At 68.9% G+C, this 48,907-nt stretch carries 40 protein-coding genes, 1 other RNA gene and 1 pseudogene; 30 read left to right on the top strand and 12 right to left on the bottom strand.

Going from position 1 to position 48,907, the window contains the following annotated elements:
* Positions 1 to 1,694: penicillin-binding protein activator (locus LJE69_RS17550; protein ID WP_296927327.1), on the bottom strand; the 1,694-nt coding region annotated here is incomplete at its 3' end.
* Positions 1,695 to 1,737: 43 nt separating this feature from the next.
* On the opposite strand from LJE69_RS17550, the gene rsmI reads away from it, so the two are divergent.
* From rsmI to lpxC, 19 genes are all read left to right on the top strand, one after another.
* A complete protein-coding gene (gene rsmI, locus LJE69_RS17545; RefSeq protein ID WP_367114705.1) occupies positions 1,738 to 2,583 on the top strand; it encodes a 16S rRNA (cytidine(1402)-2'-O)-methyltransferase in 846 nt (281 codons plus the stop codon).
* A 67-nt stretch (positions 2,584 to 2,650) separates the two neighbouring features.
* An RNA gene (gene rnpB / locus LJE69_RS17540) (RNase P RNA component class A) lies at positions 2,651 to 3,048 on the top strand.
* Positions 3,049 to 3,583: 535 nt separating this feature from the next.
* The gene (gene mraZ, locus LJE69_RS17535; RefSeq protein WP_296927325.1) at positions 3,584 to 4,039 is read left to right on the top strand and encodes a division/cell wall cluster transcriptional repressor MraZ; all 456 of its coding nucleotides are present in this window, start codon (positions 3,584 to 3,586) and stop codon (positions 4,037 to 4,039) included.
* A gap of 22 nt (positions 4,040 to 4,061) precedes the next feature.
* Positions 4,062 to 4,994: a 16S rRNA (cytosine(1402)-N(4))-methyltransferase RsmH gene (rsmH, locus tag LJE69_RS17530; protein WP_296927324.1), complete on the top strand. Its 933-nt coding sequence runs from the start codon at positions 4,062 to 4,064 to the stop codon at positions 4,992 to 4,994.
* Positions 4,991 to 5,320 (top strand): cell division protein FtsL, encoded by a 330-nt coding sequence (gene ftsL / locus LJE69_RS17525; RefSeq protein ID WP_296927323.1) that lies wholly within the window; start codon positions 4,991 to 4,993, stop codon positions 5,318 to 5,320. The genes rsmH and ftsL overlap by 4 nt, the downstream gene beginning before the upstream one ends.
* Positions 5,310 to 7,112, top strand: a complete 1,803-nt coding sequence (locus tag LJE69_RS17520; RefSeq protein ID WP_296927322.1) for a penicillin-binding protein 2 — start codon at positions 5,310 to 5,312, stop codon at positions 7,110 to 7,112. Before ftsL ends, LJE69_RS17520 begins: the two co-directional genes overlap by 11 nt.
* On the top strand, positions 7,109 to 8,692 hold the full coding sequence (locus LJE69_RS17515) for a UDP-N-acetylmuramoyl-L-alanyl-D-glutamate--2,6-diaminopimelate ligase (RefSeq protein ID WP_296927321.1): 1,584 nt from the start codon (positions 7,109 to 7,111) through the stop codon (positions 8,690 to 8,692). The genes LJE69_RS17520 and LJE69_RS17515 overlap by 4 nt, the downstream gene beginning before the upstream one ends.
* A 142-nt stretch (positions 8,693 to 8,834) precedes the next feature.
* Positions 8,835 to 9,917, top strand: a complete 1,083-nt coding sequence (mraY, locus tag LJE69_RS17510) for a phospho-N-acetylmuramoyl-pentapeptide-transferase (RefSeq protein WP_296927320.1) — start codon at positions 8,835 to 8,837, stop codon at positions 9,915 to 9,917.
* Positions 9,914 to 11,302 carry a UDP-N-acetylmuramoyl-L-alanine--D-glutamate ligase gene (gene murD / locus LJE69_RS17505; RefSeq protein WP_296927319.1) on the top strand — a complete coding sequence of 463 codons (1,389 nt, stop codon included), beginning with the start codon at positions 9,914 to 9,916 and terminating at the stop codon, positions 11,300 to 11,302. Before mraY ends, murD begins: the two co-directional genes overlap by 4 nt.
* Before the next feature lie 8 nt (positions 11,303 to 11,310).
* Positions 11,311 to 12,576 carry a putative lipid II flippase FtsW gene (gene ftsW, locus LJE69_RS17500; protein WP_296927318.1) on the top strand — a complete coding sequence of 422 codons (1,266 nt, stop codon included), beginning with the start codon at positions 11,311 to 11,313 and terminating at the stop codon, positions 12,574 to 12,576.
* 326 nt (positions 12,577 to 12,902) lie between these two features.
* Positions 12,903 to 13,976, top strand: a complete 1,074-nt coding sequence (murG, locus tag LJE69_RS17495) for an undecaprenyldiphospho-muramoylpentapeptide beta-N-acetylglucosaminyltransferase (protein WP_296927328.1) — start codon at positions 12,903 to 12,905, stop codon at positions 13,974 to 13,976.
* Positions 13,977 to 14,091: 115 nt separating this feature from the next.
* Positions 14,092 to 15,531, top strand: a complete 1,440-nt coding sequence (gene murC, locus LJE69_RS17490) for a UDP-N-acetylmuramate--L-alanine ligase (protein WP_296927317.1) — start codon at positions 14,092 to 14,094, stop codon at positions 15,529 to 15,531.
* Entirely contained in the window at positions 15,521 to 15,772 is a 252-nt protein-coding gene (locus tag LJE69_RS17485; RefSeq protein WP_296927316.1) for a hypothetical protein, read from the top strand. Before murC ends, LJE69_RS17485 begins: the two co-directional genes overlap by 11 nt.
* On the top strand, positions 15,769 to 16,707 hold the full coding sequence (murB, locus tag LJE69_RS17480; protein WP_296927315.1) for a UDP-N-acetylmuramate dehydrogenase: 939 nt from the start codon (positions 15,769 to 15,771) through the stop codon (positions 16,705 to 16,707). Before LJE69_RS17485 ends, murB begins: the two co-directional genes overlap by 4 nt.
* Positions 16,704 to 17,642 (top strand): D-alanine--D-alanine ligase, encoded by a 939-nt coding sequence (locus tag LJE69_RS17475; protein WP_296927314.1) that lies wholly within the window; start codon positions 16,704 to 16,706, stop codon positions 17,640 to 17,642. The genes murB and LJE69_RS17475 overlap by 4 nt, the downstream gene beginning before the upstream one ends.
* On the top strand, positions 17,639 to 18,457 hold the full coding sequence (locus tag LJE69_RS17470) for a cell division protein FtsQ/DivIB (protein WP_296927313.1): 819 nt from the start codon (positions 17,639 to 17,641) through the stop codon (positions 18,455 to 18,457). Before LJE69_RS17475 ends, LJE69_RS17470 begins: the two co-directional genes overlap by 4 nt.
* 7 nt (positions 18,458 to 18,464) lie before the next feature.
* A complete protein-coding gene (gene ftsA / locus LJE69_RS17465) occupies positions 18,465 to 19,682 on the top strand; it encodes a cell division protein FtsA (protein WP_296927312.1) in 1,218 nt (405 codons plus the stop codon).
* Positions 19,683 to 19,861: 179 nt separating this feature from the next.
* Positions 19,862 to 21,022 (top strand): cell division protein FtsZ, encoded by a 1,161-nt coding sequence (gene ftsZ / locus LJE69_RS17460; protein WP_296927311.1) that lies wholly within the window; start codon positions 19,862 to 19,864, stop codon positions 21,020 to 21,022.
* A gap of 400 nt (positions 21,023 to 21,422) precedes the next feature.
* The gene (lpxC, locus tag LJE69_RS17455) at positions 21,423 to 22,334 is read left to right on the top strand and encodes a UDP-3-O-acyl-N-acetylglucosamine deacetylase (RefSeq protein ID WP_296927310.1); all 912 of its coding nucleotides are present in this window, start codon (positions 21,423 to 21,425) and stop codon (positions 22,332 to 22,334) included.
* A gap of 77 nt (positions 22,335 to 22,411) precedes the next feature.
* Here the strand turns inward: lpxC and LJE69_RS17450 are convergent, their stop codons facing one another.
* Entirely contained in the window at positions 22,412 to 22,873 is a 462-nt protein-coding gene (locus tag LJE69_RS17450; protein WP_296927309.1) for a DUF721 domain-containing protein, read from the bottom strand.
* A gap of 135 nt (positions 22,874 to 23,008) precedes the next feature.
* Between LJE69_RS17450 and LJE69_RS17445 the strand changes: the two genes are divergently transcribed.
* From LJE69_RS17445 to LJE69_RS17425, 5 genes are all read left to right on the top strand, one after another.
* The gene (locus tag LJE69_RS17445) at positions 23,009 to 23,917 is read left to right on the top strand and encodes a M23 family metallopeptidase (protein WP_296927308.1); all 909 of its coding nucleotides are present in this window, start codon (positions 23,009 to 23,011) and stop codon (positions 23,915 to 23,917) included.
* Positions 23,918 to 24,081: 164 nt separating this feature from the next.
* Complete coding sequence (gene secA, locus LJE69_RS17440) at positions 24,082 to 26,964, top strand: preprotein translocase subunit SecA (RefSeq protein ID WP_296927307.1); 2,883 nt, start codon at positions 24,082 to 24,084, stop codon at positions 26,962 to 26,964.
* Positions 26,943 to 28,163 carry a bifunctional glutamate N-acetyltransferase/amino-acid acetyltransferase ArgJ gene (gene argJ / locus LJE69_RS17435; RefSeq protein ID WP_296927306.1) on the top strand — a complete coding sequence of 407 codons (1,221 nt, stop codon included), beginning with the start codon at positions 26,943 to 26,945 and terminating at the stop codon, positions 28,161 to 28,163. Before secA ends, argJ begins: the two co-directional genes overlap by 22 nt.
* On the top strand, positions 28,132 to 29,127 hold the full coding sequence (locus LJE69_RS17430; RefSeq protein WP_296927305.1) for a Nudix family hydrolase: 996 nt from the start codon (positions 28,132 to 28,134) through the stop codon (positions 29,125 to 29,127). The genes argJ and LJE69_RS17430 overlap by 32 nt, the downstream gene beginning before the upstream one ends.
* A gap of 206 nt (positions 29,128 to 29,333) precedes the next feature.
* On the top strand, positions 29,334 to 30,173 hold the full coding sequence (locus tag LJE69_RS17425) for a UDP-2,3-diacylglucosamine diphosphatase (protein ID WP_296927304.1): 840 nt from the start codon (positions 29,334 to 29,336) through the stop codon (positions 30,171 to 30,173).
* A gap of 25 nt (positions 30,174 to 30,198) precedes the next feature.
* On the opposite strand, the gene ampD is transcribed toward LJE69_RS17425, so the two are convergent.
* The 4 genes and pseudogenes from ampD to LJE69_RS17405 all read right to left on the bottom strand — a co-directional run bounded on the left by ampD (position 30,199) and on the right by LJE69_RS17405 (position 33,132).
* Complete coding sequence (ampD, locus tag LJE69_RS17420) at positions 30,199 to 30,798, bottom strand: 1,6-anhydro-N-acetylmuramyl-L-alanine amidase AmpD (RefSeq protein ID WP_296927303.1); 600 nt, start codon at positions 30,796 to 30,798, stop codon at positions 30,199 to 30,201.
* Positions 30,799 to 30,803: 5 nt separating this feature from the next.
* Positions 30,804 to 31,211 carry a CBS domain-containing protein gene (locus LJE69_RS17415; RefSeq protein WP_296927302.1) on the bottom strand — a complete coding sequence of 136 codons (408 nt, stop codon included), beginning with the start codon at positions 31,209 to 31,211 and terminating at the stop codon, positions 30,804 to 30,806.
* 2 nt (positions 31,212 to 31,213) lie between these two features.
* A complete protein-coding gene (locus LJE69_RS17410; RefSeq protein WP_296927301.1) occupies positions 31,214 to 31,564 on the bottom strand; it encodes a P-II family nitrogen regulator in 351 nt (116 codons plus the stop codon).
* Positions 31,565 to 31,566: 2 nt separating this feature from the next.
* Positions 31,567 to 33,132 (bottom strand): annotated as a pseudogene (locus LJE69_RS17405) (DUF1538 domain-containing protein).
* 164 nt (positions 33,133 to 33,296) lie between these two features.
* On the opposite strand from LJE69_RS17405, the gene LJE69_RS17400 reads away from it, so the two are divergent.
* The 3 genes from LJE69_RS17400 (at position 33,297) to LJE69_RS17390 (ending at position 37,203) form a co-directional block, all read left to right on the top strand.
* A complete protein-coding gene (locus LJE69_RS17400) occupies positions 33,297 to 35,537 on the top strand; it encodes a DUF1631 family protein (protein WP_296927300.1) in 2,241 nt (746 codons plus the stop codon).
* Positions 35,538 to 35,804: 267 nt separating this feature from the next.
* The gene (nadC, locus tag LJE69_RS17395) at positions 35,805 to 36,692 is read left to right on the top strand and encodes a carboxylating nicotinate-nucleotide diphosphorylase (protein WP_296927299.1); all 888 of its coding nucleotides are present in this window, start codon (positions 35,805 to 35,807) and stop codon (positions 36,690 to 36,692) included.
* 121 nt (positions 36,693 to 36,813) lie between these two features.
* The gene (locus tag LJE69_RS17390) at positions 36,814 to 37,203 is read left to right on the top strand and encodes a sulfur globule family protein (protein WP_296927298.1); all 390 of its coding nucleotides are present in this window, start codon (positions 36,814 to 36,816) and stop codon (positions 37,201 to 37,203) included.
* A 345-nt stretch (positions 37,204 to 37,548) separates the two neighbouring features.
* Here the strand turns inward: LJE69_RS17390 and LJE69_RS17385 are convergent, their stop codons facing one another.
* The 4 genes from LJE69_RS17385 to LJE69_RS17370 all read right to left on the bottom strand — a co-directional run bounded on the left by LJE69_RS17385 (position 37,549) and on the right by LJE69_RS17370 (position 41,174).
* Positions 37,549 to 38,763: a glycosyltransferase family 1 protein gene (locus LJE69_RS17385; protein WP_296927297.1), complete on the bottom strand. Its 1,215-nt coding sequence runs from the start codon at positions 38,761 to 38,763 to the stop codon at positions 37,549 to 37,551.
* 28 nt (positions 38,764 to 38,791) lie between these two features.
* Positions 38,792 to 39,589: a 1-acyl-sn-glycerol-3-phosphate acyltransferase gene (locus LJE69_RS17380; protein WP_296927296.1), complete on the bottom strand. Its 798-nt coding sequence runs from the start codon at positions 39,587 to 39,589 to the stop codon at positions 38,792 to 38,794.
* 41 nt (positions 39,590 to 39,630) lie between these two features.
* The gene (locus LJE69_RS17375) at positions 39,631 to 40,398 is read right to left on the bottom strand and encodes a GNAT family N-acyltransferase (protein WP_296927295.1); all 768 of its coding nucleotides are present in this window, start codon (positions 40,396 to 40,398) and stop codon (positions 39,631 to 39,633) included.
* 110 nt (positions 40,399 to 40,508) lie between these two features.
* Positions 40,509 to 41,174, bottom strand: a complete 666-nt coding sequence (locus LJE69_RS17370; protein WP_296927294.1) for an HAD family phosphatase — start codon at positions 41,172 to 41,174, stop codon at positions 40,509 to 40,511.
* Positions 41,175 to 41,318: 144 nt separating this feature from the next.
* Here LJE69_RS17370 and LJE69_RS17365 point away from each other — a divergent pair, with 144 nt between their 5' ends.
* The gene (locus tag LJE69_RS17365; protein WP_296927293.1) at positions 41,319 to 41,942 is read left to right on the top strand and encodes an RNA pyrophosphohydrolase; all 624 of its coding nucleotides are present in this window, start codon (positions 41,319 to 41,321) and stop codon (positions 41,940 to 41,942) included.
* Between the two features lie 38 nt (positions 41,943 to 41,980).
* The gene (gene ptsP, locus LJE69_RS17360; protein ID WP_296927292.1) at positions 41,981 to 44,245 is read left to right on the top strand and encodes a phosphoenolpyruvate--protein phosphotransferase; all 2,265 of its coding nucleotides are present in this window, start codon (positions 41,981 to 41,983) and stop codon (positions 44,243 to 44,245) included.
* A gap of 261 nt (positions 44,246 to 44,506) precedes the next feature.
* Here ptsP and LJE69_RS17355 read toward each other — a convergent pair whose 3' ends face one another.
* Together LJE69_RS17355 and hemE are read right to left on the bottom strand one after the other, a co-directional pair.
* Positions 44,507 to 46,537, bottom strand: coding sequence for a hypothetical protein (locus LJE69_RS17355; protein ID WP_296927291.1), 2,031 nt, complete (start codon positions 46,535 to 46,537; stop codon positions 44,507 to 44,509).
* Between the two features lie 85 nt (positions 46,538 to 46,622).
* Entirely contained in the window at positions 46,623 to 47,693 is a 1,071-nt protein-coding gene (gene hemE, locus LJE69_RS17350) for a uroporphyrinogen decarboxylase (protein WP_296927290.1), read from the bottom strand.
* A gap of 162 nt (positions 47,694 to 47,855) precedes the next feature.
* Here hemE and LJE69_RS17345 point away from each other — a divergent pair.
* On the top strand, positions 47,856 to 48,907 hold a 1,052-nt coding region (locus LJE69_RS17345), incomplete at its 3' end, for a UvrD-helicase domain-containing protein (RefSeq protein WP_296927289.1).

Raw genomic sequence — 48,907 nt, 5'->3', positions numbered from 1 at the left:
CGCGGCGCGAGGCGATAGGCGTCGATGCCCATGGCATAGAGCCGGGCCAACGGACCGCTGACGTTGGGCAGGCGGTCCCGCAGCGCCTTGCGCGACAGGGCGTCGCTACGCTCGGAGTCCAGGATCCAGGGGATGTCCACGAAATAGAGCCCGGACAGCGCGGCGTCGCGCGCCGGATCGATGGCGCCATTGTAGACATGCGAGGTGGACACCACCGGCAGCCGATTGTCGGCCTCCCGCAGCGCGCCGTACAGGGGCACCGCGTCGCCCGCGGTGGAGACCATGAAGATGAAGTCGGCCTTGCCTCCGGCCAGCAGTGCCGCGGCGTCGCTGCCGTAGCCGCCGGGGCGCGAGCGGTAGGCGTGCTGCACGCTGATGTTGCCGCCCAGCGTGCGCCAGCGGCTGCGGAAGGCGTTGGCGAGCCGCGCGCCGAAGCCGTCGTCCGGATAGAGCAGCGCGGCCCGTGTGAAGCCGGCATTCTTGGCATAGTTGGCGGCGTTGTACGCCTCGTCCTCCGGAGCCAGCGAGAATTGATACAGGTTCTCGGTGGCGCCGCCGCCGGCGCGGTTCAGGGCCAGCGTCGGCACGGGCAGCGACGAGCGCGCGGCGAGCTGGGCCACGGCGGGCTTCTCCAGCGGACCGACGACGAGGTCCGCGCCGGCGTCGACGCCGGCGTTGTAACTGCCACCGTAGCGCAGCTCCGGGCGGTTGCCACCGTGATCGGCGTCGTAGGCGGCCTGGATGCCATCCTTCACCGCATCGCCGGCGACGCCGAAGCGCCCGCCGCGCGGCAGCAGCACCCGCACTTCGGTGCCCGCCGGATAGCCGCCGGCAAGGGTCGCGAAGTAGGCCTGCGGCAGATTCGCCAGCGCCGGATGGCCGATGTGACTGGAGCGCCACTTGCGGAAGGCGGCATCGAGCTTGGGGCTCGGCGCGCCATACTGGCTGAACAGCCGGGCCAGCTCGGCCCAACCCTTCATGCGTCCATGGCTCTTGCGGATGGCGTCATCCAGCCCGGTGCTGCCGAGCGTGGCCAGCGTGAACAGCAGCGACACCTGGTTGTCCATGCGGGCGGCGGTGTCGCCTTTGAGCACGCCGTCGAGCTCGTTCAGGCTCTCGGCGGCGCGCATGGGCTGGCCGGACAGCCGATAGGCCGCGGCCTCCGTGCCCAGGTACTGGGTCTTGAGGTCCGCCGGCAGGCTCCGCTTGTTGACCCGCTTCAGCGTGGAGAGCGCCTCGGACGCGCGCCCGCGCTGCATGGCGAGCGCTGCCTCCAGCAGCAGCACCTGCTCGCGCTGCGCGGCGGTGAGCTTGCCCTTATTGATGTCGGTAAGCACACTGGTGGCCTCGGTGGCGTCGCCCGCGGCGAGCAGCGACCGGGCGGCATCCAGCTGCAATTGTTCTTTGGCCGGCGAGGCGGCCTTCTCGGCCAGTTGCAGGTAGGCCGCGGCCGCCTCCGCGGACTCGCCCGCCTGTTCCAGGCCGCGGGCCTTCGCCAGCGCGGCTTGCGGCACGTCCGCCAGCACCCGTTGCGCGTCCTGGGCCGGATTGATGGCACAGCCCGCGAGCGCCATGGCGCACGCCAGCGCCACGCCGAGCCAGCGCGCGGCCCGAGCCCGCACCCATGCTTGCGGCGGCGCCCGGTGGGGGACGGTGGGAATGAGCGAGAGCGGAACGAAGGTCGTCCGGGCCATAGCCATCTCCGTCGGATGCAGCGACAAATAGAGGGGAAACAGGGTGGGCGAAAAGGCGGGCGTACTATACGTGGTGGCTACCCCGATCGGCAATCTCGCGGACATGACGCCACGCGCATGTAAGGTACTGACGGACGTGGACCTTATCGCCTGCGAAGATACCCGCCACAGCCGCCCGCTATTGCAGCATTTCGGCATCGCGACGCCACTTGCGGCCTACCACGAGCACAACGAGCGCGAGCAGACGCCGAAGCTGCTGGCGCGGCTCGCGGCCGGCGCCGCCATTGCCTTGATCAGCGACGCCGGCACACCGTTGGTGAGCGACCCCGGCTACGTGCTGGTGCAGCGCGCCCGCGCCGAGGGCTTGAAGGTCGTGCCGATACCGGGGCCGAGCGCCCCCATTTGCGCCCTGGCCGCCGCCGGGCTGCCGAGCGACCGCTTCCTGTTCCTGGGCTTCCCGCCGCGCGGCGAGGCAGCGCGCCGGCAGTGGATCGAGGCCAGCGCCGGCGAGCCGGGCACGCTGATCCTGTTCGAGGCGGGCCGGCGCGCCGCGGCGACCCTCGCCGACCTGGCCGCCGTGCTGGGTCCGCGACCCGCGGTGCTGGCGCGTGAGCTCACCAAGCGCTTCGAGACCTTCCTCGCGGCGGAATTGCCGGCGCTGGCGCAACAGGTCGGCGCCGACCCCGAGCAGCAACTCGGCGAGTGCGTGATCCTGGTGGGCGGCGACCGCCGCGATGAGGCCGAGCGCAACGCCGCCGAGCAGCGGCGGATGCTCGACATCCTCGCCGCCGAGTTGCCGCTGAAGCAGGCCGTGGCGCTCACCGCCCGCATCACCGGTGGCAATCGCAATCAGCTTTACCGCCAGGCGCTCGCCGATCGACAAGACTGAGCGAGGCCCAGCGATATGCCCCGAGTTGGGGCTCGCATGCACCCGCTTGGGCTAGAATGCCCAGCGGGGAGTCGGCCAGGCAGTCGCTCCGCGCGGCAAGGCTTCGGCCTCTGTGCGGGGAGGAAAGTCCGGGCTCCATAGGGCAGGGTGCCAGGTAACGCCTGGGGGGCGCGAGCCCACGGAAAGTGCCACAGAAAACAAACCGCCTAACCCGCAACCGGGGATTTCCCCCGGGGCGGGCGGCAAGGGTGAAAAGGTGCGGTAAGAGCGCACCGCGCCGGTGGCAACACGCGGCGGCACGGTAAACCCCACCCGGAGCAAGACCAAATAGGGGAGCAAGCGGCCATGTGCCGCGACCCGCGGCCCGCGGGCGCTCCCGGGTAGGTCGCAAGAGGCGTGCGGTGACGGACGCCCCAGATGAATGACTGCCCACGACAGAACCCGGCTTATCGGCCGGCTCCCCCTCCTTTCCTGACCGCGTCGCGGCGCGTCGTGCGCCGGCCGCGACGCGCCCTCGCCACGGCGCGCGCATGGCCGCAAGCGCACACGGCGCGCGGGGCAAGCCAAGGCCTCTCGATACTGAGCCGGGAAGCGATCCGACAAGCGCCAGAGCGACCCTGAATAGCCACAAAAGCCCCTGAAAGTGGGTTTTTCGGGCCGTTGAGGCGCCGATTCGTTGCCCCGGCGCCCCCTGTCGCACGACTCCCCACTTTTCCCCCCGTTCGCGCCTAGGCAGACACGGTTTGTGCGTCATTGACGCATCATCAGGTGTTTGCCGACTTTAAATTGCGACCCTATCCCTCTGAAAATAAGCGGCTTTGAGAAATCCTCAGTAACACCTGAACTTCCTGGGTTAAGTTTCTGACACGACAACGAAAAACCTCCCGCAAACCCTTGACCGGCCAGAGTGGCTCTCCTACACTTCGCAGCACGTGGGGAAAAGTGGTGAACTTTGGGGCGCCGTAGAGGATGAGCCACGCAAGGGCCAGGGTCGGGGAGCATGAGGTTCTACGGAACATACTTTTTGAGCCTCGATTCCAAGGGTCGGATCGCGATTCCGGCTTCCGAACGCGCCAAGTTGCTGGAGTTTTGCGGCTGTCGCGTCGTCGTCACTGCGGACCTCGGTGACCGGCTCTTGGTCTATCCGGAGCCCTACTTCGATGAGCTGGCGGACCGCCTCAACGCGCTGCCAAGCCTCAAGCCCACGACCGAAGCCTTGCAGCGGACGCTGCTGGGATACGCCAGCCACTCGAAGCTGGATGCCCAGGGGCGGGTACTGCTGACACCGGCGCAACGGGCGCTGGGAAAGCTGGAAAAGGATGCGGTGCTGATCGGTGTCGGCAATCGCTACCAGCTATGGCGGAAGGATCTCTGGGAAGAGCAGATGGAGCGGGACCGTCAGCTCGCTACGGCGGCGCTGGCAAGGGAACCGGAGCTCGCCGACTTCCGACTGTAGCCAACAAATACAAAGACAACGCATGGACACGCGAGAACACATACCGGTCCTGTTGGGGGAAAGCATGCAGGCCTTGGGGGTTAAAGCGGATGGCGTCTACGTCGACGCCACGTTCGGTCGCGGTGGCCACACGCGCGCAATCCTTGCGCGCTTGGGCCCCGCCGGCCGTCTATTGGCGCTGGATCGCGATCCGGACGCCGTGGCCGCAGGTATGGAGCTCGCCGCCGGCGACCGGCGCTTCTCCATCGAGCGCGCACGCTTCGGCGAGGCGCTGGCCGTCGTCGAGCGTGCCGGCCTGCGCGGCCGCGTGGACGGCCTGTTGGCCGACCTCGGCGTGTCCTCTCCGCAACTGGACAACGCGAGGCGCGGCTTCAGCTTCGGCGCCGAGGGTCCACTCGACATGCGCATGGACCCCGACACCGGCCCCAGCGCCGCCGACTGGCTGGCGACGGCCCAAGAGCGCGACATCGCGCGGGTGTTGAAAGACTACGGCGAGGAGCGCTTCGCCAAGCGCGTCGCCCGCGCCATCTGCGAGACCCGGCGCGAGCGGCCCATCACCACCACCCGTCAACTCGCCGCGCTGTGCGAGCGCGCCGTGCCCACGCGCGAGCCTGGCAAGCACCCGGCCACGCGCACCTTTCAGGCGCTGCGCATCCAGGTGAACGCGGAGCTCGACGAGTTGGGCACCCTGCTCGCCGGTGTTTGCGATCTGCTCGCCAGCGGCGGCCGGTTGGTGGTGATCAGCTTCCACTCGCTGGAGGATCGCATCGTCAAGCGCTTCATCCGTGACGAGTCCCGCGGCGCCGCGCTGCCCAAGGGTGTGCCCGTCACCGACGACCAGGTGCCGCGGCGGCTCAGACCCGTCGGCGGGGCCGTTCGCCCCAGCGACGACGAAATCCGCGCCAACCCGAGGGCGCGCAGTGCCGTGCTGCGGGCGGCGGAGCGGCTGGCATGAGATCGCAGCAGCACCAAGCCAGCGCCGACCGCGCCGCGCTCGTGGTGGCCTGCGCACTGGCCGCCGCCGTGGTCGCGTCCGGCGTGGCCGTGATCTATGTCAAGTACCTCACCCGCGAGGAATTCGGCACCCTCCAACAGGTGCGCGCCGAGCGCGATGCGCTCGACGTGGAATGGGGCCGACTGCAGATCGAGGAGGCGGCGCTGACGTCGCACACCCGCATCGAGGACAGTGCCCGCACCGAGCTGAACATGATCATGCCGGCCGGCGGCGAAGTGCGCGTCGTAGAAGTGCCGGCGATCGAAGGGGGAGACGATGCGCTTTGAGCTGCGCTTTGAGCAACGCAAGAGCCGCGAGCGCATGAAGGCGCGCCTGCGCCGCGCCGAGCTGGCGCAGCGCAAGCCGCCGAACTTCATTGCCCGCCGCGCCGCACTTGGGCTCATGCTCACCGCGGCCTGCCTGTCGGTGGTCGCTGCCGCCTTCCACCGCCAGGTGCTGGAGAACGAGTTCCTGCGTGACGAGGGCGAGAAGCGCTTCCTGCGCGAGCGCGAGATCGCCGCCCGCCGCGGTATGGTCACCGACCGCAACGGCGAGCCGCTGGCCATCAGCACCTCCATGTCCACCATTTGGGCCGACCCGCAAGTGCTCGCCGCGCACGGCGAAGCGCTGCCGGCGCTGGCCACGGCACTGGAGGTGCCGGCAAGCGACCTGATCGCGCGGCTGAACGACTATGTCAAGCACGGCCGCCGCTTCATCTACCTGCGCCGCCGCGTGGAGCCCCAGTGCGCCGACGCGGTGCAGGCGGTCATCGACCACTACCGCCTCACCGGCGTGGGCATGGACAACGAATACCGACGCTTCTACCCGGGCGGCGAGATGTTCGGCCAAGTGGTGGGCTTCACCAACGTGGACGACGTCGGCCAGGAGGGCATCGAGCTCACTTTCGAGAACCGGCTGCGCGCCGAGCCCGGCAAGCGCCGCGTGATTCAGGACGGCCGCGGCCGCGTGGTCGAAGAGGTCGAGCAGATCAAGCCGCCGAGCCACGGCAAGGATGTGGCACTGAGCCTGGACCGGCGCCTGCAATTCCTCGCCTACCGCGAGCTCAAGCGCGCCGTTGCCGAGCACCGGGCCAAGTCCGGCACCGCCGTGCTGCTGGATGTGACCAGCGGTGAGGTGCTGGCGATGGTCAATCAGCCGGCCTTCAACCCCAACGCCGCGCGCAGTGAGCCGGCGGAGAATCGTCGCAATCGGGCGCTCACCGACGTGTTCGAGCCAGGCTCGACGATGAAGCCGCTGGTGGTGGCGACGGCGCTGGAGGCGGGCATCATCAACCCGAACACGCCAGTGAACACCTCGCCCGGCGTGCTCCAGGTGGGCCATAACCGAGTCAAGGACATCCACAACTACGGCCTGCTCACCGCCACCGGTGTCATCACCAAGTCCAGTAACGTCGGCGTGGTCAAGATCGCCCAGCGGATGGACCGGGCGATGCTCTGGCAGACCTATCACCGGCTCGGCTTCGGTAAGGTCACCGGGGTCGAGTTCCCGGGCGAGCGCGCCGGCTTCCTGCCCTACTACGACGGCTGGTCGCGCTTCGAGCATGCCACCCTGGCCTTCGGGTACGGCCTCAACATGACCTCCCTGCAGCTCGCGCAGGCGTATGCCACGATCGCCAACGGCGGCGTGCACCTGCCGGTGTCGCTGCAGCGCCGCGACAGCGTGCCCGAGGGCGAGCGGATATTCTCCGCGGCGACGGCACGTGCCGTGCGCGCCATGATGGAGACGGTCGTCTCCGACCAGGGCACGGCGCGCCGCGCCAAGATCCCGGGCTACCGCGTCGGCGGGAAGACCGGCACGGCCAAGAAGGCCACCGGCCACGGTTATGCCCCGGGCAAGTACCAGGCCGTGTTCGCCGGCATGGCACCCATCTCCAAGCCGCGCTTCGTGATGGTAGTCATGATCGACGAGCCGCAGGGCAAGTACTACTACGGCGGTATCGTCGCGGCGCCCACCTTCGCCAAGGTCATGCAGGCGGCGCTGCGGCTCTACAACGTGGCTCCCGACGATCCACAGGCAGAGCTGCTGCTGGCGGGCCTCAAGCGCGAGGCCAGCCGATGAGCCCGCTTGACGCTGTGCCGAGCACAAGCCCGGTGGCACCCAACTGGTCGCTGGCCGAGCTGCTGGCGGGCTTTGCCGTGCTGCCCTTCGACTCCGGGCCGCGCGTGATCGGGCTCACGCTCGATAGCCGCCGGGTGACGCCCGGCAGCCTGTTCCTCGCCTGCCGGGGGCACGGCAGCCACGGGCTGCGACACGCCGAACAAGCGGCCGAGCGCGGCTGCGTGGCCGTCGCCGCGGAGCCCGATACCGACTGGGGGGAAGCCGAATTGGCGCGCTTGGCCGGGGATCTGGCCCTCCCGGTGATCCCGGTGGCCAACCTCGGAAAGCGCGCCGCAGAGATTGCGGCGCGTTTCTTTGGGCACCCAAGCAAGGCATTGGAGGTTTTCGGCGTCACCGGCACCGCCGGCAAGACCTGCGTGACCCACTACCTGGCGCAAGCGCTCGCCACGGATCATCTGCGGTCCGGCCTCGCCTGTGCCGTGATGGGCTCCGCCGGGACGGGCTTCGCCGACGAGACGGCCGCCGCCAGCGGCGCCGCCGCCCTCAGCACACCCGATGCCGTCGAGGTGCACCGCGAGCTGGCCGCACTGCGCAGCCGCGGCGCCCGCGCGGTGGCGCTGGAGGTGTCCTCCCACGCGCTCGATCAGCGCCGCGTCGCGGCTGTGCGCTTCACCCACGCGATATTCACCAACCTAAGCCGCGATCACCTGGACTACCACGGCGACATGGCCGCCTACACCGCCGCCAAGCGCCGGCTGTTCCGCGCACCGTGGCTGCGCTGGGCGGTGCTCAACGCAGACGATCCGGCAAGCGCCGACATGGCCGCCGCCGTGCCGGCAGAGGTGCGCATCGCCCGCTTCGGCCAGGGCGCGGCGCCGCCCGCCGACGGCGCCGACCTCTGGGTCTGGGCGCGCGAGGTGCACCGCAGCAACAACGGATTGACCGTGACGGTCGAGAGCTCCGTCGGCGACGGGTCGTTCCACACCGGCCTGATCGGCCGCTTTCAGGTCAACAACCTGCTGGCGGTGCTGTCGGTGCTGCTGAGCCGGGACGAGCCGCTGCGCGCCGCCCTGGCGCGGCTCGGCGGGGTCAGGAGTCTGCCCGGACGCATGGAGCGCTTCGGCGGCGGCGACCGGCCCTTGGTGGTGGTGGACGACGCCCATGCACCGGCCGCGCTGGAGCAAACCCTCACCGAGCTGCGCACCCACTGCGCCGGCCGCGTGACCGTGGTGTTCGGTTGCGGCGGCGGGCGCGACCCAGGCAAACGGCCAGCCATGGGCGCGGTGGCCGAACGCCTTGCGGATAGCCTCATCGTCACGGACGACAACCCGCGCTTCGAAGACGGCGAGCGCATCGTCGCGCAAATCCTCGCCGGCATGGCGCACCCGCAGCGCGCCATGGTCGAGCGCCAGCGGGCGCTGGCCATCCGCGCCGCGCTTGCCTGCGCCGGCCGTCAGGACGCCGTGCTGGTGGCCGGCAAGGGCAGCGAGACCGTCCAGGACATGGGCAAGCTCAAGGTGCAGTTCAGTGACCGCGCCCAAGTGGTGCAGGCGCTCAACGAATGGGAGGGACGGCTGTGAAGAGCAGGGCCGACCGCCAAGCGCCGAGCGCCTTGCAGCGTGCGCCCGTGGGAGCGGCGTCACCGCCGCGATGGCCCGCGCATCCCCTGCCGGCAGCCCTCGGCCCTCGGCCCTCGCCCCTGCCTCCAAGGAGATCCCGCTGATGCTGCTCTGGCTCACCGACTGGCTCGGCCAGTACGACAGCGGCTTCTATGTGTTCCGCTACCTGACGCTGCGCACCATCCTCGGCGTGCTGACGGCGCTCGGGATCTCACTCGTCGTCGGCCGACCGATGATCCGCTGGCTCAGCAGCTACAAGGTGGGCCAGGTGGTGCGCACCGACGGGCCGGAAAGTCACTTCTCCAAGGCCGGCACGCCCACCATGGGCGGGACCCTGATGCTGGTGGCCATCGGCGTCAGCACCCTGCTCTGGGCGGATCTGCACAACCGCTTCGTCTGGGTGGTGCTGGTCACCACCATGGGCTTCGGCGCCATCGGTTTCGTGGACGACTACCGCAAGCTGGTGCTGCGCGACCCTAAGGGCCTGCCCGGGCGCTGGAAATACTTCTGGCAGACCGTGGTCGGCCTGTCCGCGGCGCTGTACCTCTACTTCAGCGCGACGACGCCGGGCGAGACGGCGCTGCTGGTGCCCTATCTGAAAGAAGTGAGCATCCAGCTCGGGCCGCTGTTCATCCTGTTCGCCTACTTCGTCATCGTCGGCAGCAGCAACGCCGTGAACCTCACCGATGGGCTGGACGGCCTCGCCGTGGTGCCGACGGCCATGGTCGCCGGCGGCCTCGGCATCATGGTCTACGCGGCAGGCAACATCGAGATCGCCCAATACCTGCGCATCCCCTACGTGGCCAACGTGGGCGAGGTCGTCGTGTTCTGCGGCGCCATCGCCGGCGCGGGCCTCGGCTTCCTGTGGTTCAACACCTACCCGGCTCAGGTGTTCATGGGCGACGTCGGCGCGCTGGCGCTGGGTGCGGCGCTCGGCGCCGTCGCCGTGGTCGCCAAGCAGGAGCTGGTGCTCTTCATCATGGGCGGGATCTTCGTGCTGGAGACCGTGTCCGTCATGCTTCAGGTGGCCTCGTTCAAGCTCACCGGCAAGCGCATCTTCCGTATGGCACCGCTGCACCACCACTACGAGCTCAAGGGCTGGCCGGAACCGCGCGTCATCGTGCGCTTCTGGATCGTCACCGTGGTGCTGGTGCTGATCGGGCTGGCGAGCCTCAAGATCCGATGAATCTGCCAAATCCGACATTCCCGGACCTCACACCCCAGGCACTGGCCGGTGCCAAGGCGCTGGTGGTGGGCCTCGGCCCCACTGGGCTCTCCTGCGCCCGCTACCTGCATGCGCGGGGCGCCATTGTGGCGGTCACCGACAGCCGCGACGCGCCGCCGGCGCTGGACACGCTGCGTACCGAGCTGCCGGACGTGGCCGTGATGCTCGGCGGCTTCGACGAAGACGCCTTCGCCAATGCCGACGTCGTCATCGTCGGCCCCGGCCTGCCGCTTACGACGCCAGCGGTTGCCCGCGCCATGGCGGCGGGCACACCCGTGGTCGGCGACGTGGAGCTGTTCGCCCAAGCCGTGCAGGCGCCGGTAGCCGGCATCACCGGCACCAACGGCAAGAGCACGGTGACAACCCTGCTGGGGCAGATGGCGCTGGCCGCCGGCAAGCGCACCGGCATCGGCGGCAACCTCGGCGAGCCGGTGCTGAATCTGCTGGCGGACGACATCGAGCTGTATGTCATCGAGCTGTCCAGCTTCCAGTTGGAGACCACCCACTCCCTGCCGCTGACAACCGCCACCGTGCTCAACCTGTCGCCGGACCACATGGACCGCCACGGGAACATGAGCGCCTATGGCGCCGCCAAGCAGCGCATCTTCGCGCACGCCGCCAGCGCGGTCGTGAACCGCGACGACGCGCCGGCCATGCGCCTCGCCGCGGGCGTAGCCGAGCAGACCGGCTTCACGCTGGGCGCGCCGGCCTACGCCGACGACTGGGGGGTCTGCGCCCATCGCGGCGCCCGCTGGATCTGCCGCGGTGACGAGCCGGTGCTGCCGGTGGACGAGCTGGTGCTGCCCGGTACCCACAACCTCGCCAACGCGCTGGCGGCGCTGGCACTCGGCGAGCGCTGTGGCCTCGCGCGCGAGCCCATGCTGCACGTGCTCAGGCGCTTCCGCGGGCTGTCGCACCGGAGCCAACTGGTCGCCGACCACAACGACATTCGCTGGATCAACGATTCCAAGGGCACCAACCCCGGCGCCACCGTGGCGGCGCTGGCCGGTCTCGTGCCGGACCCGACCCGCGGCAAGGCGGTGCTGATCGCCGGCGGCGACTGCAAGGATGCCGACTTCTCGCCACTGCCGGACGCCATCCGGCGCGCCGCCCGCGCGGTGGTGCTCATCGGCCGCGATGCAGACGATCTGGCCGCCGTGCTGGCGGACACGGTGCCCCTGCACCGCGCCGCTGACATGGACGAGGCGGTGCGCCAAGCGGCCGCGCTCGCCGAGCCGGGCGACTGCGTGCTGCTGTCGCCGGCCTGCGCGAGCTTCGACATGTTCGATGACTACCGCCACCGCGGATGCGTCTTTGCAGAGGCGGTTGCGAGGTGGGTGCCATGACGCACGCGATGTCGGCCGAAGCAAGCGTCGGTACACGCCGCCGCCGGCGCCTGGAGAAGCGGGAGCCCGTGATCGACGGCGCCCTGATGTTGGCGGTGCTTTTTCTGCTGGGCCTCGGGTTCATCATGGTCGCCTCGGCGTCCATGCCCATGGCTGACCGCACCTATCACGATCCGTTCTTCTTCGTCATCCGCCATGGCGTGGCCCTGGGACTTGCGCTCACCTGCGGCGCGATCTGCTTTGCCGTACCCCTCAGGGTGTGGGAAAAGGCAGGGCCGCTGCTGATGCTGATCGGCATCGCCCTGCTGGTGGTGCTGCTGGTCCCCGGCATTGGACGCACCGCCAACGGCGCCACGCGCTGGATTCCGCTCGGTGTGATGAACCTGCAACCCTCGGAGTTCATCAAGTTCACCGCGGTGCTTTACCTCAGCGGCTACCTGGTGCGCGAGCAACTGGAGGTGCAGATGAGCCTGATCGGCTTCCTGCGCCCGATGATCCTCGTCGGCATTGCCTGTGCGCTGATCATGGCGCAGCCGGACTTCGGCACCACGGCGGTCATCCTGGCCGCCAGCATGGGCCTGCTGTTCCTCGGCGGCGTCAGCGTGCTGAGCTTCGTCATGCTCGGGGTGCTCATGCTCGCCGGGCTGGCGGCGCTGATCATCACCGAGCCCTATCGGCTGACACGCGTCACCTCCTTCATGAACGCCTTCGACGACCCCTACAACACCGACTACCAGCTGAGCCAGGCGCTGATCGCCTTCGGCCGCGGCGAATGGCTCGGCGTGGGCCTCGGCCACGGCATCCAGAAGCAGTTCTACCTGCCGGAGGCGCACACGGACTTCCTGCTCGCCGTGATCGGCGAGGAGTTCGGCCTGCTGGGCGTGCTGGTGGTGGTTGCGGTGTTCGCGTTCATCACCTGGCGGGCGTTCGAGATCGGCGCCCGTGCGCGCCGCCAAGGGGACATGTTCGCCTGCTACGCCGCGCACGGCTTCGGACTGCTGCTGGGCTTGCAGGCATTCATCAATGTCGGCGTCAACACCGGGCTCCTGCCCACCAAGGGGCTGCCGCTGCCCTTCATGAGCTACGGCAGCAACGCGCTCATCGTCGCGGTGATGGCCGCGGCCGTGCTGCTGCGCATCGACTTCGAGCTGCGCCGCAAGGCGGTGGAGCCGATCCCCGAGGGCGGCCTGCACCGCGAGCGCGCGGTGCGGCCGGCGCGCCCGCCACGCGAGCGCACACGACGCGAACGGGGGGCCACATGGCGGCGGGCATGAACAAGCGCCAAGGGCCAAGCGCCGCGCGCCGCGCACCACTGGGAGCGCCGGCATCGCGCCGGCAGCTGGGAGCAAGCGCGTCCGGCCCGCGTCACGGCATGCCGCGCCAGGCGCCCCTCTCCGGCACCACCCGGCCGCCCACCGCGGGCGGCTGGAAGCCGTTCATCCCAGTGGCCGGTAAGATGCAGGCGCTCCCGTACGGCCTCGCGCTCGAGACACCCCAGAGCGGTGCCAAAAGCGTAAAGAAGGCCCAAGGGGCCAACGCGCCGACGGCAGCGCCGCAGCGGCGCGCGGCGCCTGGCGCTCGGCCCCTCTGCGTCGCAGTCATGGCCGGTGGCACCGGCGGTCACGTGTTCCCGGCACTCGCGGTAGCCGAGGTGCTGCGCGGGCGCGGTGTGCACGTGTTCTGGATCGGCACCCGCGCCGGCATGGAGGCGCGGCTGGTGCCCGAGCACGGCTTCGAGATGGAATGGGTGGCAATTCAGGGCGTGCGCGGTAAGGGCCTGAAGGCGCTGCTCACAGCGCCCTGGAAGCTCGCCGCCGCGGTGCGCGAGGCAGCGGCCATCTTGAAGCGCCGCGCGCCGCAGACGGTGCTCGGCATGGGCGGTTTCGTCGCCGGTCCCGGCGGGCTTGCGGCCAAGCTCCAGGGCCGTGCCCTGGTGATCCAGGAGCAGAACAGCGTGCCGGGTCTCACCAACCAGTGGCTCGCGCGCATCGCCGACCGGGCGTTCGAGGCCTTCCCCGGCAGCTTCCCGGCACGCCGCCATGCCATCGCGAGCGGCAATCCGGTGCGCGCGGCCATCGCCGCGTTGCCGGCGCCCGCCGTGCGGCTGCGGGGCCGCACCGGCCAAGCTCGGCTGTTGGTGGTGGGCGGTTCGCTCGGCGCCAAGGCGCTGAACGAGACGGTGCCGGCGGCGCTGGCGCTGCTCGCCGAGAACGAGCGCCCCCGGGTGCGCCACCAGGCGGGCGAGAAGACCCTGGCGGTCGCGGAGACAGCCTATGTCGAGGCCGGCATCGAGGCAGAGGTCACGCCCTTCATCGCCGACATGGCGGACGCCTACGCCTGGGCGGACCTGGTGGTCTGCCGTGCCGGTGCGCTGACGGTATCCGAGATCGCCGCCGTCGGTCTGGCGGCCATCTTCGTGCCATTCCCCTTCGCCGTGGACGACCACCAGGTGGGCAACGCCCGCTGGCTCAGCGACGCCGGCGCCGCGCGGCTCATCATCCAGAAGGGCCTGACCCCGGCAATGCTCGCCGCGCAGCTCCGCGAGCTGCTGGCCGATCCCGACAAGCGCCTGGCCATGGCCGAGGCTGGCCGCGCCCGGGCACGGACGGATGCCGCAGAGCGCATTGCGGATGCCTGTCTGGAGTTGGCCGCACGCTCGGAGCAGCAGACATGACCAGTCATCGGCTTGGAGTTTCACCGCGCTCGACGCCCGGGGCCCACGGCCTGGGGCCAAGCACCGGCGCACTCGCTTGGTCGCGCGCGCGATTCCCTCGTCGGAGCAGTACGCGATGAACGCCCACCGCATCCACAGCGCGAGTTACATGGGCCGCATGCGCCGGCTGCACTTCATCGGTGTCGGCGGCGCGGGCATGAGCGGCATCGCGGAGCTGATGGCGAACCTCGGCTACGAGGTGCAGGGCTCCGACCGCCGCGAGAGTGCCGTCACCGACCGGCTGCGCGAGCTCGGCGTCACGGTCTTCATCGGCCACGACGCCGCCCACGTGGCGGACGTCGACGCCGTCGTCGTCTCCACCGCCATCGACCCGGCCAACCCGGAAATCGTCGCCGCCAGAGACGCGCGCATCCCGGTGGTGCGCCGCGCCGAGATGCTGGCCGAGCTGATGCGCTTCCACTACGGCGTCGCGGTGGCAGGCACGCACGGCAAGACCACCACCACCAGCCTCATCGCCAGCGTGCTGGCCGAGGGCGGCCTGGACCCGACCTTCGTCATCGGCGGGCTGCTCAACAGCGCCGGTGCCAACGCCCGGCTCGGCACCAGCAAGTACCTGGTGGCGGAGGCCGACGAGAGCGACGCGTCCTTCCTGTTCCTGCAGCCGATGCTGGCGGTGGTGACCAACATCGACGCCGACCACATGCACACCTACGGCGGCGACTTCAATCGGCTGCGCAACACCTTCGTTGAGTTCCTCCACCACCTGCCCTTCTACGGCCTCGCGGTGCTGTGCGTGGACGACGACGAGATCGCATCGCTAGTGCCGATGGTCTCGCGGCCGGTGACGACCTACGGCACCCGCGCCGGCGCCGACATCCGCGCCGACAACGTGCGCCAGCAGGGCACGCGGATGCACTTCGACGCCCACCTGCCAGGCGGGGCCGTGCTGCCCATCGAGCTGAACCTGGCCGGCCGGCACAACATGCTCAACGCGCTGGCCGCCATCGCCGTCGGTCTGGAGCTGGGCGTGGATGAGGAGGCGATCCGGCGCGCACTGGCCGGGTTCCAGGGCGTCGGCCGGCGCTTCGTGGTGAGCCACTGCCACATCGGCGGTCAGCGCGACGTCACCCTGATCGACGACTACGGTCATCACCCCACCGAGGTCGCCGCCACCATGGCCGCCGTCCGTGGCAGCTGGCCCCGGCGCCGGCTGGTACTGGTGTTCCAGCCGCACCGCTACACCCGCACCCAGGAACAGTTCGACGATTTCGTGCAGGTGCTCTCGGAACCGGACGCGCTCGTGCTGTGCGAGGTCTACCCCGCCGGCGAGCCGCCTATCCCGGGCGCCGACGGGCGCAGCCTGGCCCGCGCGATCCGCGCTCGCGGCCGGCTGGACCCACTGTTCGTGCAGGATTTGAACGAGGTGGTCGAGGTGCTGGACGCGACCCTGGCCGATGGCGACGTCGTGCTCATGTCCGGTGCCGGCGACATCGGCGGCCTGGCCTCACGCCTGCCGCACCTGCTGGAAGACAGAGGTGACGACGATGCGCTTTGAAGAAGGGCCAAGAGCCGACAGCCAAGGGCCGAGTGCCGAGGGCCAAGGGGCGAGCCCCCAGCTCTGCTCCCTGCACCTGCACCTGCATCTGCACCTGCGCCTCGGTTGTGGCGAACCGCTGCGTGCGCGCCTGTCCAGCCGCGCGCCCGCATCGCCGCGCGCAGCCGGCGCCAGCGGCGCCGTCGGCCCCGCCCGCCGGCTGAGCGCCCCCTGGCGCCCGCGACCGGAGTGGCGTCGATGATCGACCAGACCACCCACCAGGCCGAAGGGCGCATCGGTGCAGCGCATCCGCCGACTGCACTGCGCGGCGAGCTGCGCCGCGACGAGCCGCTCGCCCGGCACACCACCTGGCGCGTCGGCGGACCGGCGGCGCGCCTGTACCGGCCGGCGGACCGGGCGGACCTGCTCGCCTTTTTGGGCAGCCTGCCCGCCGACGAGCCGCTGCTCTGGCTCGGCCTCGGCAGCAACCTGCTCATCGCCGACACCGGCTGGCCCGGCACCGTCATCGAGACCCAGGGCTGCCTCACCGACATGGCAGTCGTTGCGCCGGGCCGGCTGCGCTTCGAGGCCGGCGTGTCCTGCGCCAAGGCAGCGCGCTTTGCCACCCGGCAGGGGCTGGTGGGCATCGAGTTCCTGGCCGGCATCCCCGGCACCATGGGCGGCGCGCTGGCCATGAACGCAGGTGCCTGGGGCGGCGAGACCTGGCCGCACGTGGCCCTGGTGCGCACGGTGGATCGGGCAGGCAGCGTCCGCGAACGCGGGCCGCAAGACTTCGAGGTGGGCTACCGGCACGTCGTCATCCCGCCCGGCGAGTGGTTCCTGGAGGCGGAGATGACGCTCGAGAGCGGCGACACTGAGGCCGCCCAGGCGCGCATCAAGGCGCTGCTGGAGCGCCGCGCCGCCACCCAGCCGACGGGCCTGCCGAGCTGCGGCTCGGTGTTCCGCAACCCGCCGGACGGCCACGCGGCACGGCTCATCGAGGCCTGTGGACTCAAGGGGCTGCGCTTCGGCGGCGCCGAGGTCTCGCCCAAGCACGCAAACTTCATCATCAACACCGGCAACGCCAGCGCACGCGACATCGCGCGGCTCATCGACCACGTGCAGGCGGAGGTGGAGCGCCGCCACGGCGTCCGGCTGATACCCGAGGTACGTCGGGTGGGGGACTTCCAATTATGACTCTCGATCCGGGCAGGTTCGGCAAGGTGGCCCTATTGCTGGGCGGCGATGCCGCCGAGCGCGAGATCTCGCTGAAGAGCGGCGCCGCGGTGGCGGCGGCACTCAGGCGTTCGGGTGTCGATGTGCACGAGATCGATCCGGGCCCCGACGTGCTGGAGGTGCTGCGCGGCGGCGGCTTCGACCGGGCCTTCATCATCCTGCACGGCCGCGGCGGCGAGGACGGACAGATCCAGGGCGCGCTCGCGCGCATCGGCCTGCCCTACACCGGTTCCGGCGTGCTCGGCTCTGCCATCGGCATGGACAAGTACCGCACCAAGCTGCTGTGGGCCGGCGCCGGCATCCCGACGGCGCAGTTCGTGCTACTGCACCGCGAGGCCGACCTGCCGGCGGCGCGGCGCCTCGGCTTCCCGCTGATGATCAAGCCCTCGCAGGAGGGCTCCAGCATCGGCATGGCCAAGGTGGACGACGCGGCCTCGCTGGCCGACGCCTGGCGCGCCGCGGCGCGCTACGACGACACCGTGCTCGCCGAGTGCTGGCTGCCCGGCGACGAGTTCACCTGCGCCATCCTCCAGGGCGAGGCGCTGCCGCTGATTCGCCTGGAGACACCCAACAGCTTCTACGACTACGAGGCCAAGTACTTCGCCAACACCACCCGCTACCACTGCCCCTGCGGCCTGCCGGCAGAACGCGAAGCGGAGCTCCAGCAGCTCTGCGTGCGCGCCTTCGACGCGGTCGGCGCCTCCGGCTGGGGCCGGGTGGACTTCATGTTGGACGGCGACGGCGCGCCCAAGCTGCTGGAGGTCAACACGGTACCGGGCATGACCGACCACAGCCTGGTGCCCATGGCCGCCAAGGCCGCCGGCATCGACTTCGACACGCTGTGCCTGCGTATCCTCGCCACCAGCCTGGCGCCGGATGAGGAGATAGACGCGTGAGCTACGCGCCGATGCCCACGGAGACGCAGGCGCCCGTCGAGCCGCACGCCGTGGCCGTGCCGCCGCGGCCGAGCAGCTTTGCGCTCATCGCGCGGCTGCTCACCGCCGTGGCCATCATCGGCGCACTGATCGGCGCCGGCTTCGTGGCGCTCGACTGGGAACCGCGGCTGCTGCCCATCCGGGTGGTCACCGTGGACGGCGAGATGCACGGGCTCTCCCGCGCGTCGCTGGAGCAGACCATCGCCGGGCACATCGACGGTGGCATCCTGACCCAGGACGTGGCGGCGCTGCGGCAACAGGTGGAGGACCTGCCCTGGATCCGCCGCGCCAGCGTGCGGCGGGTCTGGCCGGATCGGCTGGTGTTCACCGTCACCGAGCATGAGGCCATTGCCCGCTGGGGCGACAACGGCCTGGTCACCGCCGACGGCATCGTCTTCCGCCCGCGTGACGGCCGCCTGCCGGCCGGGCTGGTACGCCTCGACGGTGCCGACAACATGGCGCCCGAGGTCGTGGAGCGCTACCTGCGCTGGCATCCGCAGCTCGCCGAGCTCGGACTCATCATCGACTCGGTGGTGCGCAACGCCCGCGGCGACTGGACCCTCACCCTGCTCGGCGGCACCGAGCTCTATCTGGGCACCGAGGACATCGAACAGCGCTTCAAGCGCCTCCTGGCCGCCTACCCGCAGGTGGAGGCCATCGGCATCCCCACCCGCATCGACCTGCGTTACAGCAACGGCTTCGCGGTGCGCTGGGTGCCGCGAACCGATGCACGGCCCGACCGCGTGGCCGCCATCCAATCACGGCAACGGAGCTGAAACTGGCATGTCCAGACGTAGTGAAAAGAATCTCCTGGTGGGCCTCGACATCGGCACCTCGAAGGTGGCCGCGCTGGTGGGCGAGCTGAAGGCCGACGACACCATCGAGATCATCGGCATCGGCACGCATCCATCGCACGGCCTGAAGAAGGGCGTGGTGGTGGACATCGAGTCCACGGTGCAGTCCATCCAGCGTGCCGTCGAGGAGGCGGAGCTGATGGCCGGCTGCGAGATCCACTCGGTGCACGCCTGCATCGCCGGCAGCCATGTGCGCAGCCTGAACTCCCACGGCATCACCGCCATCAAGGACCACGAGGTAGTGCAGGCGGACGTGGACCGCGTCATCGACGCCGCCCGCGCGGTCGCCATCCCGGCGGACCAGAAGATCCTGCACATCCTGCCGCAGGAATTCATCATCGACGACCAGGAGGGCATCCGCGAGCCCATCGGCATGTCCGGCGTGCGCCTGGAGGCCCGGGTGCATATGGTCACCGGCGCCGTCAGCGCGGCGCAGAACATCGTCAAGTGCATCCGCCGCTGCGGCCTGGAGGTGGACGACCTGGTGCTGAGCCAGCTCAGCTCCAGCTACGCCGTGCTCGGCGAGGACGAGAAGGAGCTCGGCGTGTGCCTGGTGGACATCGGCGGCGGCACCACGGATCTCGCGGTGTTCACCGACGGCGCGATCCGCCACACCGCCTGCATTCCCATCGCCGGCGATCAGGTCACCAACGACATCGCCGTGGCCCTGCGCACGCCCACCCAGCACGCCGAGCAGATCAAGATCCGCCACGCCTGTGCGCTCTCCTCCAAGGGCGTCAACGAGGACATCGAGGTGCCCAGCATCGGCGAGCGCCCGGCGCGCCAGCTCTCGCGCCAGACCCTGGCAGAGGTCGTCGAGCCGCGTTACGAGGAGCTCCTGAACTTGCTTCAGGGCGAGCTTAGGCGCAGCGGCTTCGAGGATCTCATCGCCGGCGGCGTCGTGCTCACCGGCGGCAGCACCAAGATGGACGGCCTCGTCGAGCTGGCGGAAGAGGTCTTTCACATGCCCGTGCGCATCGGCGTTCCGCAGTACGTCACGGGCCTCGAGGACACCATTGCCGACCCGGTCTATTCCACCGGCGTCGGCCTGCTCATCTATGCGCAGCAGCACCGCTTCGCCGCCGGCTCCGAGTACGCGGAGGCGGCCGGCTTCTGGGGACGGCTGCGCAGATTTTTCGGCGGTTGAAGTCGAGGCCGCCGGAGCGGCCCGATGCGCGGGCGATGGATGCCCCGCAACAAGAAACGCGCGGCACCAGGGCGCACAGCCGGCGGCCGCGGCTAGCAGGAGTCGGGCGTATCCACCCCGCGGCCCGAGGGGACGGCAGACCAGGCAGGCAACAGCAAGCGACACGAGAGGCAATACATATGTTCGAGCTCATGGATACCCAGACTCAGACCGCAGTCATCAAGGTCATCGGCGTCGGCGGCGGCGGCGGCAACGCGGTCAACCACATGGCCGCGGCCAACATCGAAGGCGTGGATTTCATTTGCTGCAACACCGACGCGCAGGCGCTGGAGAACGCCACTGTCAAGACCATCCTGCAGCTCGGCGCCGGCATCACCAAGGGGCTCGGCGCCGGTGCCGATCCGGACATCGGCCGCAAGGCCGCCGAGGAAGACCGCGATCGCATCAAGGACGCGCTCGAAGGCGCCGACATGGTCTTCATCACCGCCGGCATGGGTGGCGGCACGGGCACCGGCGCGGCGCCGGTGGTGGCCGAGGTAGCCCGCGAGCTGGGCATCCTCACTGTCGCCGTGGTCACCAAGCCGTTCCCGTTCGAGGGCGGCAGGCGCGGCAAGGTGGCCAGCTCCGGCATCGCCGAGCTGGCCAAGCACGTCGACTCGCTGATCACCATTCCCAATGAAAAGCTGTTGCAGGTGCTGGGCAAGGACATGACACTGTTGAGTGCCTTCAGCGCCGCCAACGACGTGCTGTTGAACGCGACCCAGGGCATCGCCGAGCTGATCACCCGCCCGGGCCTCATCAACGTGGACTTCGCGGACGTCAAGACGGTGATGTCCGAGATGGGCGTATCCATGATGGGCACGGGGGCGGCGAGCGGTGAGAACCGTGCCCGCGAGGCCGCCGAGGCCGCCATCAACAGTCCGCTGCTGGAGGACATCGACCTCGCCGGCGCGCGCGGCATCCTGGTGAACATCACCGCGGGCCTGAGCCTGTCCATCGGTGAGTTCGACGAGGTGGGCAACACCGTGCGCGACTTCGCCGACGACGAGGCCACCGTGGTCGTGGGCACCGTCATCGACCCGGAGTTGGAGGATGAGCTGCGCGTCACCGTGGTGGCCACGGGTCTCGGCTCCCGCGCCGCGAGCATGGCCAGGGACGAGCCGAAGATGCGCCTGGTCAGCGGCCACGACGGCGACGGCATGACGCCGGACTACCGGAATATGGACCAGCCTGCCTACCTCCGCAGTAAGCGCCTGGCGGCCGCCGGTGGCGGCGCGGAGGGAGGATCCGAGCTGGACTACCTGGACATTCCGGCGTTCCTGCGTCGGCAGGCCGATTGACGCGCCCCGAGGAATGCCCCGGGCCGGCCGCACTGCCCTGTGCTGCCGGCCGGTCCGGGGCTGATCAGCGGGCCGGCACCTGAGCAGCACCTGAGCGGCCGAGGCGACACGCCGCTCAGCCCCCGGCGAAAAACATCGTCAAATTAGGGGTTTCCCTTGATCTAGGACAATCCCTATCGCGAAAAGACGCGAAAAAACAGCCCCTTCCCTTGAATTTGAATTTGGTGCTTGATAATAATTCGGGAAAACCCTAACCTATGACGTAAGCAACAGGTTGGTATGCGTCGCTGTAACGCGGCGCCATTTTCCGACACCAGGGCACCACCGGTTCCATCCGGGCGCTCCACAACGGACCGCCCACACAAGGAAGCTGGAGCCAACCGGCAAGGGGGGAGCGACCGTGATCCGACAACGCACCTTGAAAAACGTCATCCGCGCCACCGGCGTTGGATTGCATACGGGCACCAAGGTGTTTCTCACCTTGCGTCCGGCAGCGCCCGATACGGGCATCGTATTCCGGCGGGTCGACCTCGACCCACCCGTTGACATCCCGGCCTGCCCCGCGCGGGTGGGCGACACGCGTCTGTCCACGACGCTCGAGGCGGGCGGCGCGCGGGTGTCCACCGTGGAGCACCTGCTTTCCGCCTTCGCCGGTCTCGGCATCGACAATGCCTACGTCGACGTTAGCGCCGGTGAAGTGCCCATCATGGACGGCAGCGCCGGTCCATTCGTCTTTCTGCTGCAATCCGCCGGCATCGAAGAGCAGAACCGCCCGAAGCGCTTCATCCGCATCAAGCGCACCGTGTCGGTCGAGGACGGGGACAAGTACGCACGCTTCGAGCCCTATAACGGCTTCCGCGTGGGCTTCTCCATCGACTTCGAGCACCCGGCATTCACGTCCCGCGCCCAGACCGCCGTGGTGGACTTCTCCAGCACCTCCTTCGTCAAGGAGGTGAGCCGCGCACGAACCTTCGGCTTCCTGCGCGACATCGAGGCGCTGCGGGCCCAGAACCTCGCCCTCGGCGGCAGCCTCGACAATGCCGTGGTGGTTGACGACTTCCGCGTGCTCAACGACGACGGCCTCCGCTACGAGGACGAATTCGTCAAGCACAAGATCCTGGACGCCATCGGCGACCTGTACCTGCTCGGCCACCCCCTCATCGGCGCCTTCGTCGGGTACAAGTCCGGCCACGCGCTGAACAACCGCCTCCTGCGCGACCTGCTCGCGCAAGAGGACGCCTGGGAAGAGGTCACGTTCGATGACCCCGCCCAGGTGCCGATCCGCTTCGGTCAACCCGCCCTGGCGGGCTAAGACCGGTCCGAGCGCCACCCGCGGCCACGACCGCTGCGCACCCTCCCTGGCGCACCCGCGACAGGCCGAGCCATGACTCAGCGCGAACATCGCAACGACCCCGCCAGCCGCCGCAGGCTGGCGGCAAGCGGCGTGTCGCCAAGCGCCGCGGCGGTCTGCTCCACTGCCTGCACGGCACTGCTGCCGGCGCCGGGCAGCGGGCATCGCTCTGCCATCTTCTGGGGCGCCGGCGCGCATGGCCGCGCACGCACCCGGCAAGTGTCCACCGCCTCGCCCTGCTCCGCGAGCAGTTCGGCGAGCGCGGGCAGGAACTGAGGCGAGAGAAACCTCAGTCGATCCACCCAAGCGGGGGAATCACAAATCAACGTCAGCCGGCCATCGTCGAGGGTGGCCTGAGTGCAGTGCCCGGCAACAGACGCCGGCAGCAGTGAGCGGATGCGCTCTAGCAGCGCCTCGCGCCGCTGAAGCTCCAGCAGCAACGCCGTGACCGCGTCGCTGCCCTGCAGGAATCCACGGATGTGACGGGCACTGGATTGCATGGATTGCTCCTGGATTGCTGGCCCGGCCGTGTCGTTCGGCAACAACCGACGCGGTCCGGCTGAAGAACTTGGGGGGCGAGACCGGCTCAACGCAAGGCCTCGCGGACACGAAACAAGCGAAGAGCGTAACAACAGATGACACATTCCACGACTTGCAGCCAGCGAGCTGAAGCCGGCCACGCGTCGGTCTTCTTGCTGGCCATCATGGCGACCGCGCTAGCCGCCGGCGGCGTCGGATTCTGGCTCGGAAAGTACCGCCTTGCCGATGAGGACATGGCGGCGCTCGAGCGCACCACGCCTGCCGCCGCCAGCATCTCCGCCGCAGACCGCACCTCCGCGGACATCGACGCGGTCGCCGCGCGCGTCGGGGCGCTGCAGGCGGAAATCATGCGTATCAACGCCCTTGGCCAGCGACTGGTGGAGATGGCAGGACTCGACGAGGACGAGTTCGACTTCTCCCACCCGGCGCCCGCCGGCGGTCCGGAGGAGGCCGTTTTGCGCGCCAACAATGTCGACGACGTCGCCCAGGACCTGGCAAAGGTGCTCTCCGAACTCGACGACCGCAAGCGCAAGCTGGGGCTGCTGGAGACGCTCATCATGGAGCGCGACCTCAAGCGCCAGAGCACGCCCGAGGGCTGGCCGCTGCGCGAGGGGGGCGTCGTAACCTCCGGCTTCGGCTACCGGCGTCACCCCATCACCGGTCGTCGCAGTATGCATCTCGGCATCGATATCGCCGCCAAGTACGGTACCGACATCGTCGCCATGGCCGACGGCGTCGTGATCTTTTCCGGACGCAAGGGCGGCTACGGCAACCTCGTGGAGCTTCGCCATCCCAACGGGCTCGAGACCCGCTACGGCCACTGCAGCAAGCTCCTGGTCAAGGAAGGCGACATGATCCGCAAGGGGCAGGTGATCGCTAAGCTGGGCTCCACCGGCCGCTCCACCGGGCCGCACGTGCACTTCGAGGTGCGCCGCGAAGGCGAGGCGGTGAACCCGATGCAATACCTCGACCTGAGCCAGAAATCCCGCGTCGCCCGGCTGTAACACGCGGCTGCCGTAAGAACGCCGCGCCCGCCTGGAGAACAGGCGGGCGCGGCGTTCTTGCGTTTCCGTAACCTTTAATTTCCTGTTCCCGGCAGCGCGCGCCACCACCTTCCGGTATCCTGTACAGATTTATTCCGCCGCTGAGGTCCCCCTGCGGGCAAGTCATGGGCATCAACGTTTTCAAGAAGATATTCGGCAGCCGCAACGAGCGGCTGGTGAAACGGCTGCTGAAGACGGCCGAATCCATCAACGCGCTCGAAGGCGAAATTGCCGCACTGCCGGACGATGGCCTGCGCGCGCGCATGCGGCGCGCCGCCGAGCAGGCCAAGGCCGGTACCCCGCTGGAAGACCTCCTGCCCGAGGTTTTCGCGGTAGTCCGCGAAGGAGGCAAACGCGTGCTCGGCATGCGCCACTTCGACGTGCAGCTCGTCGGCGGCATGGTGCTGAACGACGGCAAGATCGCCGAGATGCGCACCGGTGAGGGCAAGACCTTGGTAGCGACGCTTGCCGCCTGCCTGAACGCGCTACCCGGCAAGGGCGTGCACGTGGTGACCGTCAACGACTACCTGGCGCGCCGCGACGCCGCCTGGATGGGCCAGATCTATCACTTCCTGGGCCTCAGCGTCGGCGTCATCAACAGTTCTGGTGGACTCGGCCCGGACACGGCGTCCTTCCTCTACGACCCCGCCTTCGACCCCGCCGAGGGCGAGCAGGGCCACCGACACCTGCGCGCCTGCACCCGCCGCGAGGCCTACGCCGCCGACATCACCTACGGCACCAACAACGAGTTCGGCTTCGACTACCTGCGTGACAACATGGCCTTCACGCCGGAGCAGCGGGTGCAGCGCCCCCCCTTCTACGCCATCGTCGACGAGGTGGACAGCATCCTCATCGACGAGGCACGCACGCCACTCATCATCTCCGGCCCGTCCGAGGGCAGCACGGACCTGTACAAGCAGATCGATCAGATCATCCCGAAGCTGACCCGCCAGGAGCCCATCAAAAACGAAGAGGGCCAACCGGACTTCGGCCCCGGCGACTTCTCCGTCGACGAGAAAGCACGCCAGGTCTTCCTCAGTGAAGAGGGCCACGAGAAGGTCGAGGCCATGCTCACGGAGCTCGAGCTGCTCGGCGAGGGCGAAAGCCTGTACGACGCCAGCAACATTGTGCTGATGCACCATGTCTACGCGGCACTGCGGGCACACGCGCTGTTCCAGAAGAACGTCGACTACATCGTCCGCGACGGGCAGATCATCATCGTCGACGAGTTCACCGGCCGCACCATGCCCGGCCGGCGCTGGTCCGAGGGCCTGCACCAGGCCGTGGAGGCCAAGGAGCGGGTGCCGATCCAGCCCGAAAACCAGACCATGGCCTCCATCACCTTCCAGAACCTGTTCCGGCTCTACCCGAAGCTGGCGGGCATGACCGGCACCGCCGATACCGAGGCCTACGAGTTCCAGCAGATCTACGGGCTGGAGGTCGTCGTCATCCCCACCAACAAGCCGATGATCCGCGACGACCGCGGCGACCTGGTGTACCTGACGCAGGACGAGAAGTACCGCGCCATCATCGAGGACATCAAGGATTGCGTGGAGCGTGGCCAGCCGGCGTTGGTGGGCACCGCGTCCATCGAAACCTCGGAGCTGGTGTCCAAGCTGCTCCAGGGCGAAAAGATCCCGCATGAGGTGCTGAACGCCAAGCAGCACGAGCGCGAGGCGGGCATCGTCGCGCGCGCCGGCGAGCCCGGCGCCGTCACCATCGCCACCAACATGGCCGGCCGCGGCACCGACATCGTGCTCGGCGGCAACCTCGATGCCGAGTTAGAGAAGGCCGCCGACGACGCCGGGCACGAGCGCATCAGGGCCGACTGGAAGGCCCGCCACCAGCGCGTCATCGAGGCGGGCGGCCTGCACGTCATCGGCACCGAGCGGCATGAGTCTCGGCGCATCGACAACCAGCTCCGCGGGCGCTCCGGGCGCCAGGGCGACCCGGGCTCGTCGCGCTTCTACCTGTCGCTGAAAGACAATCTCATGCGCATCTTCGCCTCCGACCGGGTGGGCAACATGATGCAAAAGCTCGGCATGCAGGAGGGCGAGGCCATCGAGCACCCCTGGGTGACCAAGGCCATCGAGAACGCCCAGCGCAAGGTGGAAGGCCGCAACTTCGACATCCGCAAGCAGCTGCTCGAGTACGACGACGTCGCCAACGACCAGCGCAAAGTCATCTACGAGCAGCGCCGCGAGCTGATGGACGGCGAGGACATCTCCGAGACCGTCACCGCGATGCGCGCGGATGTGCTGAGCACCCTCATCAACGGCTACATCCCGCCGCAGAGCCTCGAGGAGCAGTGGGACATACCGGGGCTGAGCCAGGCTCTGACCGAGTTCTTCGGCGGCGACTGGCCCATCCAGCGCTGGCTGGACGAGGACCACGAGCTGCACGAGGAGACACTCCGCGAGCGCATCGCCGACACCCTCTCTGTTTACTATGCCGAGAAGGAGAAGCTGGTCGGCGCCGCCACCATGCGCCAGATCGAAAAGGCGGTGATGCTGCAGACGCTGGACACCCAGTGGAAGGACCACCTCGCGCAAATGGACTACCTGCGCCAGGGCATTCATCTGCGCGGCTATGCGCAGAAGAACCCGAAGCAGGAGTACAAGCGCGAGGCCTTCGAGATGTTCAGCGCGATGCTCGGCAGCATCAAGGAGGACGTGGTCAAGACCCTCTCGCGCATGCAGGTCCGCTCGCCCGAGGAACTGGCCCCCGAGCTGGCGCCGTCGCCAGCACGGGAGCAGGAATTCCAGTTCCAGCACGAGTCCTTCACCGGCCTGGGTGATCCGCAGGAGGCCGCCGCCGTCGGTGCCGGCTCGGAACGATCGCAAGCCGGAGGGAGGCGTCAAGCCGGCCTTGCCGCCGCGGAACAGGCGCTCCAGGGCGACGACGACCACCAGCCTTATGTGCGCGGCGAGCGCAAGGTGGGCCGCAACGAGCCCTGCCCGTGCGGCTCCGGCAAGAAGTATAAGCAATGCTGCGGCAAGGTGGCCTGAACGCAATGACGCCGCTGCGCATCGCCGGCATCCGGCTCGCCGCCACCGCCGCCGGTATCCGCTATCAGGGCCGCGATGACCTGGTCCTGCTGGAACTGCCGCCCGGCGCCGAGGCCGCCGCCGTGTTCACCACCAACGCTTTTTGCGCCGCGCCGGTGCAACTGGCGCGGGCGCATCTCGCGCAGGGGCGGCCGCGCTACCTGCTGATCAACTCCGGCAACGCCAACGCCGGCACCGGGGCACGCGGTCTTGCGGACGCCGAGGCATGCTGCACGGCACTCGCCGCCGCAGCCGCCTGCGCACCCGAGCAGGTGCTGCCCTTCTCCACCGGCGTCATCGGCGAGTACCTGCCGGTGGAACGCATCGCGAGCGCGCTGCCGGGGCTCCTGGACGGCCTCGAGACGGACGGCTGGGAGGCCGCGGCACGGGCCATCATGACCACGGACACGCGGCCCAAGACCGCCGCGACCCGCTGCGACCTCGGCGGACGCCAGGCCAGCGTCGTCGGCATGGCCAAGGGCGCGGGCATGATCCGCCCGGACATGGCCACCATGCTCGCCTTCATCGCCACCGATGCAGCAGTGCCGGCGGGGCTGCTGGATGAGCTGCTGCGGGCGGCGGTGGCCGACACCTTCAACGCCATCAGCATCGACGGCGACACCTCCACCAACGACGCATGCGTGCTCTGTGCCGCCGGCACCCTTGCCGGCGGCCCGGTAGCAGCGCGCTCCACTGCCGCCGCGGTGCTCGGCGAGGCCATCCACGACGTCTGCGAAACCCTGGCCAAGGCCATCGTGCGCGATGGCGAGGGTGCCACCAAGCACGTCACCATCGAGGTCGTGGAAGCGGCGAGCGCCGCCGAGGCCAGGGCGGTCGCCGACACCATAGCCCACTCGCCGCTGGTGAAGACCGCGCTGTTCGCGTCCGACCCCAACTGGGGCCGCATCCTCGCCGCGGTGGGGCGCGCCGGACTCGATGCGCTCGACATCGAGCAAGTGCGTATCTGGCTCGACGACTGCCTCATCGTCAGCGGCGGCGGCCGCGACGCGGCCTACACCGAGGATGCCGGCCGCGCGGTGATGAGCCGGGACGCCTTTCGCATCCGCGTCGCGCTGGGGCGCGGCGACGCCGCCGCGCGGGTCATCACCTGCGACCTCAGCTACGACTATGTCCGGATCAACGCCGAGTACCGGACCTGAGCCAAGCCACGACGGCACTGCCAAGCGCTGTATCCATGTCGCCGCCGGCGCCATTCGGGACGCCGCCGGCCGAGTGCTGCTGACACGGCGCCCGGCGGGCGTTCACCAAGGCGGCCTGTGGGAGTTCCCGGGTGGCAAGCTGGAGCCCGGCGAGTCGGTGCGATCGGCCCTGGCGCGCGAGCTGCGCGAGGAGCTCGGCATCGCAGTCCGCGCCGCCCGCCCGCTGATTCGCGTCCACCACGACTACGGCGACCGCCACGTGCTGCTGGACGTGTTCCTGGTCACCGAGTACGCCGGCACACCCAGCGGCATCGAGGGCCAGCCAATGACCTGGCAGGCGCCCGCGGCCATGGACGCCGAGCGTTTCCCGGCGGCCGACCGGCCCATCATCGACGCCCTGCGGCTGCCCGAGCGCTATCTCATTACCGGCGCCGAGCCACGCGACGAAGCAGCCTTTCTGCATCGGCTCGCGGCGGCGTTGCAGACGGGCGTCCAGCTCGTGCAACTGCGCCGCCATGACCTCGCCGATGCGGACTATGCCCGGCTCGCCCGCGCCGCCTTGCCGCTGTGCCGCGCGGCCGGCGCCCGCCTGCTGCTGAACCGTGCCCCCGAGTTGGCGGGCGAGTTGGACGCGGACGGCGTGCATCTGCGCGCCAAGATGCTCTGGCGCATTGCCGCACGTCCGCCGGCATGCGACCTGGCCGGGGCCTCCTGCCACAACGCCGCCGAGCTGCGGCGCGCCGCGGAGCTCGGACTCGATTACGCGCTGTTGGGGCCGGTGCTGGAGACGGCCACGCATCCGGACGCCGAGCCGCTCGGCTGGGCTGGCTTCGCGGCCCTGGCGGACACCGCGGCGCTGCCGGTGTACGCGCTGGGCGGGATGGGCATGGACCACCTGACCGAGAGCTTCCAGCATGGCGCCCAGGGCATCGCAGCGATCGGCGGCCTGTGGCGCCCGGACTGAGGCGCGCGCGGCCGCGCAAGCGGGAAACCCGCGCGGATGGCCGGCAACGACATGGAATCGTCGTCAAACGGACATGCAAACGTCGCGAATCAGTTAATAAACCGAAACGAGCCAGCGCCTTTCACCGGATCTTCATCTGGCTTCAATAGCATCGCAACAATCGCGCGTCACCATACGCTGAATCATCACGGGCAGCAGTATGGGACATGAGCGCAGCATTTGGATCCGACAACGTCGAGCGCATCCATCCGCTCAAGTATCGCAGCATCTGGATCTCCGACGTGCATTTGGGCTTCCGCGGCTGTCAGGCGGAATTCCTGCTCGACTTCCTGCAGGCCACCGAATGCCGACGGCTCTACCTGGTGGGCGACATCATCGACATCTGGGCGATGAAGAACGGCGTCTACTGGCCACAATCCCACAATAACGTGGTGCGCGCCATCCTGGACAAGGCGCGCAATGGCACCGAAGTCATCTATGTACCGGGCAACCATGACGAGCTCCTGCGCGCGCATATCGGCAGCGACTTCGGCAACGTTACGGTGCGCGACGAGGTGGTCCATACCACGGTCGACGGGCGCCGCTTTCTGATCCTGCACGGCGACAAGTTCGACCACGTGGTGCAGAACGAGCCCTGGCTGGCCGTGCTCGGCGCCAAGCTGTATGACTTGCTGCTGTCGGTCAATCACCGCCTGAATTGGGTACGCAGGCGCCTGGGGCTCGGCTACTGGTCGTTGGCGGCCTATCTCAAGCAGCGTGTGAAGAACGCCGTCAATTACATCGGCAACTTCGAGGAGGTCGTCGCGGCCGAGGCCGGTGCATGGGACGTGGACGGCATGATCTGCGGCCACATCCACCATGCCGAGATCCGCGATATCGCCGGCGTGACCTACTGCAACTGCGGCGATTGGGTGGAGAGCTGCACGGCCCTGGTCGAGCACCACAACGGCAGCATGGAGCTGCTGCGCTGGACCGAGGAGCAGGCAGTGCTCACCACCGAATGGCCCCTGCCCGCGGCGGCCGCAGCGATGGCCAAGGCCGGCTGAGGCGACGCCCGCGCCGGCATGCGCGCTACGCCCGGCCGGCCCCGGCGCCGAGCTCGGCCAGCAGCCTGCGGTAGCGCGACCAGTCGAAGGCCGGCCCTGGATCGGTCTTACGTCCGGGTGCCACGTCGCTGTGACCGACGATGCGCTCGCCGGTGATGGCCGGAAAGCGGCGCATGATGTCCGCGGTGAGCACCGCGAGCCGGGCGTACTGCGCGTCGCTAAAAGGCAGATGGTCCGTCCCCTCCAGCTCGACGCCGATGGCGTAGTCGTTACACTCGGCCCGCCCCTGCCAGCAGGAACGGCCCGCGTGCCAGGCACGCTTGCCCAAGTCCACGAACTGCATCGCCTCGCCGTCGCGGCGGATGAACAGGTGGGCGGACACGGGGTTATCCGCGATGGCCGCGAAATAGGGGTGAGCACCGCCATCCAGCCTGCCGCAGAACAACTGCTCCACCCAGGGCCCGCCGAACTCCCCGGGCGGCAGCGAGATGTTGTGGATCACCAGCAGGTCGATGACCGTACCGTCCGGACGCTGGTCGAAGTTGGGCGAATCCACCCGGCGCGCCCCCGGCAGCCAGCCCGGCAGGGCGTCCGTTGACGCGTCGCCGCCTGACGCATCCGCCATCGCCGTCATCCCTGCTGATGCGCCATGCCTTTGATGACGAGGTCGGTCAGGCTGACAATGCCGATCACCTCGCCATGCTCCACCACAGGCGCCCGCGACAGATCGAAGCGTGCGAAGAGCCGCGCGCAATAGCGGATGTCCATGTCCGGCGCGACGGTGATGACGGGCTTGGACATGATCTCGTAGATGTTGACCCGGTCTGGTGCACGGTCCTTCGCCAGCACCTGGCGGGCAATATCGGAGATGAGCACGACACCGTACTCGTCATCGGCGTGGCGCTTGCGGACGATCAGCGACTTGGTGTCCACGTGTCGCATGCGCTCCAGCGCGACGGCGACCGTGTCCATGCCGTCGACTATGTCGAACTGCCGCTTCATGACGTCGCGCACGCGGATGGGCTCGCGTTCAGGCATGCTCAGATCTCCTCCTCTACCTTCTTGGACAGCACGCGGATCTGGTGGCTGATGCCGACGGCATCTTCGACGTCCACCTGAAAGGCAATGCCGCAACCGGTCCGATCCTCGAAATGGCCCACCTCGGCGATGGTCTCGAGGATGCTGCGCGCCAAGTGCTCCTCCACCACCAGCAGCAGCACGTCGCGCTGGGTCTCGAGGGTCAGCCCGAAAAAGGTCTTCTGCTGCTCGGCCCCCTCCCCGCGTGCCGAACTGATGACGGTGGAACCGGTGGCGCCGGCGGCCCGCGCCGCCTCGAGCACCGCCTCGGTCTCGGTCTGCTCCACCAGTGCGATGATCAGCTTGAAGTGCATGGTCAATTCCCCGTGCGGTCCTGCTCGCGCCGGCCCCGGGCCACCAGTGCGGTGAGCTGGGCATAGCCGAGCACGGACATGATCGGAAACAGGCTTGCGAAGGCGATGAGACCAAAGCCGTCCAAGAGCGGGTTGCGATCTGGAATACTGCTGGACAGGCCGAGCCCGAGCGCCGCCACCAGCGGTACTGTGACGGTTGAAGTGGTGACCCCGCCGGAATCATACGCCAGCGCGATGATGGGCTTTGGTGCGAATGCCGTCTGCAAGAGCACGAAGACGTAGCCCGTGATGATGTACCAATGCAGCGGCGTCCCAGTCACGATGCGAAAGGCGCCGAGCGTGATGCCGACGCCGACCCCCAAGGCCACCGCGACCCGCAGGCCGGTGGTGCCGATGGTGCCGGCCGAGGCCCGATTGGCCTTGATGGCAACGGCGATGAGCGAGGGCTCGGCAATGGTGGTGGCGAAGCCGATGGCGAACGCAAACAGGTACACCCAGCCATAGGCACGCCAGTCCGGCGCGCCCGCCACCGCACCGCCGCCGGCGGCGCCGACAAACTCCGGCGCCGTCAGCTGCACCGCCATCAGACGACCGAGCGGGAACAGCGCCGTTTCCAATCCCTGCATGAAAAACGCGAGCCCCAGCAGCACCATGCCGAAGCCCAGCAGAATCCGGCGCGGATTCGCCAGCGGCCGGCGCAGCACCAACACCTGAAAGCCCACCAGCACCGCCAGAATCGGCAACACGTCATCCAGCGTCGCGCAAATGGGCACCAGGGTGTCGATGGCACATGGGGTATCCGCGAACATCGCAGCGGGCACTCAGATCAGCATGCCGTAGACCATGACGAAGATCATGGGCGTCAGCGACGCGAAGGCAATGAGTCCAAAGCCATCCACCAGCGGATTCCGCCCCTCGATGCTGGTGGCGAGACCGACACCGAGCGCGGTGACCAGCGGAACCGTGATGGTCGAGGTGGTCACGCCGCCGGAGTCGTAGGCGATGCCGACGATCTCCGCCGGCGCCAGGGCCGTCATGAGCACCACGCCGGCATAACCGCCAATGATCAGATACTGGATAGGCCAGCCGCGCAGAATGCGCAGCACCCCCACCAACAGCGCGACCCCGACGGCGGCGGCCACGGTCAGCCGCAGCCCGAGCGCATAGGCTTCCTGCGCCGCGGCGCCGGTTGCGATCATGCCGCCGTCGGCTGCCACGGCAGCCGCCTCGTCGGCGACCGCGATAAGCGCGGGCTCCGCCACCGTGGTGCCGAACCCCAGGCCGAAGGCGAAGGCCAGCAGCCAGAACAGGCTGCCCTGGTGCGCCAGGCCCCAGGCCATGCCCTCGCCGAGCGGGAACAGCCCAAGGTTCAGGCCCTGCACAAACAGCGTCAGCCCCAGGACCACCATGCCGATGCCGATGAGCAGACTGGCAAGATCCGCGATGGGCTCACGCAGCACCAGCAACTGGAAAACGGCAATCACGACCACGATCGGTGCCAGATCGCGCAGACTCTGCAGCAGAGCGCCGGCAACCTGAGCAGCGAGGCTACGGGAGCGTCGGATCATCGGCTAGGCAGGGCCGTGGTCCGCGTCTGTGGCGCGGCACCCCATCGGGCGCGAGATGTTGGCATTTGCAGGTGCTGCGATGACTTTCGGACCGCGAATAGTACTAGACTAGTGACAAACAAAGCTCTTGGGTGCCTCAGTACACAGGCCCCGGGCACCGAAGCATGGCATCGGACCAACCAGCACCGCCCGACGCACAGCGCATTGCCTTTCCCCCGGCGACCTTGCAGCGCATGCTCGGCCATTGCACCGAGCGCCTGCAGCGTGAGCTGCCGCCGCTGGTGGATAGCGCATTGCAGCGGGTGGACGACGCGCTCTACGAGTTCGCGGACAAGGCCGAGAGTGATCGCAGCTATGCCAGTTACTTCGAGGCACAACGCTACCTGCGCCACCGGCGCACCAACCTCAAGCGCCGTTTCTTGCGCAACCTGACCGACACGGTGGCCCTGTTCCAGGACGCCGCGCACAACCTGAGACTCACCTCGGAGCGCAGCTTCGATTCCGCGGACCTGCAGATCCTCGCCGAGAAGGACCTCGAAGAATCGCTTGTGCTCACCAACATGATCTCCAAGGCGGAGACGCGCTACATTCGCCCGTTGCGGGATCTAACGCGCCATTTCGGCCAACTGATCGCGCGTCCGGAGCTGGACCAGCGCGACGTCCCCGTGAGTCCGACGGCCATTGCCAATGCCTTCGCCGCGGCGTTGCGCTCCATAGACGCCTTGGACCTGTCCACGGTGCTGGTGGTGCACAAGATCTTCGACCAGCAGGTGATGGACCGCCTGGACGCCTTCTACGCGGGCTGCGTCGAGTATGCCCTCGCGCAGGGCCTCTCACCGTCTTCGCGCAGGCACGAGATCGTCAAGAACGGCGACCAGGCGTCCCCGGCCGAGGCCCAAGCTGCAGCGACCCACAACCACGACGCCCCGACCGAAGCACAGGGGCCGGCCGCGAGCACTGAGCACGCAACGCTGGGCGCCGTGCCGACGGCGCGCCGCGCCGCCGCAAGCAGCCCGACAACCGACACGGCGGCTGGTCATGACAGCGCCGCGAGCATGTTCGAGGCCCTGCGACAGATGCTCGCCGGGGCGCGGCACATCGATCCCAACAGGTCGCCCCAGGCGACACTGGCGACACAGGATTTGATCGCGCTGCTCTCGGGGGTGGAGCCCGAAACGGCACAGCAGGCAGCCGATGTCGCGCTGGCGCCGACCGCCCTTCGCAACGCGGTGGGTGATCGCCTGCGGGCGAGCATGGACCCCACCCAGCCGCGCCGGCTTGCGCCCAACGACGAAGACACCATGGACCTGGTGTTCCTGTTGTTCGAGCAACTGCTCGCCGGCAACGACATGCCGGATGCCATCAAGGTCTTGGTGAGCAGGCTGCAGATCCCCTACGTCAAGCTGGCGCTGATCGACCAGAACTTCTTCGATGACCCGGAGCACCCCGCACGACGCCTGCTGAACCTCATCGCCCAGGCCAGCATCGGCTGGAACGAGAGCGACCGCGACCAGGACGATGGACTCTACGCACGCATCGACCACCTTGTGCAGCGGGTCGTCACCGAGATGTATACGGACCCAGCACTGTTCTCCGCGCTCGAGCATGAGCTCGCACAACATGTGACCGGGGCGCAGGCACAGGCCGCGCTCGCCGAGCAACGGGTCGTGCGCCAGGCCGCCGCGCGCAACGCACGCCGCGGCGCAAGGCGCCGCGCCCTTGCGCTCGTCGAAGCACGCACATCGCGAGAGGACTTGCCACGAATCGTCCGCACCATCCTCGAGGAAGCCTGGCTCGAGGCCATGGTGCGGGCCGATGCCGACGGCGGCGAGCAGGACCGCCGCTGGCGCGCCGGCAAGCGTGTACTGGAGGACCTGGTATGGAGCGTCGCGCCCAAGCGCGACGCGGCCGAGCGGCGAGAGTTGCTGCGGCGCATCCCCGAGTTGCTGCGCGATTTGCGCGCCTGCCTGGGCACCGTCATCGTCGATCAACAGCTCCTGGCCCGCTGGCTCAAGGAACTACAGACGGTTCACATCGCGGCGCTGCGCGGCCAGTCCGCGACGGACCTCGATGGCGAGTTGCGCAGAGAGACGGGCGGCGACGCCGGCGCCGTCTTGCACCCTACGCGCACGACACCCAACGACGCGGACGCGCTGCCCGTCGGCTGCTGGCTCGGCGTCGCCCGCGATGACGGCAGCATTCAGCGGTTCAAGCTCGCCTGGCGCGGCGAGGCCGGAGACCCGCTCCTGTTCGTGGACTGCCTCGGCCGTAAGGGCTTCGAGCTGCCGCAACCCGAGCTGGAGGCATTGCTCGGCCAGGATCTCGCCACGGTCATCGGTACTGGCGAGGTGCCACTCGTGGACCGCGCCATGGAAGCCGTCCGCCAGTCGTTGAGCATCCGGTAACGCGCCGGCACATTAGTGCACCAATGCGCAAGTCCCGAGACCGTCTCAGTTCGTTGTCGTTGTCGTGACCTCAACCGTCCGGACTTTCGATTACGACCACGACCACGAGGGAGCCCGGTCTCGAAATTTCCGCAGCGAAGCACTAGTACGACTGCGCCGAAATGCGACGCGCCACTGGCCGCAGGCCTCGGGCGCGCGGGCCAGGCCCCGCGCCTGCCCTGGCGAGGCGCGCGCAACCACCGTCCCCAAACCCCAGCAGGTCCCCCCATGGCCGTTGCACCACCGAATCCACCCGCACTCGCGGAATCCCTGCCACCGCTGGAGCACATCCGCGCGCATGTGCAGCGCAGCCTTGACGAGGACGTCGGCTCCGGCGACCTGACCGCTGCATTGCTGCCGGCAACGCAATGGGCACGCGCCGAGGTGGTGACCCGCGAGCCGGCGGTGCTGTGCGGACGCAAGTGGTTCGAGTTAGCCTGCACGCTCATCGACGCGCGCGTCGCCGTGCGCTGGCTCGCCGCCGACGGGGACCTGCTCGCGCCGGGGGCTCTACTGTGCCAGATCGAAGGACCGCTGCGGGCGCTGCTGACCGCGGAGCGCACCGCGCTCAACTATCTCCAGACCCTCTCCGGCACCGCGACCCGCGCGCGCCGCTATGCCGATGCGGTCGCGGGGCTGCCGGTGCGCATTCTCGACACCCGCAAGACGCTGCCCGGCCTGCGCCGCGAGCAGAAGTATGCGGTCCGCTGCGGCGGCTGCCACAACCACCGCATGGGTCTCTTCGACGCCGTGCTGATCAAGGAGAACCACATTACCGCCGCCGGCTCCATCGCCGCCGCCGTCGCCTTGGCGCGGCAGCAAGTGCCGCCCGAGGTCCCCGTGGAGATCGAGGTGGAGACGCTCGCCCAGCTCGAGCAGGCGCTCGACGCCGGCGTCGAGCGCGTGCTGCTGGACAATTTCGAGCTCGGCGACCTGCGCCGGGCGGTGTCGCTCAATCAGGGCCGCGCGCGCCTGGAGGCGTCCGGCGGCGTCACCCTGGAGCAGATGCGGGGCATCGCCGAGACCGGGGTCGACGACATCTCCGTGGGGGATCTGACCAAGAGCCTGCTCGCGGCCGACTTGTCCATGCGTCTGCACGTCGATAGCCAAAACTGATCGATATGCCCGCTTAGATCGTAAATTGATATTTCGTATTTTAGAAAATTCTAATATTATTAGCTCCGCTGATGCGCAAACCGCTCGGCGCTTGCTAACCCAGAATCCCAGGAGAAAACAGATGAAAAAGCTTGCTACCGCCGCGGCCGTCGCCGCTCTGCTTGGTGTTTCCGCTTCCGCCAGTGCTTGGTGGGGCCCGGGCTGGGGCGGCCCCGGCTACGGTTCCGGCTGGGGCGACGGCGTCGGCGACTGGTTCAACGACATGTTCGGTGACGGCTACGGCGACTTCAACATGAGCATGTCCGGCGGCGGCCACGGCTGGGGCCGGGGTCGCGGTTATGGCTATGGCCGCGGCTACGGCTATGGCTACGACGCCCCCTACTGGGGTGGCTACGGCGCTCCCTACTGGGGCGGCTACGGCTACCCGGGCTATGCCCCCTACGGCGCGCCTTACGGCATGCCGGGTGCTCCTGTCGCGCCTGCTGCTCCGGCCAACGCCGAAGCGAAGTAAGTCCCTCGGCCTGTCCCGGGCCTGCCGCGCACCGGGCCGCCGTCCGGCGGCTCAGTGCGATCGGCATACGGACCTCAGCGCAAGGACGCGCCCCCCCAAAGCCCCACGCCCAGAGCTCCACATCCAGAGCTCCACATCCAGAGCTCCACATCCAGAGCCCGTCCCCAGGCCTCATCCGAGCCAACCCGACGCCGTTCTCGCGCGCACGACGGCAGCCTGACGCCGCCAAGGCGCGACTCTTGTCCAACACCAACACCTCCCGGTCGTCAGACCGCGCATGCCCTTGGCCCGCCCCAGGCGCGTGGCCACAACCGGCCGACACCGTTCGGACGGCACCTGTCTCTCTCAGGCCCCATTGCCCGAGGCTGCATGGCCCACGGCATCCACCCGCCGTTCCACACCTTCAGCCCCGCGCTGGCGCAGCACGTCGTGCAGGCGCTCCTCCAGTCCCGCGATGATCCGCCCCCAGCTCAAGGACTCGGCCGCGTGCCGGGCCGCCTCGCGCATGCGCTGGAGTTGCGCCGACCGTTCCACCGCTTCGAGGACTCCGGCGATGAAGGCATCATCATCGCCGCAGGGCGCCAGCAAGCCGTTGCTGCCGTGGCGAATATGCTCGTGTGCGGCAGCGTAGTCGAAGGCATTGACCAGCAGGCCGCTGGCCATGGCCTCCGTGACGACGTTGCCAAAGGTCTCGGTCAGGCTCGGAAACAGGAACAGATCGCCACTCGCGTAGTGCGCGGCGAGCTCTTCCCCCACTTTGGCGCCGACGAAGCGGCAGCCCGGATGACTGCGCGCCAGGCGGGCGCGCTCGGGCCCATCACCCACCAGCACACAGCGCAGATTGTCGAAGCGCGCGCTCAGGGCTTCCATGCAGGCCAGCGCCAGGTGGATGTTCTTCTCTGCGGCGATGCGCCCGACATACAGCGCCACCAGATCCTGCTCACCGCAGCCCCAAGCGCGGCGCAGCGCGTCGTTGCGCCGGGCCGGATCGAACAGCGTCGTGTCGACGCCGCGGCTGAACACATGCACGTTGTGAAAGCCCGCCTCGTTGAGCTGCGCGCGGAGCGCCGAAGTGGGGACCAGCGTCGCATCGGAGCGATTGTGGAAATTCTTCAGCGTATTGACGATGGGCTGGGTGAGCAGACCGAGACCGTAGTGGCGGCTGTACTGGTGAAACTGCGTGTGGAAGCCGGTGACCACCGGAATGGACACCCTACGCGCGGCGTTCAGCGCCGCGTGGCCCAGCGGCCCTTGGGTGGCCACATAGACCACATGTGGACGCAGGCGCGCCCAAATATTGCGCAAGCGCCAGTAGACCGGCAGGCCGAAACGCAACCCCTGGTAACCCGGAATCGGCAGACCCGGCACCAGGAACTGCCCGCGCGGGCCGCGCCCGCGGCCATCGGCGGCTTGGCGCGGGCGCACCAGCAACACATGGTGGCCGCGGCCCGCCAGCCCCGTCACCAACTGCCGCATGGTGTTGGCGACGCCGTTGATCTCCGGTGGGTAAGTCTCGGTGACGACGCCGATGCGCATTGGCTGTAAAGACTGGCTGTGCATGGGTTCGCCCTGCGCGTGCCGGGCGCCGCTATGCCCGGCGAGCGAGTACGGCGGCCGTGCGCCGGCCGAAGCGCTCGCCTTCTGCGGCAACGGCCTCTCCCGTCTGCCGCGAGAGCTGGCCGGTGATGGCGGCGTGGGCCGCGTCGGCCATCTGCCGCCGGCCCGCGCCGGCGCCATCCACTGGCGGCAGAAAGGTTACGGTAACCGCCAGCGCCGGATGCCGCAGCACGCGCCAGAGGTGGGCCAACAGAGTGTCGTCGCCGATGAACGGCGCCGTCGCATCCGGCTCGACGCCATGACCGTAGCGGATCGCCACCGGCTGTACCACGGTGCCGTCACACTCCGCGGCGGCAAACAGACGGGCGTGGAAGCGTCGCAGCGCGCGCCCGTCACTGGTGGTGCCTTCCGGAAAGATCACGACACTCGCCCCATCGCGCAACTGCTGCGCGATGCAGCGCGCCATCTCAGCCGCCTGATGGGCGCCCCGCTGCATGAACAACGTGCCAGCGGTGGCGGCCATCCAGCCCACGACCGGCCATTGGCGCACCTCCGCCTTGGAGACGAAGCAAAGCGGCGCCGTTCCGCCCACAACCGGGATATCCAGCCAGGAGACATGGTTTGCGACGACCAGCGCCCCGCGTGCCGGCGTACCCTGCTGAGATACATGCAGCGCCAGGCAGCGCAGCAGCCGACGGTGCCACCAGCACACCAACGCCGGCTGCCAGGGCCGGGGCACCCGCGCCAGGCCCAGCGATGCCACACCGGCGGACAGGACCGCGCCCGTAAGCACATGCTCCAGGAGACGCAGCGCCCGCCATGTCGGCATCAGGGCCCGAATCCGGGCCGGAATCAGAATGGGCTGCGTGCTCAATGCTCTCCGACGCGTTCCAAGAAATGTCTCGCATAGGCGGGATTGATCTCGCTCAGCTTCAAGAGCATCAGGACGTCTCCCACCTCGAAATCCGGATCCCGGCAGGCTTCTCCACAGGCGCGCGCACCGAGCCGCACATAGGCCTTGAGCAATGCCGGCAACGGGGCGTCGAGGATGCCCTCCGGCACATCGGTACAGCGCAGCGGCGTCTTCGGCGTCGCGCGCAGCTCCGGCGGCGCCATGGCCTGCCGGCGCAGTCGGTTCATGATGGCCGCCGCCTGAAGGTCGCCCTCGCCCAGCGGCACCGACGCGCAGCCGAACAGGTAGTCGATTCCATGCAACTGGACGTATCCGGCGATACCGGACCAGAGTACCGCGATGACCGCGCCCTGGCGACACTGCGCGGAGACACAGGTGCGGCCCACCTCCAGCAGCTTGCCCGGCAGGCGCGGGATAGCACCGAGATCGAATTCGCTCTCGGAGTAGAAGCCGCCGGTCCGATGAGCATCGGCACTGTTCAATAGGCGCGTACAGCCCACCACGGCGCCAGTCTTGGTCTCACGCACCAGCAGGTGGTGACAATAGGCGTCGAAGTCATCGACATCGAGCCCGGCGTGCCCCTGTTTGAGCTTGGCGCCCATCTCTTCGCCGAAGATGCGATAACGCAGCGCCTGCGCTTGGCGCACGGCCTCCGGGCCAACGGCCAGCTCCACGAACAGCCGCTCCCCGCGCCTGACGGGGAGCGCAGACGCATTGATCCTCATGACTCAACCCCATCGCTGGATCATCGGCAAATTGAGCAAAATAGCCCAATAGCGTTGCAGATTCATGAGGGAAATATGACCGAAATATGTCAGCGTTTTCCCCAGACGCATCAGGGTGCATGGCTGCGCAGCGAAATCACCGGCCAGCCGCGGTCGTGGGCGATCTCTGCCAGCAGCGGGTCCGGGTCCACGGCCACCGGCTTGTCCACCCGCTCCAGCAATGGCAGGTCATTGTTGGAATCGCTGTAGAACTGGCTGCCGGCGAGGTCGCCGCCATGCGCGGCGAGCCATTGCTGCAAGCGCACGACCTTGCCCTCGCGGAACGCGGGTACGCCAGCCACACGGCCGGTGAAGCCCGCGCCGTCGCGCTCTGGCTCGGTGGCGATCAGGTGGGGGATGCCGAAGCGCTCGGCGATGGGGGCGGTCACGAACGAGTTGGTCGCCGTGATCACGAGCAGCGTGTCACCGGCGCGCCGGTGGCGCTCCACCAGTTCCCGCGCCGGGCGACCGATCAGCGGCTCGATGCGGGCCGCCATGAACTCCGCGCGCCATGTGAGCAGCGCATCCGGTGGATTGTCGCGCAGCGGCCGCAGGGCGAAGGCGAGAAAGGCGTCGATGTCGAGGCAGCCGGCCTTGTAGTCCGCGTAAAACCGGGCGTTTGCGGCCTCGTAGGCGGCGCCGTCGACAATGCCGCGCTCCACCAGGTACTGCCCCCACAGGTAGTCCGAATCACCCGAGAGCAGCGTATTGTCCAGATCAAAAAGGGCGAGCGGCATGGTACGGCACGACGAGTCCGGCCCTGGCAAAGCGCGAAGGCTAGCGGAACACGCACACATCAGCAAAGACTGAAATACTTGTGGATTTGCCCGGCCCCGTGGGGTTGTGGAAAAATGCGGCGGGACTCAATGAGGTACGCCGCCTTGATAGACCCGGACGGTTTTCGCCCCAACGTCGGCATCATCCTGTGCAACGAACAGCGCCGACTGTTCTGGGGGCGGCGTATTGGCCAGAACGCTTGGCAGTTTCCCCAAGGCGGCATCAGGTCGGACGAGACACCGCTGGAGGCCATGTACCGGGAGCTGGAGGAAGAGGTCGGCCTGACGGCTGACAAGGTCACCGTGCTCGGCTGCACCCAGGGCTGGCTGCGTTACCGGCTGCCGCGGCGATTCATACGGCGCCGCTGCGGGCCCACCTGCATCGGGCAAAAGCAGGTGTGGTTCATGCTGCGCGTGGACTGCGGCGAGGGCGAGTTCTGCCTGGATCGCTCCGCCAAGCCGGAGTTCGACGCCTGGCGCTGGGTGCGCTACTGGTACCCGCTGCGCGAGGTGGTCTATTTCAAGCGCCACGTCTACGCCCGCGCGCTGGAAGAGCTGGCACCACTGCTGTATCCGGAGGGTGTGCCGCAGCCGGACCCCGCGGAGCTCGCCACCGAGCACCTGCCCGAGGGCGAGGCCAGGCAGCATCTGCGCAGCGAACCGGAAGACCCGCGGCGCCATGTCGCGCCGGCTCGGCTCGCCGGCTCCATGCGCCAACGCCGTCGCTGACAACCGGCCTCTCGCCCACGGGAGCACGGCTCAGGGTCATGCTCGCCACGCTGCGTCGCATCATCGAAACCGTCGACAAGGCGCCATCGCTGGACGCCGCGCTGTCGGTGCTCGTGCGCGAGGTGAAGCAGGCGATCGGCGCCGACGTCTGTTCGGTCTATCTCACCGATCCCGAGCGCCGCGAGCACGTGCTGATGGCGGCCGACGGCCTGCCGGCGGACGCCGTCGGCCGGGTGCGCATCCCGCTGCACCGCGGGCTCATCGGCCGCACCGCCGAGCGCGCCGACATCGTCAACCTGGACGATGCCACCACCCATCCCAACTACCTGGCCATCACCGGCAGCGGCGAGGAACCGCTGCACGCGTTCCTCGGCGTGCCGATCATCCAACACCGCAAGGTGCTGGGCGTGCTGGTGCTGCGCCAGCGTGCGCCGCGGCGCTTCGCCGATGAAGAGGTCACCTTCGTCGTCACGCTGGCGGTGCAACTAGCGGCCGCCATCGCCCTGGCGCGCAGCACCGGCGAATTGGTCGGGCTACCGCCCGATCCCGGTCTGCCAGCGCGCTACCTGGAGGGCATTGCGGCCGCACCGGGTGTCGGCACCGGCACCGGCTTCGTCGTCTATCCGCCCGCGGACCTGGACGCGGTACCCGACAAGCCGGCGGCGGACCCGGATGCCGAGATCGAGCTCTTCCGCACCGCCGTGGCCGGCGTCGCCGCGGACATCGCCCGGCTGGGCGCGCGCATGGGCGGCGCGCTCCGCGACGAGGATCAGGCCCTATTCGAGGCCTGGCGGCTCATGCTCGAGAGCGAAAGCTTCGTCGCCGACACCATCGAGCGCATCCGCGCCGGTAACTGGGCGCAGGGCGCCCTGCGCGACACCGTCGCCGAGCTGCTGGCGGAGTTCGACCGCATCGACGACCCCTATCTGCGCGAGCGCGGCGCCGATGTGCGCGACCTGGGCCGGCAGGTCTTGTTGCGCCTGCAGCGCGGCGCCCCGGCGACGACCGCCTATCCCGAGCAGACGCTGCTGGTGGGGGACGAGATCAGCGCCATGCAGATCGCCGCCGTGCCGCGCGGGTCGCTCGCAGGCATCGTCAGCCGCCGCGGCTCGGCGTCGTCGCACGTGGCGATACTCGCGCGCGGCATGGGCGTGCCGGCCGCGCTGGGCGTGCTGGAACTCCCGGTGAGCCGGCTCGAAGGCCGGTCGATGATCGTCGACGGCTACCGCGGCCGGGTCTATATGCAGCCGTCCGCGGCGGTGACCGCCGAGTACCGCCGCCTCGCCGCCGAGGAGCGGGCCTTCTCGGCGGAGCTGGAGGCCCTGCGCAACCTGCCTGCCGAGACCACCGACGGCTTCGCGCTACCGCTGTACCTGAACACGGGCCTGGTGCTGGAGCAACGGCCGCTGGGCATGGACGAGTCCGCCGGCGTCGGCCTTTATCGCACCGAGCTGCCGTTCATGGTGAGCGACCGCTTCCCGGGCGAGGAGGCGCAGTTGCGCAACTACCGCCGGGTGCTGGAGACCTTCGCGCCGCGGCCGGTGACCATCCGCACCCTGGATGTCGGCGGCGACAAGCAACTGCCCTACTTTCCGGTAACGGAGTCCAATCCCTTCCTCGGCTGGCGCGGCATCCGCATCACCCGCGACCATCCGGAGATCTTCATGACCCAGGTGCGCGCCATGCTGCGCGCCGCCATCGGGCTCGACAACTTGCAGCTCCTGCTGCCCATGATCACCAGCGTCGACGAGCTGGACGATGCGCTCACCCTGATCCAGCGCGCCTGCGACGAGCTCGCAGCCGAGGGTCATCCCGTGCGTTTGCCGCCGGTGGGTGCGATGGTCGAGGTGCCCGCTGCCGTGTATCAGGCCGATCTGCTGGCCCGGCGCATGTCCTTCCTGTCCGTGGGCACCAACGACCTCACCCAATACCTGCTGGCCGTGGACCGCAACAACGCCCGTGTCGCCGCGCTGTACGACGAATTCCATCCGGCCGTATTGCGCGCGCTGATGCAGGTAGTGGAGGGCGCCCGCGCCTATGGCCGCGAGGTGAGTGTCTGCGGCGAGCTGGCGGGCGACCCGCGCGCCACACCGCTGTTGCTCGGTATGGGCGTGCACAGCCTCAGCATGGGCGCCGGCAGCCTGCTGCGGGTCAAGGGTGTACTGCGCAGCATCAGCCGCACCCGCGCCAAGGAGGTGCTGGGCCGGGCGCTGCTGTGCGAGACCGGCGCCTGCGTGCGCCGGCTGTGCATGGAGATGTTGGAGGAGATCGGACTCGGCGGCCTGGTGCGCCCCGGGCGCTGACACAGGGCGGCCGGCGTGGCAAAGAAGCTGGCACATGCAGACAGTGGAAGACGCCGAATGCGCCGGCGTTGTACTCGTACCCCATTTCAGGCACTTTTGCAGGGCGCCAACCCGGGTGGGGCTAAAGCCGAGGAACCTGGTCGAAGTCTCTGCTCGTTGTCGTTGTCGTGCTCGAATATTCGACAACGACAACGACAACGACAACGACAACGACAACGAAAGCAAGATTAGGAGAAGCGCCGCGCTAGGCCAGCACCCGCGCTAGGCCAGCACCGGATAGACCGGATCCACCCTGTCCAGCGGCAGCGACGCACCGGCCGGCGACAAGGGCGCGTAGCGCTGCACGGTCGCCGCATCCAAGCGTCCGGCCACCTGGTGCAGCTCGGTGAGCCGTGCCCCCTGGCGCACCAGGTGGGCGAGATAGGTATGGCGCAGGACCTCGGCCGAGACCTCCGCGGCATGGGCAAGGCCCGCGTCGAGGGCCAGCAACGGAATGCGGCCGGCGAGCTCGTCGGCTGCGGCCGGCGACGGCCAGGCAGGCAGCGCTGCGGCGCCCGCGAGCAAGGTCAACAGCGCCGGCGGCAGCGCAATGCGCCGAGCGTCGGAGGGGACCGTCACCGTGCCTGCGTCCAGGTCGAAATCCGCCGCCGTCAGCGCGCCGATCTCAGGCAGGTCGAGTCCGCACAGCAACAGGCCCATGAGCTGCCGCTCGGCGTCGTCGGCAAGCTCCCACAGCGCCTCCACCTCGCCACCCATGAGCTGGCGGCGCGGGGCACCGGACAGGTCGGCACGGGGCAGGGCGGCAGGCGTGCCCCGCTGGTGTCCGAGCCTGGCGCCAGCATCGGCTCCCGGCAGCCGCGACGGGTGGTCACCCGCGACAGCGTCGTCCCAGATGCGCACGCCGGTCATCGGTGGGCCGCGGCGCGGGCGACGACTGGCGTCGAACAGCATCACGCCCGCCAGGGTCAGCAGGCCCGCGCCGCCGGCGGCGATGACGGACAACCCCAGATCTCGCAGGTAGTTCGGGCGCACGGGGTCCCGCGGCGGATGCGCGGGCTCGATGATCTCGATTTGCGGGTAGCCGTCGATGGCCTTGGTTTCCACGGCTACCCGCTCACCCTCGGTGCGCCGCTGCATCTCGTCCAGGGCGGCGAGATCCGACTTCAGGTCTTGGTAGGCTTCGAAGTCGGCGCTGAAGCGCGAGGCGACGTGCTTTTGCTCGGTGAGCTCGCGCTGCAACCGGAAGCGCCGGTCGGTGGCGGTCTCCGCCTCCCGCCGTGCCGCCGTCAGTGCCGCCTGTGCGCCCTCGTGCCGCACCGCCTCGATGCGCGCCTGCACGCGCTCGAGCTGCTCCACCAGCGCGCGCTTGTCCGGGTCGTTCTGGATGAACATGTCCGTGTAGCGCTTGCGCAGGTGCCGGACCTGCACCACCAGCTCCGCCTCCTGCTGCTTGAGCTGTGCAAGTGCCGTCGCCTGCTGCTCGGCGATCAGCGGCTCACCGCCGGCGCTGGCCGCCTCCACCGCCGCGAGCTGGGCCTTGGCCTTGATCTGGGCGTCCTCGGCGTCGGCAAGAGACGCCTGCAAGCTATTCAGACGCTGGAGCGCCCGGTTGCTGTCGCGCTCGAGGGTGACGATGTCGTGGCGCTCGCGAAAGCGCGTCAGCGCCGCGCGCTTGGCGGCGATCGTCGCCTCCAGGGCGTCGCCCTGCTCGGCCAGCTTGGTCAGCTCCGTGCCAACGCGTGCCTCGATCTCACGCTGGCGCAGCGCCTCGTACGCGTCCAGCCAGGCATTCACCAGCCCGGCGAGCAGCAACGGCGGGCCGCCCTCGGCGCTCAGCTCCACCAGGTTGGTACCGGGCACCGGATCCACGGCGAGCATCGGGCGCAGATCATCGGGCGTCGGTGGCGGGTTATCGCCCGCGGCCTTGGTCCGCTTCAGGGTTTCCGTGAGCAACTCGCGGCCCAGCAACAGCTTGCGCTGGATCGCCACGTTCTGGAGATCGGCCTCGCTGCCGCCGACGCCGTTGCGCTCGGCCGGCACCTTGGTGAGCACCGTGGCCGTGGCGCGATAGACGGGTGGTCTTGCGTAATTCCACAGCGTCGCCGGCACCAGAACCAACGCGAACGCGGCGAGAAACCAGAGCGCCAGCGACAGGGGGCCGCGCCGCGGCGGCTGCGCGCGCGCCTGCTCGGCGCCGGTCACGACCTCGATGCGCGGAACCGGGCCATCGGTCCGCGGACCGGGCAGCTCCAGCGGGCTCGGACCATCGATGCGATAGCGCGCGTCGCTCAACATGCCCTCTCGGGTTCTGCGGGCGGGGCGCCCGCGGACTCGTCGGGGAATCGGCGCATCTGGCGCCGACGGGCTGCCGCTCCGCTCAACCGGCGGCGTGGTAGGGCCGGCTCAGCTCGTGCACCGCCTCCACCATCACCGCCGCATGCTCGGGGTCGGCGTCCGGGTGGATACCATGACCGAGATTGAACACGTGGCCACTGCCGGCACCGTAGCTCGCCAGCACCCGGCCCACCTCGCGGTGGATACGCTCCGGCGAGGCATACAGGGTGCAGGGATCGAGATTGCCCTGCAAGGCAACCTTGTCCTTCACCATACGGCGGGCGTCGGAGAGCTCAGTGGTCCAGTCCACGCCGAGGGCGTCGCAGCCGGTCTCCGCCATACGGTCAAGCCATTGGCCCGCGCCCTTCGAGAACAGCACCACCGGCACGCGGCGGCCGTCGGCCTCGCGGGTCAGGCCGTCGACAATGCGCTCCATGTAGCGGAGCGAGAACTCGCGGAAGTCGCCCGGGGTCAGCACGCCGCCCCAGGTATCGAATACCATGGCCACCTGGGCGCCGGCCGCGATCTGGGCGTTGAGATAGAGCGTCACGGCATCGGCCACCTTGCCGAGCAGCGCGTGCATCAGGTCCGGGCGGTCGAACATCATCGCCTTGCTGAGCGCGAAGTGCTTGGTGGTGCCGCCCTCGATCATGTAGGTGGCGAGCGTCCAGGGGCTGCCGGAGAAGCCGATGAGCGGCACGCGGCCGGCGAGCTCGCGGCGGATCACCCGCACCGCATCCATGACGTAGCGCAGCTCGTCCTCCGGGTCGGGCACGCGGATGCGGTCCACGTCGGCCTGCGAGCGCACCGGATGCTCGAAGTGCGGCCCTTCGCCCTCGGCGAAATAGAGCCCGAGACCCATGGCGTCCGGCACCGTCAGGATGTCGGAGAACAGGATGGCGGCATCCAGCGGGAACCGCTCCAGTGGCTGGATAGTCACCTCGCAGGCGAGCTCGGGGTTGCGGCAAAGGTCCATGAAGCTGCCGGCCCGCGCGCGGGTCTCGCGATACTCGGGGAGATATCGCCCGGCCTGGCGCATCATCCAGACTGGGGTGTAGTCGACGGGTTCGCGCAGCAGGGCGCGCAGCAGGGTGTCGTTGGAGAGCTCGTTCACGGGGCAGGATTCCGGCGGCGTGGTGGTTTGGGATGATCGTTGTGCCGCGCAGCATACTACAGGGGTCGGCCCGGCGAGCAATGCGCCGGGCCATGACGGACGCGCGTCGGCCGGCAGAAGGAAGGGTGCTGCACTGCGGCGCTGGGTCAGTACAATGCCCGGATGGAAGACGTCTCCGCGATCCTCGACAACCTGAACGAGGCCCAGCGCACCGCCGTCACGGCGAGCGCGGGCAACCGCCTGGTGCTCGCCGGCGCCGGCTCCGGCAAGACGCGGGTGCTGGTGCACCGCATCGCTTGGCTGATCCAGGTTGAGCAGGTGCCGCCGTGGTCGCTGCTGGCGGTGACTTTCACCAACAAGGCCGCCCGCGAGATGAAGCAGCGCATCGAGCAGATGCTGCACCAGCCGATCGGCGGTATGTGGGTGGGCACCTTCCACGGCCTGGCGCATCGGTTTCTGCGCGCCCACTGGCAGGACGCCAAGCTGCCGCAGCAATTCCAGATCCTGGACTCGGACGATCAGTTCCGGCTGGTGCGCCGCATCCTCAAGGAGATGACGCTGGACGAGGCGCGCTGGCCGCCGCGGCAGGTGCAGGGCTTCATCAACAAGCACAAGGATGAGGGGCACCGCGCGCAGCACGTGGACGGCGGCGGCGACTTCTACCAGCACCAGATGATCGACATCTACAAGCGCTATCAGGACGCCTGTGAGGCCGCGGGCGTCGTGGACTTCGCGGAGCTGCTGCTGCGCGCGCACGAGGTGCTGCGCGACCGCCCGGACATCCTGCACCACTACCGCGAGCGCTTCCGGCACATCCTGGTGGACGAGTTCCAGGACACCAACGCCATCCAGTACGCCTGGCTGCGCCTCCTGGCAGGTGAGCGCGACAACCTGTTCCTGGTGGGTGACGACGACCAAAGCATCTACGGCTGGCGCGGCGCCAAGGTGGAGCACATCCAGCGCTTCCAGCGCGAGTATCCGAACACCGAGGTCGTGCGGCTGGAGCAGAACTACCGCTCCACCGGCAATATTCTGAGCGCCGCCAACACGCTCATCGCCAATAATCCCACACGGCTCGGCAAGAACCTCTGGACCGAGGACGGCGCCGGCGAGCCCATCCGCGTCTACGCCGCCTTCAACGAGGTGGACGAGGCGCGCTTCGTCGTCGAGCGCATCCGCAAGTACTGCGTGGACGAAGGCACCGCCCGCGCCGA

Origin of the sequence: Thiohalocapsa sp., assembly GCF_022340605.1 — a bacterium.
In the GTDB taxonomy this organism is placed as follows: domain Bacteria; phylum Pseudomonadota; class Gammaproteobacteria; order Chromatiales; family Chromatiaceae; genus Thiohalocapsa.
This window is presented reverse-complemented; position numbering and strand designations above follow the sequence as displayed.

Excerpts from the sequence above, each read along its gene's own strand:
- LJE69_RS17370 (WP_296927294.1), bottom strand. The coding sequence starts at position 41,174 with ATGCCGCTCGCCCTTTTTGATCTGGACAATACGCTGCTCTCGGGTGAT.
- murC (WP_296927317.1), top strand. The coding sequence starts at position 14,092 with ATGAACGCCCACCGCATCCACAGCGCGAGTTACATGGGCCGCATGCGC.
- LJE69_RS17445 (WP_296927308.1), top strand. The coding sequence starts at position 23,009 with ATGACACATTCCACGACTTGCAGCCAGCGAGCTGAAGCCGGCCACGCG.
- LJE69_RS17400 (WP_296927300.1), top strand. The coding sequence starts at position 33,297 with ATGGCATCGGACCAACCAGCACCGCCCGACGCACAGCGCATTGCCTTT.
- LJE69_RS17520 (WP_296927322.1), top strand. The coding sequence starts at position 5,310 with ATGCGCTTTGAGCTGCGCTTTGAGCAACGCAAGAGCCGCGAGCGCATG.
- ftsL (WP_296927323.1), top strand. The coding sequence starts at position 4,991 with ATGAGATCGCAGCAGCACCAAGCCAGCGCCGACCGCGCCGCGCTCGTG.
- ampD (WP_296927303.1), bottom strand. The coding sequence starts at position 30,798 with ATGGCGGATGCGTCAGGCGGCGACGCGTCAACGGACGCCCTGCCGGGC.
- LJE69_RS17410 (WP_296927301.1), bottom strand. The coding sequence starts at position 31,564 with ATGCACTTCAAGCTGATCATCGCACTGGTGGAGCAGACCGAGACCGAG.
- murG (WP_296927328.1), top strand. The coding sequence starts at position 12,903 with ATGGCCGGTGGCACCGGCGGTCACGTGTTCCCGGCACTCGCGGTAGCC.
- LJE69_RS17390 (WP_296927298.1), top strand. The coding sequence starts at position 36,814 with ATGAAAAAGCTTGCTACCGCCGCGGCCGTCGCCGCTCTGCTTGGTGTT.
- LJE69_RS17415 (WP_296927302.1), bottom strand. The coding sequence starts at position 31,211 with ATGCCTGAACGCGAGCCCATCCGCGTGCGCGACGTCATGAAGCGGCAG.
- nadC (WP_296927299.1), top strand. The coding sequence starts at position 35,805 with ATGGCCGTTGCACCACCGAATCCACCCGCACTCGCGGAATCCCTGCCA.
- murD (WP_296927319.1), top strand. The coding sequence starts at position 9,914 with ATGAATCTGCCAAATCCGACATTCCCGGACCTCACACCCCAGGCACTG.
- LJE69_RS17375 (WP_296927295.1), bottom strand. The coding sequence starts at position 40,398 with ATGAGGATCAATGCGTCTGCGCTCCCCGTCAGGCGCGGGGAGCGGCTG.
- ftsZ (WP_296927311.1), top strand. The coding sequence starts at position 19,862 with ATGTTCGAGCTCATGGATACCCAGACTCAGACCGCAGTCATCAAGGTC.
- LJE69_RS17430 (WP_296927305.1), top strand. The coding sequence starts at position 28,132 with ATGTCCGGATCAACGCCGAGTACCGGACCTGAGCCAAGCCACGACGGC.
- LJE69_RS17380 (WP_296927296.1), bottom strand. The coding sequence starts at position 39,589 with ATGCCGACATGGCGGGCGCTGCGTCTCCTGGAGCATGTGCTTACGGGC.
- LJE69_RS17425 (WP_296927304.1), top strand. The coding sequence starts at position 29,334 with ATGAGCGCAGCATTTGGATCCGACAACGTCGAGCGCATCCATCCGCTC.
- secA (WP_296927307.1), top strand. The coding sequence starts at position 24,082 with ATGGGCATCAACGTTTTCAAGAAGATATTCGGCAGCCGCAACGAGCGG.
- argJ (WP_296927306.1), top strand. The coding sequence starts at position 26,943 with ATGCTGCGGCAAGGTGGCCTGAACGCAATGACGCCGCTGCGCATCGCC.
- LJE69_RS17475 (WP_296927314.1), top strand. The coding sequence starts at position 16,704 with ATGACTCTCGATCCGGGCAGGTTCGGCAAGGTGGCCCTATTGCTGGGC.
- rsmH (WP_296927324.1), top strand. The coding sequence starts at position 4,062 with ATGGACACGCGAGAACACATACCGGTCCTGTTGGGGGAAAGCATGCAG.
- mraZ (WP_296927325.1), top strand. The coding sequence starts at position 3,584 with ATGAGGTTCTACGGAACATACTTTTTGAGCCTCGATTCCAAGGGTCGG.
- LJE69_RS17515 (WP_296927321.1), top strand. The coding sequence starts at position 7,109 with ATGAGCCCGCTTGACGCTGTGCCGAGCACAAGCCCGGTGGCACCCAAC.
- ptsP (WP_296927292.1), top strand. The coding sequence starts at position 41,981 with ATGCTCGCCACGCTGCGTCGCATCATCGAAACCGTCGACAAGGCGCCA.
- murB (WP_296927315.1), top strand. The coding sequence starts at position 15,769 with ATGATCGACCAGACCACCCACCAGGCCGAAGGGCGCATCGGTGCAGCG.
- LJE69_RS17485 (WP_296927316.1), top strand. The coding sequence starts at position 15,521 with ATGCGCTTTGAAGAAGGGCCAAGAGCCGACAGCCAAGGGCCGAGTGCC.
- mraY (WP_296927320.1), top strand. The coding sequence starts at position 8,835 with ATGCTGCTCTGGCTCACCGACTGGCTCGGCCAGTACGACAGCGGCTTC.
- ftsA (WP_296927312.1), top strand. The coding sequence starts at position 18,465 with ATGTCCAGACGTAGTGAAAAGAATCTCCTGGTGGGCCTCGACATCGGC.
- LJE69_RS17450 (WP_296927309.1), bottom strand. The coding sequence starts at position 22,873 with ATGCAATCCAGTGCCCGTCACATCCGTGGATTCCTGCAGGGCAGCGAC.
- ftsW (WP_296927318.1), top strand. The coding sequence starts at position 11,311 with ATGTCGGCCGAAGCAAGCGTCGGTACACGCCGCCGCCGGCGCCTGGAG.
- LJE69_RS17385 (WP_296927297.1), bottom strand. The coding sequence starts at position 38,763 with ATGCACAGCCAGTCTTTACAGCCAATGCGCATCGGCGTCGTCACCGAG.